Source organism: Rhizobium sp. CC-YZS058 (assembly GCF_034720595.1).
Classification (GTDB): domain Bacteria; phylum Pseudomonadota; class Alphaproteobacteria; order Rhizobiales; family Rhizobiaceae; genus Ferranicluibacter.
In genome coordinates this window covers 1,164,526-1,218,305 of sequence record NZ_JAYESJ010000001.1, presented here as the reverse complement: position 1 = coordinate 1,218,305, position 53,780 = coordinate 1,164,526, and the positions used below count along the sequence as shown (strand labels likewise).

The following is a 53,780-nucleotide window of genomic DNA, read 5'->3' as shown; positions in this document are numbered from 1 at the left end:
CGGCTTGGCATTTCCAAACCCCTTGCCTCTATGCTGCATGGTCATCGCCCTGTCTCCGAGAGGTAAGGTAAGCCGCAACCGCATCTGCGAAACGGCCAAGCGCGTCGGCTGGCGTTTCGCCTTCGGCGATCGGCGGGAAATAGATCCATTCGGGCAGGCGCTGGCGGTCTGGCATGGGCCACCCTCGCCGCGCTTGCTCACTCATCCATGCCTCGAACAGGTCGCTGTCTCGATGCACCTGTCTGAACTCAGCCGCCACATCTTCCAAAGCCAGTGGGCACAGCGAGTGCCGACGATCAGCAGCCGTTTGATGCATCTCGTTGACGCGCGGCCACCCGAACCGTTGGCGCTTTTCCGCCATGACGGCGTCGAGCGTCGTCCGGCCCGCTCGGATCTGCGCCTGCTCGAAACCGGTAGGCGTCGGCAGCATCTTCGAAGGAGGAAGCAGCAGCTCTGCAAGGCGGGTTGCCATCCAGAGCTTGCCATAGGGCGCAGCGACAGCCGTTGTTGGCCGAGCCTCCTGCGCTGGATCAGGCGCGGCATTCCAGAGCTTTTCGCGGAAGTAGGTGGTCGGCGCAGGAACGTGCTTTTTGCCCTGCGCTTTGAGCATCGCCAGCCAGGCCGGGAAACGAGCGACGGCCTGCTCGCGCTCTTCGTCCGTGAGCTTCATCCACACGACAAGCGCCGGCTGTTTCGGCATCCCGTCGAACTGCGGCCAGTTCTTCACCAAACCCCAGAACACGGCTTCCGCCTTCTTCGGGTCAGCCGTTGCGCCCTCATCTCCTTCCGAAGCCTCGCGCATGCCCTCTCTCGAATTTACTGGTTCTCTTACTGGTTCCCTTACAGGGTTACTGTCCAGATTCTGGACTCGGCTTTTGCCGTTTTCTGGACTCGGCTCGGCCTGATTTCTGGACACAGCTTCGGCCTCGCCGTGTCCAGATTCTGGACACGGAACATCCGTCTTTTTCGGCTCGAAACCCTTCTCGAACGGGAAGCGGTAGCGCGTCGAATCCTGCCTCTTGTTGCCCTTGTCGCGGCGCTGCTCGCGCATGATCAGCCCGGCCGCTTCCAGGTCGTTGAGATGCACGTTCAGTGTCGAGCGCGGCAGCTCGCAGTCCTCCGCAAGCGTCTCTTGGCTGGGGAAGCAGCCATGATCAGGGTGATAGCGGTCGCACAGGTGCCACAGGACGATCTTCGCCGCAGGGCGCAGGCCCCGTTGCTTGATCGCCCAATTGGTCGCATCGAAGCTCATTGAGCGGCCTCCGCCATCACGGCAAGATGACCGCAGTTGGCTGCCACGATCGCCGCGTAGGGCGGCGGCGAGACACTGTTGCCGACGCAAGAGACCTGAACGGACTTGGGGAAGCTGAGCCACGTTGGCCCCTGCCCGCCTTGGGAATCCCAAGCACCGTCAATCACGTAATCCGCAGGAAAGCCCTGGCAGTTATAGAGCTCACGCGGCGTCAGCATGCGCATGCCGATATCGACGATGATGAAGGCCTGTCCATTGATCATCAGCGTCACGAACTCGCGCTCATCCCAGAACCCATGAGATCGCAAGAGTGACGCGACCTCCCTTGCTGTGGCTTCTTGCGCTTCGGTGAATGGAGGTGCCGCAAGCCCGGCCTCCACATGGCCGTGTCGATCCTTGGTCGTGATCGTTCGGCACGGCTCGTCCTCGCCACCACCGTCGCCTGTGCCGTAATAGGCCTGCAGGTAGGGCGCAACGAGCTGCGACTTGCCTGCGCCATCGGCCATCACCGTTCCGGATGGAGCCTCGATTGCATGACCGGTCGAGGTTCCGAACTGACGGGCGACGAAGGCTGACACTAGGTTCTGATGGCTGCCCGACTGGGTTACGGTAGACAGCGGGTCGTCGACTGGCCGGCCCGGGTTCACGCCACCATCGCGGCGGCAATCGTTGTTGTGCTGAGCGAGAAAGGCCACAGAGACGCAAGCGTCAGCCTTGGCTGTGATAGTAGCCGCTGGCTCATCTCCTCCGCGTGGCCTGCTTTGCGCCGCTCGGCCGCCACATCCTACCAGTGTCGGCACGATGACGGCGTTCTGGTCTTTGGCGCTAGCAGTGATGGTTCCATGAGGATCTGCAGCAGAACGCACCGACCCCCCGTGCTGCGCAGCGGTCATGACCGGCGCGATCACGCCAAGCGGCGCGGCGCGCCCAGGTCGCTTGATGAAGCTGTTTGCCGTGATAGTGGACAGCGGTTCGCGGGCGTCCTGACCGGTCGCGCCGGTGTTGAAACGGACAATCGAAGGCGAAATGACTGCCTTTTCCCCACGATGAGCCGCTGTGATTGTGTTAAGCGGCTGCTCCGTGTCTTCGAGCCGTCCGCCGTGGGTGAGGTTCACCAGAAACGGTCGCTCGGCGTCCAGCACGTAGCGTTTCATGCCTCTGGCAACCCTCGCCATGGTCGCAGGCGCGAGCGGACGCACGGCGCGCAGTTTATGCTTGGCCATGATCTCGGCCGAGCTATCGAAGATCGACGGACAAGGCAAAGACCAGTCAATGCACTCCGCTGCGGTGCGCCAAGCCTTCTTTCGCCCTGCGACGACGTCCGGATCGGTCGGCCGGCCGTGGGTGGGCTCTGGCCAGACTATCGGCCGGCCGTCTCGCCGTGCGATAAGGAAGAGGCGCTTGCGGATGGTCGGCGCGCCATAGTCGCAGGCACGGATCTCGCGCATCTCGATCTTGTAGCCAAGCTTGCGCAGTGCCTTCGACCACTGCTGAAAGGTCTCGCCGCGACGTTCTGGGTCGGGCACGAGGCCCTTTTCTGTCTCGATCAGCGGCCCCCAGTCTTTCCATTCCTCGACGTTCTCCATCGTGATCACATCGGGGCGCGCGCGGTCGGCCCACAGGACGATTACCCAAGCGAGGTCGCGGATGTTGCGCTCGACCGGCTTGCCGCCCTTGGCTTTCGAGAAGTGTTTGCAGTCAGGCGAAAAGTGCGCGAGGCCGACGTGCCGACCACGCACGTAATCCAGAGGGTCGACGCGGTAGATGTTTTCCGACAGGTGCATCGTTTCGGGATGATTGGCGGCATGGAGAGCAAGAGCCGCCTCATTGTGGTTGATGGCGATATCCGGCGACCGACCAAGGGCCATCTCGATTCCGGTTGAGGCGCCGCCACCACCTGCAAAACTGTCAACGATCAGCGGTCGGCCATGATCTGGTATAAGCGCGCTCGCCGCCATTGCTCCGGGATCAAACAGCAGCATGGGAATCCCCCTCCTGAGGCACCTTGACCTCTTCACTCGACGCAATTTGTTGAAGCCGTCCGCGAGCCGCCTGCAGGCGCATCGGGATCGGTTTTGTGAGGGCACCTGGCGAGCGGAGCCAATCGAGGACAAGGCGCACATACTGAGCCCCTTCGCGGAAGCCCGACACATGGCAGCGATTCAGGATCGTGGACTCGTACTTCAGCAGCATGCTCAGGCGGCAGGCGAGCAAGGCGTCTGCGCGCTCGGCATGAGTGGTGGCATCGGCAAAGCGCTCGATATCGTCGATCAAAGCTGTCATGCGGCCACCTGCTCGGCCGGGAGTGGAGCATGTCGATCGTCAAGATCAGCCGGCGAGATGAGGCCGTTTGCCACCATCTCGTCGATCAAGGCGGCTGCTACGCTGTCGCGAACGCCGATTTCCCGCCGTAGCTCGGCCCGGTCGAAACACTCACGCCCTGCCACCCAGCCGATCGCCGCTGCTCGCGCCGCATTGATGCGCTCATCGAGCGTCATGCGTGGCGTCTCGCGCGTCAGGTCTTCTTCGAAGAACTCCGCATTGACGAAAGAGCCGCCCTTGCCAGGCGTGAGAGCGTCGGCGTCGGCGTAGTCCGCCCAGTCTACCCGGCGCATGACGGTCGTCGAGCCATAGGTGCCGTCCGGCTGCAGCTCCCACACGAACCAGGCGGTGTTCATTCTGCTGGAGGCCTTCGGCCCTTCCCAGCCCTCACGATGCATCATCGGGAGGCGGCGCTTGAACACGTGAACGCGTGCCGGGGGATTTTCATCCATCACGAAGCCGCGATCCTCGCTCTTGAAGCCGCAGAGAAAATTGAGGTTGAGGAGCAGGGCCATCTTGCGCGGCCGGTGGACGCGGAGAGCGTGCGCCACGAACTCGTTCAACACCTCGCCATAAGGCGGGTTGGTGACGATGTCCGGCGCAGCGCCGGCCGCGCCTGGCGCGCTCCGCAGGAAGTCGCCGACAGCCTGCGCCTCGCCATCCGCAGTCGCCGTGCCCCGATCGACAAGGTCAGAGATCCGGACCTCGTAGCCCTGCGCTTCCAGCACGCGTGAAATCGCACCGAGGCCGCAGGCCGGCTCCCAAATCGTCGAGGAGAAGCTTTCGAGGGCCAGCAGTGTCAGGGTTGCGGCTTCAGGGGTCTGGTAGAAGTTCGCGCCGCGATCCGCTTTGGAGGCCGAGGCCGTTCCGACCGCAGCGCGCAAGTTGGCCTTTGGCGGCGCGACGATGCGTTTAAGCTCGGCCTTCGTAGGCTCGGCGCCCGTTGCCAGAATGCCGTCGAGCGCACGCCGGATAATGCCAGGGTCACTTTCGATCGCATCGCGCAGCTGCCGCGCCTCGAACACCTGCGTTTTGGTCAAACCGATCTCGGCGATGGTAGGTATTTCAAGGTTTTCGTCCGAAACCTTGAAATTTCGCCCGCCGCCATGGCTCGCGACTTCCCCTTGCGCCTGCGCCTGGTCGTATTCGTCCGCGAGGCGACGCTTGGCGAGGCTCTCGATCTCCAGCGCGTCGGCCTGCGCGCGATAGACGGCCGCAACAACATCATCATGGGCGCCTTTCGCCCGCAAAAGCCGCGCAGCTGATTTCGCCTGATCATAAGCAAACGCGGCTTGATCCTTCGCATCGAGAACATCTGCCGCTGTGACCGCGCGCGCCAGGGCGTCGGATGCGCGGTCGATCAAGCTTCGGATTTCGCCGGAGGCGGCGGGGGCGAGAGCGAGCGCGGAGCGACCCACATGGGCAATCGAGCTTTTCATGTCCGGCCCGCCTCCCGTGCCCGCTGAAGACGCTCCTGCCGCTGCGCTTGGTACAGTTCCTGATAGGCGATGTTTTTGGCCTGCCGCGTCGCTTCCGGAACGGATTCGCCCCTAGCCTTAAGGCTCTTGTAGCGATTGAGGGCAAGTCGAAGCCCGCAGCGCGAGTTCCTATCGTCGCAGTCCGGCAGCACGCAGGAGAAACAGGGGTGGATTTGCTTGAGATGCCCTTCGGGCACGGAGCGGAGACCCATCATGGTTCACCGCCGATCCGCTTCACCAAGCGGCCCACAGCGCGCTTGAGGCGATAGCACTTCTCGACGATCGAGCGCCGCTCCATGGCGTCGACTTTGCCATCCTCCAGCGCCGCGAAAATCTCTTCCGCCAAAGACATCGCTTTGCGAGCGATCGAGTGCGCATCGCCTTCCGAAACCGGGCCTTCGTCCGACTGCTCATCCGGGGTAGCGACGACCAGCTGAAAGCCGAGCATCTCTGCATAAGCCGTGATGATCACCGGCGATCCCGCGGCCCGGTCGACCTCGATCGCCACGTCAAGCGGGATCAGGGTCTCCCCATTTTCCGGGTTCGTGGAGGCGTATTTCGACAGCTGGCTGATGCTCGCGCGCGTACGCGTAGCGACCACACTGACCCCGCCAGCAAGCCGGTAGGCGGCCTCGGTTGCCTTCTTGATTGTCCGCACCTCTTCGCCGGAGATGCCACGGATCATGTCTGATTTCAGGCGCACAAAAACACCCCGCGAATAGCAAGGAAAAAAACTGAAGAAAGGATTCGGTGAAGCGCGCGGGGCGCTGGCCTATCAAACCCACATCAAATCACGGAGGGCCTTGAGGCCATGACGAACACGAAAAGGATGCCCCGGAACGCGGGAGGAGAGCGCTCCGGGGCGGAACGGCAAGGCTTGGTCCGCTACAGCCTTGCCGATGACCATTCGACGGAGACCTCATTCGCCCGCCTCCGTGCTCGCCAAAGAACACTCGCTGCGATTGGCACGCGAAATGACCGCGAGCATCTTCAAGGCAGGACCACGCGGCTTCGTTTGTCCGCGCTCCCAAAGAGACACGGTGCTTTGATCAACGCCCAGTTCAGCCGCGAGCTGCGCCTGAGTCATGCTGAGGCTGTCCCGCAGGTCTTTGATGTTGAGATCGGCTTCCATGGCCGCAATCTATGAGTTTTCCATAGATCGATGTCAATGAGTATCCCATATTAAAATATGAAATAGTCACACCATGGAATTGCACGAAAGATTGACGGAAGCCCGGAAACAGGCTGGTTTCGAATCTGCCCGCGAGGCGGCAGATGCCTTAGGCGTGCCATACCCGACTTACGCCGGTCATGAAAACGGCAGCTCTGGCTTCAGAGCCGACAAGGGCGAGATCTACGCCAAGAAGTTCAAGGTTCGATTCGAGTGGCTGATGCGCGGCACTGGACACATGAAGGACCTGGCAACGAAGTACCGCGAGATCCTGCTCACTTACGACAGCCTTCCTCCTGATCTTCAGGAGACGTATGCCGATGTTCTGCGCAAGCTTGCAGCGCCTTACCAACAGCCAGAGCTTGATCCAGCACGGCCTCAGGCAAAAGCAAAATCATCTTCAGAGTAGTGTCCCGTTCGACGATCTTGCGCATTTCATAGAACGAGAGATCCTTTGCAAGGCCTCGAAGGCCTTGCAGAGTCTCATCTCGTTTTGATACCTCGCGCCTTTTGTAGATGATCACCCGAGCAATCCTGGCTTGTCCTGCTCAATCAATGTGACTCAAAAACGAGAACATAACAAGAACCCGTTAGGACAATGAGCCTTGGCTGATTCGCCCATGAACAGCTGCCTCCTATCACATGTTATGGCTTTTCCATATTTTATGTTGACGAGATTATGAGTTTCACATAGGTCTTAATGCGCCTCCGAAGATGAGCGGCGCGGAAAAAGATCATGCGTGCCGCGCCGTTCGCTCCGGGGGTTAAGAAAACTAGCCCCTCGGAGAGCACCATGAGCAACCGCATCCACGAACTTTTCCACACCTGCAGCACCCGCGCCGAGCGAGTTGCCTGTGTCGGATCAGCCATGCGCCGCCTCGGCGAAGGCTGCACTGACACCGATCTGATGACCCACCTCGGCATCACGAAGTCCGACCTTCTTTCGGTCGCTGACGATGCGCGCGCCAAGGCAATCATTGACAGCTCACGCGAGACGATCGCACGCCGCGCCGCCTGATCCCTATCCGCTTCGGTGACCGCCCGCTCGCCGGACGGCATCCGAAACGGATGAAGGATCGTTTTCTCATGACACGCAATGCTTCTCCCCACGTGGAGCCCTCAGGGCTCAGCGAACGAAACTCTGCGCCTCTGCGCTGGAACGTCGCCAAGCTGCTGATCATTTTCGGCGTGGGCATCGGCCTCTGTGGTTATGTGGTCACGGCCGTGTGGGCCTATGGTCTCTTCTTCGGAGGCAGGCCATGATCCAGCTCGAGCCGATCGTTGGCGCGAACCTCGAGCGCCGCACTGCCAGCCCTTCCCGCATCATGCTCGCGTCCCTGTTTGGCGTCGCATTTCTAGCGCTGTTCGCGTCCGTCGCGCTCGCCGCGGATGGTCTTGCGCGCATCGAGGCGCACTATGCAGCGGAGGCGCGGGTATGATCTCCATCACCCCACGCATGGCGCGGGCCTTGTTCTCCTGCTGCGCCACCCCGGATCGGATGTTTGCCGAGATTGCCGCTGAGCACGACGTTGATCGTGAAGAGCTGCAGGAAGTCTGGTTCGACCTGATGAACCTGTGCAGGGCGCAGGCGCATCGTCCTCCTCAGCCGCAGAGCCAGGCGAGGGCCGCAAATGGCTGAGCCCCGCCCCATCCTGCCGTTCCGCGTTCACTTCGTCGACGAGACGCTGCCTCCGATCGACGTGGACGCATGCGACGCCGACGAAGCGCGCGCAATTGCCGCCCGGCGCGTTCCAGGCGCCTTGATCAGCAAGACCAAAATCGTGCGGGAGAAGATCTGATGGGGCGGCCGATGACGAGCCAGCGAGTTGCAGCGCAGATGCGGCTGGATCGCATCGATCTCCGCCTTGAAGACGCCTCTCCGGAGCTCTCGGTCATGGTGGATGCCTCCGGCACCCACTTGATCACCGGTCACGCGCTCGAGCCCGTTATCGTCGCTACAATCCGCCCCGAGGCTGCTGAGGTCGACCGCGAGCTGATCCTGCACGCGATCGACGATCTACGATGGTTGCGGTCGACCTACGCCAGGCTAGCCGCTCGCTATCGAAAGCTGGTCGGCGAGCCGGAGCCCGAGCCGCGCAAGGCAGGAAACTACGCAGCGCAGTGCGCGATGATGTGCGACCGGCAGGCATTCCGTAATTACCTCGCGACGGTGCTTGGCAAGGATGTGTCGGACGGCGAGCGCGTCCGCGTTGCAGTGCACGAAGCCCTCTCGATCGCGTCCCGCAAAGAGCTCAACACCGATCCCGCCGCCACCAGGCGCTGGCAAAACCTTCTCGGGGATTTTGAGGCGTGGGAGAGGACAGGTCGATGACAGTTAGCCGACGCGATCAGATCCGCGCGCGCATCTTGGAACGGGTCGTCATCGACCCTGAAACGGATTGCTGGATCTGGACCGGCCCGACTTCCGGCGATGTCGGCCGAGGCGCCAACTACCCGCGCATGAGCCTCTCCGGCCAGACGGTAGCCGTGCACAAGGCCATGTGGACCAACGAGCATGGCCTTATCCCGTCGACCCGGCAACTCGATCACGTCTGCCGCAACCGCCTTTGCGTCAACCCCGACAATCTCAACCACGTCCAGCTCGTCACCCGGAAGCGCAACATGCTGCGCATGTGGGACGCTCGCCGGGCTGCGATGCAATGCGAGGAGACAACCCGCCATGACGAAGCATGAAACGAGCGGCACCCCCGCGCCCCAAGCAGAAGCGCTACCGGTTGAGATACTTTCGCAAGGCATTGAAACGCGGCAGGACTGCCTCCTCCGTCGTCAAATGCGCAAGAACCAGACCGCTTTCGTCCAAAATCGAGATGCCTTCAAGCTGGACATTTCTTCCAACCTTGAGGCTCTCGCCTGCGATCTCACAGATGGACAGTTCAGCAATCTCGACGGCTGCGTCCAAGTCTCTAACGTCTTGGCCGTCCATGTCGTCGATTCGGCAATTCTGGGTCGTCAGACTGAAAAAATAGCGGGGCATCGAAAATTCCTACTTGCTCTGCAGCTGCCAAACACCCAGCGACGAGCAGAGTTTCACAGGAAAATCAACGCAGCCCCGGCATTCCAAACTCAAGAGCTAGGTGTTCGATGCTTGTCGCCAATCTGCAATGGCTTCTGCGGCTTCGAGATGAGCGGCGTCCTCGTTAGGGAACGGACCGAGGACGCGTGTTTCACCCAAGTAAGTCACAGCCACCGTGTTTGCGCCGTGATGGTATACGACCTTACTTCCGAACGGTGTCATTCGCGTATTGTCGTGCCGAGCGAGCATGGAAGCTTGGGAGCTTTCATCGAAAAGCTTCGCCGCTTCTGCCCGACCAATGCTGAAACCTGCCAGCCAAGCAAACCGCTCGTCAGGGGTGTTGTGACTGTATGGGCACTCACTTGCCTGCGCCAAATTCACTGCACCGGCAACTCTTCCAAGTTCGCTAATACGAGCGAGTTCGCTGCTGCTGATCATGGGCCAGCTCCCTTCCGAAACGACGAGAACGGCTGTCATGAGGATCGTCATGGTCACGACATTCCGCCAACGCAGTGCGAGCGGTGGATGGAGGTTACTTCACTTTCAGCGAGATTCCTAAAAGAATCATCGACTGCCCCATCGCCCCAAACCCATCTGACGCGCCTCGTTGAGGCGGCGAGGGATGTCGTCTCTTCGGCATCCGACACCTATCGAAAGCGCAATGGCCACTTGGACAGCTTCGAAGACGACAGCGGCGAGAAGTGCTGGATCGTGCCGTTCGACGCTTTTGAAAGCTTGCGTTCAGCCTGCGCCGCCCTCGCCGCTACGGAGGGCTCGGCCAATGTCTGATCGCCCGATCCTATTCTCCGCGCCGATGGTGCGCGCTTTGCTGGACGGCAGGAAGACGCAGACGCGGCGGACGCTGAAGTTTCAGCCCGCTCCAGAGATCAGCATCGTCCGAACGACAATCCGACCGGACGACGCAGAACCCTTTCATTCGTTCGAGCGTCGCAGCCTTTACGGTAACTATGCTGGCGAGATCGAGGTCAGGATTAAGCGCGGCGATCGCCTATGGGTAAAGGAAACCCATGCCATTGTCCCTCGCACTGCTTATCGCATGAGCGAAGGAGTGCAGCAGACGCTTCGGCCGGGCGACGATCACGATGCGGCAGTCTATGCCGCGAGCTGGGAGCACTCGAAGCCAGGACGGTGGCGTCCGTCCATCCACCAGCCCCGCTGGGCATCCCGCCTCACCCTGACTGTCACCGACGTGCGGGTAGAGCGCCTACAGGACATCAGCGAGATCGACGCGATTGCGGAAGGCTGCGGGCAGTATTCGAGCTCGACTAAACTCTCGCGCCCTTTCAACTCCGATTGGAAGGGCAGCTATCGCGAGGGCTATGCCGAGCTCTGGAATCAGATCAACGGCGCTGGCGCTTGGGAGGCTAATCCTTGGGTTGCCGCTTACACCTTCACCGTCCACCACGGCAACATCGACAAGATCGGCGGTGCAGCATGACTGACCAAACCCCCGCACCCCAACCCCGAGAGGTGGCACCTCGCTACGTACCGATTGGATTCCAGTGGCGCGGCCGGCTAAGCGTCAATGACCTTTGGTCGCCCTGGCGCGACGGGCCTTGCCCGGCGCTCGTACCCAAGGAAGCGAGATCGAGAAGCGGCGCGTGTACGTGCTCGCCGCCACGAAGGGCTCGGCCGATGAAGTTTGATCCGATCGCTTACGCCCTGCACTACGGCGGCAGGTGCCGAGACTGCGCCGACGCTTCCGGCGTTTGCCCAACAAGCGGGATGCCCTGCGATACAAGAGAGGCTGCGAAAGCTGCAAATCACTGTTTGAAAGCGTGGCAGTTCGGGATCGAGCACGATTACATCGACAACCCGTTTTCCACCGCGCCCCAATCTCGCACGCCTCTTGATCAGCTTCACGATCTGCCGTGCCTCATCAACCCGGAGCCAGAGTCGCCCCTAACTCAGGCGGAGGAATAAATGGCAACATCCCTCCGGCTGCACGATCCGGTAGCATACGCACCACGTGGTCTCTCGCGCGAAGAGGCTGCTCGCTACATCGGCGTTGGCACCACGAAATTCGATGAGATGGTCTCCGATCGCCGCATGCCGAAGCCAAAGCGCGTAGATGGGCGAACGATCTGGGACCGCATTGCGCTCGATGCTGCTTTCAGCGATCTGCCATCAGAAGGCGAGAACAGGATCGACGAGATATTGTCACGGAACAGCCGTCGTGCCTAATCTGATCAATGACTGACGACAGCTATCCATATGTTTCCGCATTCCGCGACCGGCACGGCAAGACTCGTTTTCGCTACCGACGCCATGGCAAGACGATTGCTTTGCCAGGAGCACCTGGCGAGCCTGAGTTCGAAGAGGCTTATTCTGCGGCGGTCGAGGGACGAGAACGACGCGTCGCGACGGTCGTAAGCCATCCGGGCAGCGCTCTACCCGGCTCCTTCAAGGCCGCGTGGAGAAAAGTGCAGCGTGGGCCAGAATGGCTGGCATTCGATCCACAGACACAGCTGAAGAACATGCGGCTCGCCGGCGAGTTTCTCACGCTGCAGGTCGCGCCACCGCACCCTGAGGTCTGGGGAGACATGGCCGTTCGCGATCTCAAGCGTCGGCATGTCAAAGAGATCCTGGCGCACTATGCAGCTACGCCACATAAGGCGAAGCACATACTCGTGGCGCTAAGGAAGATGATCGCGGTCGCCCTTGATGAGGAATGGATCGAAACTGATCCGACTTGGAAGCTCTCCTACCGCCCTGAATACGTTGGCTGGAGAGCTTGGACCGATGCCGAGCGCGAAGCGTTCGAGGCTCGGTGGCCGCTCGGCAGCACTCCCCGCACGGTTTACGGGCTCGCGCTATGGCTCGGGAACCGAAGGTCAGATTTGGCCAAGCTCGAGTGGTCCGCGTTTGATTTCCAGAGGGGACAAGTGGTGGTCGAGCAAACAAAGGGCGGGAAGAGGTTGGTCTTGCCTCTCACTCCCATGCTGCGCGAGATCCTGACGCCCCTGGAACGGAAGAGCCGATTCGTCATCGTGACCGCCTACGGTGAGCCTTTCTCGGATAAGTCTCTCACGGGACGAATGGCGGACTGGACCCATTCGGCCGGCTTGCCGAAAGGCTGCACAATCCACGGTCTCAGAAAGACACTTGGCAAGCTGCTTGCAGAGACAGGCGCGACGACTCGTCAGCTAATGGAGACGCTTGGCCACGATAATATCGAGCATGCCGAGCTCTACAGCCGCGCGGCTGAACAGCAGCGCCTCGCGCGCGACGCAATGAGCCGCCTGACAAGGAAATACAAGGCTGGGAAACCTACTGGCTAACTGCGTGGCTAACCACCTTGGCTAACCGCTACCCAAACCCTTGCGCTGCTAAGTTTTTGGTGGGCCCGGAGGGACTCGAACCCCCAACCAAGCGGTTATGAGCCGCCGGCTCTAACCATTGAGCTACAGGCCCTGAAGAGGCCGGGCGCGCCGGGGGCGTGGCCGGGGCGGCAGTCAATGGTGGCTGCGGCCGTTCAGCGGTCTAGACGAATTTGGCGGGCGTCACAAGCCACCGCCCCATTCCCTCCGCAATCCGCCGCGACAAGATGAGCCGGGACGGTCTTGCGGCGGCCCGCGGATCCGCCGGTCGCGCCGGCAGGCAAAGTGGGCGGCGCATGCAGGGCTGGGAGGTGCGGATCGGTGCCTCTGGCGGCGGTGCGGGCGGCCTAAAGCCTCGCCTCCAGGCCGTTCCTTCCGACCCTCGCTTGAAAGGACCCATGATGCCTGCCTTTTCCCCTCGCCGCTCGCCGCTTCGCGCAACGCTTGCCGGCGCGCTGCTTGCCTGCTCCGCCCTTCCCGCTTTCGCGGAGCCGCCGCCGCGCGAGCCGGTGATTGCCGTGACCGGGGAAGGCAATGCCTCGGTCGCGCCGGATATGGCGATCCTGAGCTTCAGCGTCGTCAGCGACGACAAGACGGCGCGGGGCGCGCTGGACAAGAACAATGCGGCGATGAGCGCGGTTTTGAACGGGCTGAAGGGCCAAGGGATCGCCGAACGCGACCTGCAGACGTCCGGCTTCGGGGTCAATCCGCAATATGTCTACCCCGACAACAACGGCGCGGAGCCGCGCCTGCCGCAACTGACCGGCTATCAGGTCGCCAACACGCTCTCGGTGCGCCTGCGCGACATCGCCAAGGTCGGCGCCGTGATCGACCAAATGGTCACGCTCGGCGTCAACCAGGGCGGGTCGATCACCTTTACCAACGACAAGCCCGAGGCAACGCTGACCGAAGCCCGCAAGAAGGCCGTTGCCGATGCCATGGCCAAGGCGCGCACCCTGGCAGAGGCTGCCGGCGTGACGCTCGGCCGCGTCGTCGAGCTGTCCGAGTCGAGCCCGCGGCCCGAGCCCGTGCCAATGGCCATGCGTGCCATGGCCAAGAACGATGCCGCCGAGGCCGTGCCGGTTGCAAACGGCGAAAACAGCTACAGCGTCAGCGTCACCATGACCTTCGCCATTGCACCCTGACGGGGCGGAGGAGAGTCACAAAAAGGGCCGCGTCCGAGGGATGCGGCCTTTTCATATCGGGTGGACAGTAAGGCGAAGCGACCTGTTCCGGAGGCTGGGTATCATGGCGGTAGAGGCGCGCGGATGTCGCCCCTTCGATCGCACCTTGACCTACGGTATCGCGAAGCGCTTCGGCGGCGAGACGGGTCCTGACCGCCGCCGAAGGCTCTTGGGCCGGCCCGCAATTGACCGGCTCCAAGCTGGTTTGGTCAGACCGCATGGTCGCGCCGAGGCCTAAGAGGGATGTCCTCTCAGGTTTGATCCGCAACCTTGCAGGTCTTCACCGGTTTTAGCGCAGGCGGGGGCACCCGCGGACATTGGCGAAATCGACCCGGCGCCAGTCACCATAGCGCCGGCCTTCGACCACCACGCGGCGCGGGGTCACCGCAACCACGCGGGCGGCACGCAGACCGCTGGCACGGGCCTTGTCGGCGGCCAGCCAGGGCGCGCAGCGACCGCGGCTCGGGCGGGCCGCATAATGCGGGCGATGGTGATGGCGCCAGTCGCGCCCTTCCCGATACTGCACGGTAACCGGACCGGAAGAATGGAGGCCGAGCGTGATGCTGTCGGCCGCGGCAGAGCCGGCGGTCGCGCCAAGGCCGGACAGGCCGATGACAGCAGCGGCAATGAGGTGGCGGATGGTCGTCTTCATGGCAGATCTCCCAATCGTCGATCCCGACTTCCGGGACCGGATCTCGCGGCCTGCTTGTGTCGGGGCCGTCGATTGAGTGTCAACCTAGACTAACCAAGCTGAACGCACTCCCAACCGGCCGTTCAGCCTTCGTTCAGGTGGCGACGGCGGTTCGCCGGGCTGGCGATGCGTTGGTCTATCGGTTCAGCTGCTGTTCGAAGATGCGCTGGTTGCGGTAATGGGTGAGACGGGTAACAAGCCCCCCCTCGATCTCGAACACGAAGACGCTCGGGATCGAATAGGACTGGTCGCTTGCTTCCACCATGCCCGGAAAGGTTTCGCGATAGCGGCCCCGCGCGGTGACGTCGACAGCCGCGCGCTGGCCGAGCGCATCATGCATGATGACCATATCGGCGAATTGCTCGTCGAAATGACGGAAATAGCCCATGACCGCCATGCGCAACGGCAGCGCGCCGATCGTGCGCTGGCCGGAGAGCGAATCGAGCGCCACGTCTTCGTCGATCAGCTGGGCGATCGTTTCGAAATCGCGCTCGTTCAGCGCCTGCATGAAGCGGCCGGCAACGGCCTGCGCGTCGGTCATGTCTACTCTCCCTGTCCTCCGCCGGCCCTTCTCTGACGGAAAGGTCCGAAGCATGTTTCAGAATGTCTTCATAGAGCGTGGCATCGCGCGTGTCATGCCTGCTCTGCGCGCCCGGCTCCTCAAGCTCCCAGATGCAGCACGATGTCGCGCTGGTGCGGCCGTGCCCTGTGCTCGAAGAGATAGATCCCCTGCCATTGGCCGAGCAGAAGCCGGCCGCGCGAGACCGGAATGCCGAGCGAGACGGCGGTCAACGCCGCCTTGATATGGGCCGGCATGTCGTCCGGGCCCTCGTCGGTATGGATGATATAGTCCATCGACGGATCGTCGGAGCGCGGGACAAGCCGCGCGAAAAAGGCATCGAGATCGCGCCGCACATCGGGATCGGCATTTTCCTGGATCAGCAGCGAGCAGGAGGTATGGCGCACGAAGACCGTCAACAGCCCCTCCTCCGTTCCCGTCGCCGCAACGAATTCGGCGGCGGCGCGGGTGAATTCGTAGAGGCCGGCGCCGCGGGTGGAAAGCGTCAGGCGTGTCTGGGGCATGATGTCCTCACAGCAGCAGAAAGGCACGGTTTCATCCGCTGACGACGCATTCGAAGCCGCCATATATCATGCGCTTGCCATCGAAAGGCAGAGCCTCCGGATCGACCTGCATGCGCGGATCGGCCATGACCTTCTTGAGAATCTCGTCGCGCGCGGTGCGGGATTCATAGGTGATCCAGGCGAAGACGACCACCTCCTCCGACGTGGCGAGCACGGCACGCGGGAAGGAGGTGAGATCGCCATAGGGTACGTCATCGCCGACACATTCGACATAGCTCAGCGCGCCATATTCCTTCCAGACCATGCTCGCCGTGCGGGCCAGCACCTTGTAATCTTCCAGCCGCTCGCGCGGCACAGCCAGAACGAAACCGTCGACATAGGACATGACACACCCTCCTCCATAAGAACGGCGGCGCGGCTTCGATAAGAAGATACGCGCCCGGCTTATCAGTCAAAGATCGGGCAGATCGGCGATTTGTCCAGCAATCTTCCTCTGGGCCGCCGCAAAAATGCAGCAGGATCAGTCCACGTTCAGGTTCCGCGCCGCCCATTCGGAGCGCGGCACGACGGCGCCGAGCGCGAAGCGGAACTCAGTGACAGCCGTGACCTCGGCATCGACGCTGCATTCGAAGGCGACGTTTCGCCAGACCCCGCGCGAGCGCACCGCGCCGCCGCTGGCGGTCAGCTGCGTCGCGCCTTGTCGCCTGCCCCGGTTCGACGACGGAACGAGAAGATCCGGCGTAAAGCCGCTGTGCCGCACCTGCTCCAGAAGCTCGATCGAACAGATCTGGCTCATGCGGCGGCCTGGCGGCAGCTTGGAAAGCGCGCCGCGCACGCGTGGATCGGCAAGAATCTCCTTGGCGAACAGGGTCTGCGCCTTGCGCAGTTCCGGAGCGGTCGCTTGCTCCTTCGCCGGTGTGGCATGGGGCTTTGCCTGCGGCCGCGGAGGGCGCGCGGGTACGAAAGCCGCAACTTCGGCCGGGCTCATCGTGGGATCGCCTTCGGCCTTCGCGGGGTCACCCGCCGCAGGCGGCGGTGGCGCATCGTTCGACACCGCATGGCCGCCCTTTGTCGACAGAAGCGGTGGCGTGGCGGCGGTCGCGGAGATCTGCTGCTCGTCGACGCTGCCTTCTGTAACGGTCTTGCTCGTCGCTTTCGCTTCCGCAGAGGGCGGTGCGGGCGGCTGAGGATCGGTGGGCGTTGCGGCGGCGGGCGCCGAGCTCTCTTCGGCCGCGGCGGCGGGCTGGCTCGCGGCTCGTGATGGATTGTCCTCGGGCGGTGACGGCGGCGTTCCCTGCGGTGGTTCCTGGGGGGCCTCACGAGCCGAGGATTCGAACGGAGGCGGCGCGCCGCTGGAGGCCGGCGCTTCTGCGCCGGGTTTTGGTGGTGCTGCGGCGGGGCGCTCGGTCCTGGCAGCCTTGGGTGTATCCGCCTGCTTTTCTTCCGGCGGGGGCGGCTGCGGCGGCGGGGGCGGCGGCACCAGCTCGACCGGCACGCTCTCCTGCGAAGCCGCCGCCGGCTTCTCCGGAACTTGGAACAGAAAGGGCGCGGCGACCAGCCCGTGGATCACCAGCGAGGCGGCGACAGCCAAGGCGAAGCAGCGGGATGTGCGGGCCGGCAGGGGTTCGGACATGATCCCTGCCGCTTACCCGCTCGGTGCGGCAAGGCCAAGACCGGATAGGCTGGCCTTACCGATTTTCCGCGGAGCGCCTTCATGCCGCAGGCCGGTTGGGGGACTTGCTCGTGGTCTGCAGCGCGGGAACCAGGAGAGCCATGGACAGAATATCCACATGGAGGCCATTGCGGAAGCCGGCCGCGCGATGCCGCCCCTCGGTCACGAACCCCATCTTCTCATAAAGGGCAATGGCGCCGGCATTGTCGGCAAAGACCTGCAGCTCGATGCGCAGCAGTTGCATCCAGTTGAAGCCGCTGTCGAGCACCGCCTCCAGCAGGGCCTGTCCGATGCCGCGACGCTGATAGGCGTCATGCACGCCCAAACCAAGCAGTGCCACATGCTGGCGGCGCCCGGAAAAGCACCGCAGCCCTGCCGAGCCGACGATCATGCCTGCCGCTTCCGCGATCAGATCCACATTGGCGGAGGCGCTGTCGGACAGCCAACGGCGCGTCGCTTCCTCGCTCTGGAACGGCTGCCGCATCGTACCGGCGCGAAACAGCGGCAGATTGGCAAGCGCGGCAAGGCCCTCGGCATCGCGCGGCTCTGCGGCACGCAGGACGATGCCGCTGTGCTGCAGCCGCGCAACAGCATCGCCCGCGCCGCTCCATGGCCATAGCCCGCCCCTTTCCGGCGCGGCCATCATCTCGTCCTGGTGATTATTGAATTCCTGATCGGCCATCGGCCCTCTCCTGTGTCGGTAAAACAACCGCCAGGGAGAGCCGCGACACAGCGCCCGCCGAGGCGGGGGTCGCGGAACTGTTTCAGGACGTCACGCCAGCCACAGTCCTCCACGCCCCCAGGGAGCGAGAGTCGTGGTCGTGAGAAGGGGTGCGCGCTGGAACATGAGGGAAGCCTAACACGCCGCTGGAAAATGGCAAGTCCTCCGGACCGCTCTTTCGAAGGCGCCGATGCATGCCTAAGCGCGGTGCGCGGCGCTCTGGCTCAGGCCGGCATGTCGGCGATCGTGACGGAAAGCGCGGGGATAAGCAGCGGCACAAGTGGCTCGCCTTCGGGAACGAGACGGATCTCCCCGTAGCCTTCCGGCTGCGGGTCGCGGTGCACATGCGTCTGTCGGCGGTCGGCATCGATGACCCAGTAGTCGCGCACGCCAAGCCTGGCATAGAGGGCGGCCTTGCGGCCGAGATCGTAGCCGATCGAGCTTGAGGACAGCTCGATGATCAGCAGCGATTGCGCGGCCGGCACCTGATCGATGCGCAGGCTTGCCGGATAGAAGAGAAAGTCCGGCTCCAGATAGGTATAGCGATCGACCCTCCAGCCGGCTTCCTGCGTGAACAGGACGGTGTCAGGGCGATTGCGCCCGAAGAAGAGATTGAGCTGAGTCCTCAGCCATTCATGCGGCACGCCCTTTGCGGACATCTGCAGGATCATCCCCTCGACGAGTTCCAGCCTTTCCTCCGGCGCGAAAATTCCAAGCTCCGACATCTTGTCGAATTCCTCGACCGTGATCAGCCGCGGGCCAACCGCGTCAGGCGGCGGGGTATAGGCGAGGTTCATGGGCGCATTCCTCACAGCAGCGAGCGATGGCTTGCAGCCGACCCTGTTTCACTGAGCACAGACAGCTTCGGATAAACCCGGCATTCGCAGAGATTTGACCCAAGGCAAGACCCTTTCGAGGAGCCAACGTGTCAGGCCGGCATGTCGGCGACCCTGACGGGAAGCGCCGGGATCAGCAGCGGCACGACCGTTTCGCTTTCGGGAACGATGCGGATCTCGCCATAGCCCTCCGGCTGCGGGTCGCGGTGCACATGCGTCTGCCGGCGGTCGGCATCGATGACCCAGTAGTCGCGCACGCCGAGCCTGGCATAGAGCGAGGCCTTGCGGCCGAGATCGTAGCGAAGCGAGCTTGAGGACAGCTCGATAATCAGCAGCGATTGCGCGGCCGGCACCTGATCGATGCGCAGGCTTGCGGGATAGAAGAGAAAGTCGGGTTCCAGATAGGTAAAGCGATCGACCCTCCAGCCGGCCTCCTGCGTGAACTGAACGGGGTCTGGCGTATGGCGGCCGAAATACCGGTTCAGCTGGGTCTTCAGCCATTCATGCGGCACACCCTTGGCACTCATCTGCAGGATCATCCCCTCGACGAGTTCCAGCCTTTCTTCCGGCGCGAAAATGCCGAGCTCCGACATTTTGTCGAATTCCTCGACGGTGATGAGCCGCGGGCCGACATCGTCCGGCGGCGGGCTATAGGCGAGGTTCATGGGCACAGTCCTCACGGCGGCAGGGATGTGTTTCAGCATAATCTGTTTCGAGGGTCGTGAAAAGCAAAGAGGGCGACCCGCGGGCCGCCCTCTTCGTTTCTGATCGCGCTGTTTCTTGCTCAGCTGTCGAGGAAGCTGCGCAGCTTGCGCGAGCGGCTCGGATGCTTGAGCTTGCGCAGCGCCTTGGCTTCGATCTGGCGGATACGCTCGCGCGTGACCGAGAACTGCTGGCCGACTTCTTCCAGCGTGTGGTCGGTGTTCATGCCGATACCGAAGCGCATGCGCAGGACACGCTCCTCACGCGGGGTGAGCGAGGCCAGGACACGGGTCGTCGTTTCGCGCAGATTCGCCTGGATCGCCGCATCGATCGGCAGCAGCGCATTCTTGTCCTCGATGAAGTCGCCCAGATGGCTGTCTTCCTCGTCGCCCACGGGGGTTTCGAGCGAGATCGGCTCCTTGGCGATCTTCAGGACCTTGCGGACCTTTTCGAGCGGCATGGCGAGCTTTTCGGCCAGTTCTTCCGGCGTCGGCTCGCGGCCGATCTCGTGCAGCATCTGGCGCGAGGTGCGGACGATCTTGTTGATCGTCTCGATCATATGCACCGGGATGCGGATGGTGCGGGCCTGGTCGGCGATCGAGCGGGTGATCGCCTGCCGGATCCACCAGGTGGCATAGGTCGAGAACTTGTAGCCGCGCCGATATTCGAACTTATCGACCGCCTTCATCAGGCCGATATTGCCCTCCTGGATCAGATCCAGGAACTGCAGGCCGCGATTGGTGTATTTCTTGGCGATCGAAATCACCAGGCGAAGGTTGGCTTCGACCATTTCCTTCTTGGCGATGCGCGCTTCGCGCTCGCCCTTCTGGACCATATGGACGATGCGGCGGAACTCGGCGATGGAAATGCCGGTTTCGGTGGCGAGACTGTGGATCTCGCCGCGGATCTGGCGGATCGTGCGATCCTCGCTCTTGGCGAAATCCTTCCAGCCGCGCGCCGTCAGGCTGGCGATCGCGCTCATCCAGTTCGGATCAAGCTCCGAGCCGGAATAGTTTTCCAGGAAAGAATCGCGCTTGACGCCATAGCTCTCGGCCAGCCGCAGCAGCTTGCCCTCGTTCTGAACGAGCCGCTTGTTGATGTCATAGAGCTGCTCGACCAGGTTATCGACGCGATTCTGGTTGAGCGAGAGCGACTTGACGGCGGTGATCAGCTCGTCCTTCAGCTCCTTGTACTTGCGCTCCTGAGCCGGAGACAGGGTGGCGGACGCGTTCATCCGCGCCTCGACCTCATGATCCTGCAGCTTGCGCAGTTTCTTGTAGGTCTCGGCAATGGTGTCGAGCGTTTCCATGACCTGCGGGCGCAGTTCCGCTTCCATGGCGGCGAGCGAGAGGTTGGACTCGTCGTCGTCCTCTTCCTCTTCCTCCGGCGGCAGGCCCTCGCCGCCGACATTGGTGATGTCGTCGTCGGAGGACCGCGCCTTGCGGGTGCGCTCCTTCTCTTCCGCCGCCTTGCGATCGGCCTCGATCTTTTCCGGGCTCTGGAATTGCGGCGCAGCCTTGGCTTCCGGGCCGGAATAGGTGGTTTCGAGATCGATGATCTCGCGCAGCAGCGTCTGGCCTTCGTTCAGTTCGTCGCGCCAGATGATGATCGCCTGGAAGGTGAGCGGGCTCTCGCAGAGCCCGGCGATCATCGTTTCGCGGCCGGCCTCGATGCGCTTGGCGATGGCGATTTCGCCTTCGCGCGAGAGCAGCTCCACCGAGCCCATCTCACGCAGATACATGCGCACGGGGTCGTCGGTGCGGTCGGTCGGCTCTTTCTTCTTGGCGGTGGCGAGCGCGGTGGAGCCGGAGGTGGCGATCTCGCCGCCCTCGGATTCCTCGTCCGCATCGACGGCATCCGGCTCTTCGCCGGCCGCCTCGTCGACTTCCTCGTCCTCGACGACGTTGATGCCCATGTCGGACAGCATCGCCATGGTGTCTTCGATCTGCTCGGAGGTCACCTCTTCGGAAGGCAGTACCGAGTTCAGCTCGTCCATGGTCACATAGCCGCGCTTCTTGGCGGCCTTGATCATCTTCTTGACCGCGTCGTCCGAGAGGTCGAGAAGCGGGCCGTCGGCGGTGCCGTCGCGTTCAACGTCAGCTTCTTCGTTCTCTTTGACTTTGGTTGCCATTCTTCGTCGCTTTCCCTGGACCTGCATTCCACTCATTCGACCACCGGGCTGCTAGCCCCCCGGCTGTCAACGAATGCGCCCTACGCCTTTTGCGCGCCGACCGGACACACCCCGCCGATCGAAACGCGTCTGTCTTCAATCTGTTTCGCCTGGATCCTTCGATCCGGACCTCGTGTCTCGAACCCGTGCGACCGCACTGTCAAACCGGCTCGAACTTTCTCCAAGATCGAGACGGACTGCAGTAACGGGCGGATGATTAATGCCTGATGAACCACGTCGCACACTCATGGCAGTATCGGCTGGCCGCCTTCGCGGCGCGTCGTGAACACCTCTTGCACGAGGATCGTTTCCGCCGTATCGAAGAAACAGGAAACGAGCCGGAACGGTGATTCCCAGATTCTTGCGTCCAGTCAAGCCTTTCCGCCCCTTTTGGCTGCAATAAGGCATTTTTCGCGCTGACTTGGCCGTTTTCCCGCGGACCGCATTCGTCTTCGCAGCCAGAGATAGGCATTGCGGCGGCAAAGACAAGGGCCTGCCGAACACGGATCGCGCCTTCCGGTTTCACACGTTTCGCTGTCGTCGCTGGATCCGAAAACGATCTGCTCAGCTTTCCCCTACCATGAGCATCGGGATCTGCGGCGCTGCGTTTCGGGACAGATGACCGGTCAGACGTGGATCCTCGATCACCTCGACCAGCGTCGCATAGGGGACGAAGCCGGCACGCCGGTAGAAGGCGATCGCCTTCGGGTGGTCGAAATGGCAGGTATGCACCCAGAGCCGGCCGATCGGCCGGGACCAGGCGCGCTCAAGGGCGTGGGCCATCATCACCCAGCCAACCCCTGAACCGACCGCCTCCGCCGCAAGGCCGAAAAAGGCGATCTCCCCCTCGCCCTCGACCCTGAAATCGAGCTCGACCAGCCCGATGGCGCCCGCATCATCGAAGAGAACGAAGAGCTCGACCTGCGGATCATGGAGAATGGCGCGGAGCGCCTCGTCGTCAAGCTCCAGGCGCGAACTCCAGAGAAACTCCTCGCCCACCCGCCGGAAAAGATCGCGATAGGCGGCAAGATCCGGTGCAGCCTGCCGCTCCAGCCTGAGGCCGCGCGGCATGTCGGGGCGGGTGATCTGCGGCCGCGCCCGCATCTCCAGGCAGGTGACGACGGTGACGAGCTGCCCCTCGGCAACGGGGGAATAGCCAAGCGGCAGCACGGGGTTGGTTGTCAGCATGGATGTCTCCTCTCCCCTCGGCCCGCGCTGCGCGGGGTCTGCTTCGGCCGGCTTCTCTTCGTCCGGCTCGTCCTGGTTGGCGCACAGCGCCTCAGTCCGCCTCGGCGATCGCCTTCAGGAAGAGCGCGCCATAGCGCTCCTTCTTCGACTGGCCGATGCCCGGTACCTGCAGGAGAGCGGTTTCGCTTGCCGGACGCTCCTTGGCAAGCGCGATCAGCGTCGTATCGGGAAAGATCACATAGGGCGGCACGCTCATCTCCTTGGCGAGCCTGGAGCGGAGGGCCCGCAGCGTTTCGAACACGGCGAGATCGCGGCCGGACAGGGTCGTGCGCGCCGCCGGCGATCCGCCCTTGCTGTGCCGCACGGCGCCGGATTTCACCGGCCGGTCCTTGCGCAGCCGGACGGTCGTCTCCTTGCGGAACACGCCCCGCGCCGACGGCTCCAGCTTCAACGCGCCAAAGGCCCCGTGATCGACGGACAGATAGCCTGCCGCCAGCAGCTGGCGCAGGATCGATTGCCAGCTTCGGGCCGGCAGGTCGCGCCCCGCGCCGAAGACCGGCATGTCCTGATGGCCGAAGCGCGTCGTCTTCTCGTTCACCGTCCCCATCAGCACGTCGACCACATGGCCGGCGCCGAACCGCTCGCCGGTGCGGTAGACGGCGGCCAGCGCCTTGATCGCCGCCTCGGTCCCGTCCCAGGTCTCCACCGGGTTCAGGCAGGTGTCGCAGGCGCCGCAGCCGCCCGGATGCGGCTCGCCGAAATGGGCGAGGATCGCCTGGCGCCGGCAGCCCGCCGTCTCGCAGATCGCCAGCAGCGCGGTGAGCTTGCCGCGCTCGATGCGCTTGATCTCGTCCGCCGCCTGGCCCTCGTCGATCATCCGCCGCCGCTGGATGACATCGCTCATGCCATAGGCCATCCAGGCGTCCGACGGCAGGCCATCGCGACCCGCCCGGCCCGTCTCCTGGTAATAGGCCTCGACCGAGCCCGGCAGGTCGAGATGGGCGACATAGCGCACGTCCGGCTTGTCGATCCCCATGCCGAAGGCGACCGTCGCCACGAGGCAGAGCCCCTCCTCCTTGAGAAAGGCATCCTGATTGGCGTCACGCACCGCGCGGTCGAGGCCGGCATGGTAGGGAAGAGCCCGGATTCCCTGATCGGAAAGGAAGCTCGCCGTCTCCTCCACCTTGGCGCGCGACAGGCAATAGACGATGCCGCTCTCGCCCTCGTGGCGCGCCAGAAAGGCCAGCAGCTGGCGGCGCGGCTGGTCGCGCTCGACGATCTCGTAGGAGATGTTCGGCCGGTCGAAACTGGTGGTGAAGACGCGGGCCTCGCCAAGCTGCAGACGCTCGATCATGTCGGCTCGCGTCATCGGGTCGGCCGTGGCCGTCAGCGCCATCCGGGGAACGCCGGGATAGAGCGTCGCGAGAGCCCCGAGCTCGCGGTAATCGGGCCGGAAATCATGGCCCCATTGCGAGACGCAATGCGCCTCGTCGATCGCGATCAGGGCGAGCGGCGCATCGGCGATCATCGCGCGGAACCCCTCGGTCATCACCCGCTCCGGGGTCACATAGAGAAAATCGAGCGCATTCGCCTCGATGGCCCGGCGAATCTCCAGCCAGTCCTCGCGCGACAGCGTCGAGTTCAGCGCCGCGGCACGCACGCCCAGCTGGCGCAGCGCCTCCACCTGATCGCGCATCAGCGCGATCAGCGGCGACACGACGATGCCGAGGCCCGGCCGGCAGAGCGCCGGAACCTGGAAGCAGAGCGACTTGCCGGCTCCGGTGGGAAAGAGAACCACCGCATCGCCGCCCGCCGTCACATGCTCGACCACGGCCGCCTGCTCGCCGCGGAAGGCCGAATAGCCGTAGACAGCCTTGAGGATCGCAAGCGGGTTGGCCCGGCCCTTCTCCGCGAACAGGGGGTCGATACGCGCCTCGGTCGAACGGGCCATCTCTCTCGCTTTCCGGCGCCTTCCGCCTGTCAGTCTCGTTGCCGCAGACCGCCGGTCCGGCTGCGGCCCGTTCGTTCTCATCAGCGCGGCGAGCCGCACATGGCCCCATTTTCGCTGCATCGACCCCTGCCCGCAACCCGTCCTGATCGTTCCCGACGCTTATGCACATGCCACGCAAATTTGTTCTTGATTTGTTCAAGAGTCAATATTAGCCATGACGCGGAGAGCATTTTTTTGAGCGGGGACGATGGCATGCGATCGGTGGTCGATCTCGTTTGCCTCTTCATGTGCCGGATCGTGGCCCTGCTGTGGCAGGCGGGGAAAGGGAACGGCACCCGCGTGCGGCGCCGGTCATCGTCAGCGCGGGCCGCCCTTGGTGCGACCGGACAGGACACCGAAGCCGTCGACGATCGCCTCCTGGTTTTCCAGCCGCGTCGCCTCGTCCTGCACGGCCTGAAGGCTGACGAGGATGCGTGCTTCCTCCGCCTCGTCGCCCTCGGCCATCGCCTGAACCAAATCGCGCTCCAGCTCGCGCAGCTGCGCGATCAGCGCCTTCCAGCGCTTGTGGAAGGCGAGAGACTGGCGAAAGCCTTCCAGCGCATCGGCAGGGTCGGCCGCCGTCGTCGCGGTCCAGATGCGCGCGAAGCGGATCTGCTGGTCGAGCTGGGCGAGAAGCGGTGCCAGGCCGGCCGCCTCCAGGCTTTCGACCAGCGTCTCGCGCGTCAGGCGCGCGCCCTTGGCCGCAGCCGCGTTCATCACCGCGCCCCACAGCTTCTGCAGATCGCGGCTGTCGTAATCGATCGTGGAAATGTCGTCATACTCGGCGAAGAGAAGGCTCGGATGGTTGACGACCGTCAGGGCCAGCACGCTTTCGCGCAAGGCCGGCAGCGTGCGCGCACCGGCCACGATCGCCGAGCGCGCCAGGCGGTCGGATATGCCGGCTGGCGCCTGCGCGGCAGCCGAAGGGAAGCGCTCGCCGCCCCGCCCCCGTCCGCCGTCCTGGCCGCCGGGGCCTTGGCGCCGGCGCTCGCCGGCCGCGCCGCGCGGCCCGCCCGCCCGTGCCGCGAAGCCGCCGCGCGAACCGCCGAACAGAGCGTTCATCCGTTCGCGCATCGCCTGGCCGTAATGACGCCGCACGCTCTCGTCGCCGATCACGGCCACCACCTGTTTCAGCCGTTCCTCCAGTGCTGCGCGCTGCTCCGGCGTGTCGAGGCGCAAGCCCTGCGTCTCGCGGGTGAAGACCATGTCGGAGAGCGAGCGCGCGGCGGCAAGCACCCGGTCGAAGGGAGCCCGCCCGTCCTCCTTGACGAGATCGTCGGGATCCTTGCCGTCCGGCAGCAGGGCGAAGCGCACGGAGTGGCCGGGTTTCAAGGCCGGCAGCGCCACATCGACCGCACGCGCGGCCGCCCGCAGGCCGGCGGCATCGCCATCGAAGCAGAGGATCGGCTCCGGCGTCACCCGCCAAAGAAGAGCAAGCTGGTTTTCCGTCAGCGCCGTGCCGAGCGGCGCGACCGCGGTCTCGAACCCGGCCTGGTTGAGCGCGATCACATCCATATAGCCCTCGACCGCCACCAGAGTCGGCCCGGTCCCCTCGGCCCCGGACGCCGTCGCGGCGCGCTGGGCGAGGCTGAGCGCCGTGCGGGCACGGGCGAAATTATAGAGCACATTGCCCTTGTGGAAGAGCGCCGTCTCGTTGGAATTCAGATATTTGGCCTGCGCGTCCTTGGCCATGGCCCGCCCGCCGAAGGCAATTACCCGCTCGCGGCTGGACAGGATCGGAAACATGATGCGATCGCGGAACCGGTCGTAGGAGACCGGGATATCCGGGCCATGGACGACGAGGCCGCAGGCCTCGATCTCCTCCCGGCCGACCGAACGCGACGCCAGATGTTCTTTCAGCGCATTGCGGCTGTCGGGCGCAAAGCCCAGCCGGAACTTCTGGATGGTCTGGCCGGACAGGCCGCGCTCACGCAGATAAGCGCGGGCGCGCGTCCCGGCGGCGGTCTGCAATTGCTGCTCGAAGAACTGCGCGGCCATTTCCATGACGTCTTCAAGCGTGGCGCGCGCCCGATCCTGCTTTTCCGCCTGCGGGTCCGGCTTCGGCATGGCGATGCCGGCCATGTCCGCCACCCGCTCCACCGCTTCAGGGAAGCTCAGGCCGTCGAGTTCGGTCAGGAAGCGGAAATGGTCGCCCGAAACCCCGCAGCCGAAACAGTGATAGCGGCCCTTGCGGTCCTCGCAATGAAAACTCGGCGACTTTTCGCCGTGGAAGGGGCAGCAGGCCCAGTAATCGCCGCGCGAAACATTCGTCTTGCGCTTGTCCCAGCTCACGCGCTTGCCGATCACGTCGGAAATCGGCACGCGGTCTTTGATCTCATCGAGGAAGCTGGTGGAGAAGCGCATGGCGATCCTATAATCGACCGGCAGGCCTCTGACCATCTCTGCCGCGGCGCGTCCGTCCCTCATGCCCGCTGTTCACAGGCGTTCTGTTCACGGCCCCCTCGTTCGCACGCCCGCCCCGTCCTGCTGCGCAGCGCGCAGGGTGTTCCGGCGGACCCGCGATCGGGCGCTGCCGATCGCCGCCGCCGACCGTCCTTTGCGGGCGCGTCAGCCGTTCGACAGGAGCGACTTCAGGAGGCCGGAGGCCTTGGAGAAGTCCATCTCGCCGGTGTGCCGCTCCTTCAGCAGCGCCATGACCTTGCCCATGTCGCGCGGGCTCGTGGCGCCCGCATCGGCAACCGCCGCCTTCACGGCCGCGTCCAGCGCGCTGTCGGAGAGCTGGGCCGGCTGGAATTCGGCGATGATGGCGATCTCCTCGCGCTCTTGCTTGGCCAGCTCCGGGCGCCCCGCCTCGTCGTAGAGACGCGCCGATTCCTCGCGCTGCTTGACCATCTTGGCGAGGATCTGCAGGATCTCCTCCTCGCTCGCCTCGCCCTTGCCGACCCCGCGATTGGCAATGTCGCGGTCCTTCAGCGCGGCCTGGACGAGGCGCAGCGTCGAGACGCGGCGGGAATCCTTGGCCTTCATCGCGGTCTTCAAGGCGTCGTTGATGGTCGTGCGCATGGCCGGTCTCTCCGTCTCGTGGCAGGCTGTCTCTCGAACCGCCCTTCTAGACCATCGCCCGCCCCCCACGCAAATCGCGTCTCCCGCTTGGAACCCGCTGCAGACCGCCATCAGGCCTGTTGCCCAAAGAGCGCCGGGACCCGGAGCCGGCCTAAGCTTTGGCCCTCGCCCTGCATTTTGCCGAGGATCTCCTTCCGTTTTCGGCGCCTGCGCCTGTCCGGCCTGTTGACCCTGCCGGGCTGGACGACTATGTCGAGGACCTGCACCAAAGAGAGCGACCTCGTTGACCACCCCGGCCCGGCCGGCGGGGGCCCGAGCCCGCGAGAAGCCTGGCGCGCGGCCGTTTTGGAACCGCCGGCGCGCGAAAAACGGGATGACCAGAATGACCGATCTGCAGAGCGAACCGACGAGCCGCGCCCCCACCGCCCCCTGGAGCGAGGAGCGACCGACCGCTGTCCTGGTTCTTGCCGATGGCACGGTCATCGAAGGCAAGGGCATCGGCGCCACCGGCTCGGTCCAGGCGGAAGTCGTCTTCAACACGGCGCTGACGGGCTATCAGGAGATCCTCACCGACCCCTCCTATCTCGGGCAGATCGTCACCTTCACCTTCCCGCATATCGGCAATGTGGGCGCCAATGACGAGGATATCGAGGATCTGACGCCGGCGGCCCGCCACGGCGCGGTCGGCGTCATCTTCAAGGCCGATATGACCGATCCGTCCAACTACCGCGCCGCCCGGCATCTCGACGCCTGGTTGAAGGCGCGCGGCATGATCGGCCTCTGCGGCATCGACACGCGCGCCCTGACGAGCTGGATCCGCGAGAACGGCGCGCCGAACGCCGTCATCGCGCACGAGCCGTCCGGCGCCTTCGATCTCGAGGCGCTGAAGGCCGAGGCCAGGGCCTGGAGCGGTCTCGAGGGTCTCGATCTCGCCAAGGTCGCCTCCTCCGGCCAGACCAGCCACTGGACGGAGACGCCGTGGATCTGGAACGAAGGCAGCGCCGAGCTCGCGGCAGACAAGGCCCGCTATCATGTCGTTTGCGTCGATTACGGCGTGAAGCGCAATATCCTGCGTCTCTTTACCGGGCTCGATTGCAAGGTGACCGTGGTTCCGGCCACCAGCTCGGCGGAGGATGTGCTGGCGCTGAAGCCGGATGGCGTCTTTTTGTCCAACGGCCCGGGCGATCCGGCGGCAACCGGCGCCTATGCCGTGCCGATGGTGCAGGCGTTGATGCGCACCGATCTTCCGGTCTTCGGCATCTGCCTCGGCCATCAGATCCTCGGCCTGGCGCTCGGCGCGACCACGGCGAAGATGCATCAGGGCCATCACGGCGCCAATCATCCGGTCAAGGACCACACGACGGGCAAGGTCGAAATCGTGTCCATGAACCACGGCTTCGCGGTTGATAGCGGCTCGTTGCCCGAGGGTGTCGAGGAAACCCATGTTTCGCTGTTCGATGGCACCAATTGCGGGCTGCGGGTCACCGGCAAGCCGGTCTTCTCGGTCCAGCATCATCCCGAAGCCTCCCCCGGCCCGCAGGACAGCCACTATCTCTTCCGCCGTTTCGTCAATCTCCTGCGCGAGAAGAAGGGCGAAGCGGCTCTGCCGGAACGGGCCTGACGCTGCCGCAACCCCTTCGGCCGTGAGCACAAGAGACACCGCCTGCCGGGCGGCTTCGGCTTGCGGCTTCGCAATCGGGTCCGGCCCCGCATAACGGCACGGGCCAGCACATCGGCCTTGCAGAAGGCGCATGAACCAAGGGGCCGGACGATCATCGTCCGGCCCCTTTCCGCTTCTTGGTTTGAATCATCGCAAGCATGGGCCGCGCGAATCGCGCGCAAACGCGAGGCTGCGGTCAGTGGAAGGCTATGGCCGAAACCGGCGCAGCGGCGCTCGGCCGGGAGAGGTCGAGCCGCTTCAGGAGCCGGAAGAAGCGCCAATTCAGCATGACCGCCGCCGCGCAGAGGCCGATCAGGAAGCCGTACCAGACCCCCTTCCCGCCGATCTGAAGCGGAAAGGCGAGCAGGAAGGCGCAGGCAAAGCCGATCGGCCAATAGGAGACGAGCGCGAGGATCATCGGCACCGTCGTGTCCTTCAACCCGCGCAGCATGCCCGCCGCCACCGCCTGCAGCCCATCGGCCAGCTGGAACAGGCCGGCAATGACGATCAGCGGCCCGGCATAGGCGAGCACCGCCGCCGCATCCGGCCGGCCGGGGTCGAGATAGAGCGTCGCCAGCGCATAGGGCATGATCGAAAAGATCGCCGAGCCGAGAACGGCAAAGGCGCAGCCGAGAGCGAGCACGGTCAGCGCTGCACGGCGGATGCCCTCCCGGTCGCCGCGCCCATGGGCGATGCCGATCCGCACCGTCGCCGCCTGGGCGAGCCCGAGCGGAATCATGAAGGCGATCGAGGCGAACTGCATGGCGATGCCATGCGCGGCCAGCGCCACCGTGCCGAAGGTCCCCATCAGCAGCGAGGCGACGGTGAAGAGGCTGACCTCGGCCAGAATGGTCAGCGCGATCGGCAGGCCGAGCAGAAAGACCTCCTTCAGCGCGCCGAAATCCGGGCGCCAGAAGCGCACGAAGATCTCATAGGCACGCAGCTCCGCCCGCGTCTCGATATAGGCGATAATCAGCAGAAGGCCGCAGACCGAGACGCCGAGCGCCGCCCAGGCCGCGCCGCGAATGCCCATGGCCGGAAAGCCGAAGTGACCATAGATCAGCAGGTAGCAAAGCACAGCATTCACCGCCACGGTCGCCAAAGTGACGTAGAGAATGATGCCCGCGCGCTCGAGACCGGAGAGGAAGGCCCGCAGGACCATGAAGACGAGGCTTGGAAACACACCCCATTGGGCGATGCGCAGATAGGTGCCCGCCAGTCGCGCGACCTCCGGATCCTGGCCCGCCTTGAGCAGGATGGCCTCGGCGAAGAACAGCACCGGCGCGGTGACGATGCCGTAGAGGATGACGGCCCAGATGCCCATGCGCACGGCGCGGCGCACCGACACGGGGTCGCCGCGGCCGATCGCCTGGGCTGCCATGGGCACGACGGCATTGGCAAAGCCTGAGCCGAAGACGAAGACGGTGAAGAACATCTGCGTCGCCAGCACCACGGCCGCAAGCTGCGTCGGCCCGAGCCGGCCGACCATCACCACGTCGGTTGCGTTGATCGCAAGCTGCGCCAGCTGCGCGCCGATGAAGGGCACGCCGAGAAAGAGCGTCGCCCGGAGATGACCGGGCCAGGAATTGTCTCCCTCATGCGCGGGCACCGCCGGTGCGCTGGAAACGGTGGTCATGATGCATGCCTTTCACGCCTGGTGCGTCGCGCGGACAATGCGGAATCCCGGCGGCGGGCGGAAAGCATGCCGCATGGGGAGAAGGGATCGGACCGGGTGCGCAGGACGCCGGCCGGGTGCGACAGGGCCCCGGCGAACGCTGGCTGCTTAGCCGATCGCGCCGAAAAAGGCCAGTCGGCGGCAGGAAGGCGCGAGAGAATTCATCGAAGGATCACAAAAGCTGATCGGTCCGCCGTCCGTCCTGCCGGCTCCCGCCGCGCGATCCGCAAGGTGGGTGGTCGCCGCTCTGCTCAGCCTTTCGCCGCCACGCCGGCCCCCTTCAGCCGCGCGCGATAGACGAGAAGGGCAAGCAGGATCAGGACGGCCGAGAGCAGGAAGGGAGCGCCTGCAAAGGTCACGGGCGCATCCGGCCGGGTGAAGACGCCGAAGACATAGGCAAACAGCAGCGGGCCGAGAATGGTGGTGAAGGAGGAGATGCTGGAGAGCGCGCCCTGCAGCTCGCCCTGCGCCGAGGGCGGCACCTTGGCGGCGGCGATCGAGCGCAGGGGCGGATCGGCCAGTGCTTCCAGGCAGGTGGCGACGATTACTGCATAGATCATCCAGCCCTGGCTGGAAAAAGCATAGCCGAGAAGCCCCAGCGCGCAGAAGCCGAGGCCAATCGCCCCGGCCCGATATTCGCCGAGCCGTGGAATGGCCCGCGGCAGCACAAGTCCCATGACGATGGCGCTGAAAATGCCGAAAACGCCGAGCGAGAGGCCGATCTCGCCCTCGCTCCAGCCGAAGCGCAGCGCCGAGACGAAGGACCAGACGGCGGGATAGACCGCATGCGCCTGCCAGTAGAGAAAGAAGACGAGCAGAACGGGCGCGATGCCCGGATAATGCCGCATCTGCCGCAGCGCGCCCAGCGGATTGGCACGGCGCCAGTCGAAGGGTCGGCGCAGCGCCTTCGGCAGCGTTTCGGGCAGCAGGAAGAAGGCGATGATGAAATTGACGAAGGACAGCAGCGCCGCGCCGAAAAAGGGCACGCGCGGTCCGAACTCACCAAGCAGGCCGCCGATCACCGGACCAAGGGCAAACCCCGTGCCGAAGGCAATTCCGATCAGCCCGAAATTGCGGGCGCGGTTGCTGTCGTCGGAGACATCGGCGATGAAGGCGGAGGCCGTGGAAAAGCTGGCGCCGGAAATGCCCGCCAGAATGCGCCCGACGAACAGCATGGCATAGCTCGTCGCCAGAGCGCAGATCAGATTGTCGAGCGCGAAGGTCAGTACCGAGGCAAGCAGGATGGGCCGCCGCCCGAAGCGATCGGAGAGATTGCCGATCAGCGGCGCGAAGAGAAACTGCATGCCGGAATAGACGAAGAGCAGCCAGCCTCCGTCGATGGCCGCGTCGCTCAGCGAATCGCCGGTCAACTCGGCCAGAAAGCTCGGCAGAACGGGCATGATGATCGCAATGCCCATGATGTCGAGAAAGAGGATCGTGAAGACGAGGATCAGCCCTCGCCGCGCCTCTGCTGCCTCGACCATCATCCCGCCTCCGCTCGCGACTTCGTCGCTGTCCTTAGCGCAGGAGACGGACGGCAGGAAGGGAGAATAAGGGACTGGAAACGAACCACGCCGCCCTTGCGGGGCGGCGCGGTCTTGATCTGTCACCCTGCGGTTACACTGGGTTATTGAACGTGTCGCAGGCGGAAAGCTGGCCGCTGTCGAAGCCGCGCTTGAACCAGGTGGCGCGCTGCTGCGAGGTGCCATGGTTGAAGCTTTCCGGCACGACATAGCCCTGGGTGCGCTTCTGCAGCGTGTCGTCGCCAATCTGGGTGGCGGCATTCAGGGCTTCTTCCAGATCGCCCTGTTCGAGCAGGCCTTTCTGCTGGGTATATTTGCCCCAGATGCCCGCATAGCAGTCGGCCTGAAGCTCCGTGCGCACGGAGAGCGCGTTGGAGTCCGCCTCGCTGACACCCTGGCGGCGTTCGTTGACCGCAGGCAGCGTGCCGAGCAGGTTCTGCACGTGATGGCCGACCTCGTGGGCAACGACATAGGCCTCCGCGAAATCGCCCGAGGCGCCGAAGCGCTGGGACAGCTCATCGAAGAAGCTGGTGTCGAGATAGACCTTCTGGTCACCCGGGCAGTAGAACGGGCCGGATGCTGCCGAGGCCTGGCCGCAGGCGGAATTGACCGCGCCGGTGAAGAAGACCAGCGTCGGCTCGCGATAGGTCTGGCCATTGGCCTGGAAAATGCCGTTCCAGGTGTCTTCCGTCTCGGCGAGCACGGTCTTGATGAAGGCCTTCGTCTCGCCCTGCTCCGGCGTGTCGGCCTGCTGGCTCTGCTCATAGCCGGAGGGCGCGACGCCACCGCCATCCAGCACCTGCATCAGGTCGATGCCCATGGCGCGGAAGACGAAATAGATGACGACGAGAAAGATGATGGTGCCGATGCTCAGGCCGCCGCCGCGGCCGGTGCCCATGGGAATGCGGATCGGCCCGCCGCGGCCGAAGCCGCCCCGGACGGGGCCCTGCCCGCTTCGATCCTCGATATTGCTCGATTGGCGACGGCCTTTCCATTCCATGCTGGTTCACTCCCGGGTTCAGGCGCATGAGGGTTCGTATCAGCGATATAACGCGCCGATCACGGAAATGTATCCATGAGCGAACCTAACCCGCCACTGACCTTATCAGAGCAAGGAAGAAGGGCGCCGGCCAAGCGCAGCGTTCAGATGGAACGGGGCCTGCGAGCTAAGCGCCGAAGGCGCAGCAGGCCGAGGGCGAAGAGGCCAATGGCCAGCCCGAGGGCGAGCATGACCGGCACCGAGACCGGCCCGGTGAAGACCACCGCATGCATGCGCCGCCCAGGCACGAGCGTGAAGAGCCCGGCACCGAGGATGGCGAAGATGTTCAGCGACAGCACATGACGCCGGTGCGCGCGGACATCGCCACGCCGCGCCGCGGACACCACCTGCCAGCAACCGGAGAGCGTCAGCAGGGATAGAAGATGGATCAGGCTGAAACCATAGAAGCCACGGGTCTCGTGGATGAACAGGCTGATCAGCGCGGTTGCGGCCATCAACCCGATCCAGATCCGGCCGCAGCGCTTGTGCCAGGGCGTGCCCTTGCGCCCGGCGAGAAGCGCAGCGCCGAGAACGGCGGCCGGAACCACTGTCAGCACATGCGCGAGCACGAGCGGCGGGGCGGAGAGGAGCGGTTCGAGCGTCATGAAGGCAGGCTCTCGCTGATCAACACGGCATCCGCATATTAGAAATTCCTTCCAAAGCCGCAAGCAAGCCGAACTCAGGTGGTCGCCTGCACCCGCTCCCTACCCCGGCTGCGGAAGTTTCTCCGCAGCCAAGCGCCCCGCACGCACAGGGGTCGAAGAGCGCGCGCGGGTCATTGCCTGCGCGGCGCCCAGGCAAAGCGCGGCAACCAGGCTGCCGGCCAGCACATCGACGAGATAGTGGTTGGCATGCGAGATCGCCGAGACGATCATCGCCAGATTGAGAAGTGCGAAGACGATGTTCAGAACGGGCAGGCGCCAGGCAGCCCAGATGCAGAGGACGGCAACGGCTGCATGGACGGAGGGAAAGGTCAGGATGCCGGCGGCCTCCCGCAGGCGGAAGACGAAATCGGGGTCGCTGCGCACGGCCTCATATTGCGACAGGAAGAAGAAGCCGAACTTGGCATTGATGGCGGAGAGCTGGTCCGGCCCGAGCCCATAGGTCGGATAGGTGCCAAGCGCAGGGGCCATCACCGACACAAGGCTGGAGACAAGGCCGATCAACACATAGGCGATCACCATGCGATAACCCCGGGCCGCCTGGCCGAAGAGCCCGAGCAGCATGGGAAGCCCGAGCAGCTGCAGGCTGAAGGACTGGTAGGCCTGCTGAAGGACGAGCGCGAGGGCCGCGTGCCGGTCGATGACCGCGATAAAGGCCCACCAGTCGAAGCCGAACCGCCGGTCGAGGAGTGACAGGACTGGATCGGCCTCGGGAAAGCCGGCATGCATGGCCACATAGGTCGAGAGCACGATCGCCGGCGTTGCCAGCAACACCGCGCAGGCCGGCTCCGCGAACCGGAGGATCGCCTCTAGCCCACGCCAGCTGCAATAGCCGGATATGATTGCGAGGAGCCCGAGGACCCAGAGAAGGAAGGGCGCATGGCTCGCATAATCGACCCGTAAACCGCTGAGATGCGCGAGCGCAAGGCTGATGGCATAGGCTGCCGCAATGAGCGCAAAGAGACAGCGACGCAGCCGCTTCAGATCCTGCATGACGACCCGCCAAAATGTAAGGATACTCTTGTTCAGATATTCCTTATTTCAGAGGAGTCTTGCAAAAGTGTTTCGCGTCTTGCGCGAGCTCTGAGACGTCCGCTGCCCGGCCGCCTCGGCCTCTCCCCAGATTTTGTCCGGCGCGGCTCCGATTCGGGGTTTTCCTCCCGAATTACTTTCCCTATAAGCCGCTTCTAGCCTGAAACAGCCGAGACTGCGCCACCGGCCGACGGACCACACCGTCGGGGCCGGTTTTCCGTGCAGAATGATTAGCGGAAGTGACACCATGCCCAAGCGCCAAGATATCAAGTCCATCCTCATCATCGGCGCGGGACCGATCGTCATCGGCCAGGCATGCGAGTTCGATTATTCCGGCACCCAGGCCTGCAAGGCGCTGCGCGAGGAAGGCTACCGGGTAATCCTGGTCAATTCCAACCCCGCGACGATCATGACCGACCCGGGCCTGGCGGATGCCACCTATGTCGAGCCGATCACGCCGGAAGTGGTGGCGAAGATCATCGCCAAGGAGCGGCCCGATGCCCTGCTTCCGACCATGGGCGGCCAGACCGCGCTCAACACCGCTCTGTCCTTGAAGCGCATGGGCGTGCTCGACCGCTACAATGTCGAGATGATCGGCGCCAAGCCAGCGGCAATCGACATGGCGGAAGACCGGGCGCTGTTCCGCGAGGCCATGGCCCGCATCGGGCTCGAGACGCCCCGTTCGCACCTCGCCAACGCCACCGACATCAAGGACGCCGACCGCAAGAGCCATGAGGCGGAGCGGCAGAAGCTCAAGGACAGCCTTTCGGGCGAGGCGCTCGACACGGCGCTCGATGCGCTGGAGAACCAGTGGAACCTCGGCGAGACCGACCGCAAGCAGCGCTATATGAGCCATGCCATGGCGGTGGCCGCGCAAGGGCTCGACCATGTCGGCCTGCCCGCCATCATCCGCCCCTCCTTTACCCTCGGCGGCACGGGCGGCGGCATTGCCTATAACCGTTCGGAATTCTTCGAGATCGTCTCCGGCGGTCTCGATGCGTCGCCGACCACCGAAGTGCTGATCGAGGAATCGGTGCTCGGCTGGAAGGAATATGAGATGGAAGTCGTCCGCGACACGGCGGACAATTGCATCATCATCTGCTCGATCGAGAACATCGATCCGATGGGTGTCCACACGGGCGACAGCATCACCGTCGCGCCGGCGCTGACGCTGACGGACAAGGAATACCAGATCATGCGCAACGCCTCGATCGCGGTTCTGCGCGAGATCGGGGTGGAGACCGGCGGCTCGAACGTGCAGTTCGCCGTCAACCCGAAGGATGGCCGCCTGGTCGTCATCGAGATGAACCCGCGCGTCTCGCGCTCGTCTGCGTTGGCGTCAAAGGCCACCGGCTTCCCGATCGCCAAGGTCGCGGCCAAGCTCGCCGTCGGCTATACGCTGGACGAGCTCGACAACGACATCACCGGCGGCGCCACGCCCGCCTCCTTCGAACCGTCGATCGACTATGTCGTCACCAAGATCCCGCGCTTCGCCTTCGAAAAGTTCCCGGGCGCCTCGCCGGTTCTGACGACGGCGATGAAGTCGGTCGGCGAGGTCATGGCGATCGGCCGGACCTTCGCCGAATCGCTGCAGAAGGCGCTGCGTGGCCTGGAGACCGGCCTGACCGGCCTCGACGAGATCGAGATCCCCGGCCTCGACGACGGCGAGAACGCCCGCGGCGCCATCCGCGCCGCAATTAGCACGCCCACGCCGGACCGGCTGCGCATGGTGGCGCAGGCCCTGCGCCTCGGCATGTCGGAGGCCGACGTTCACGATGGCTGCAAGATCGACCTTTGGTTCATCGCCCAGCTGAAGGCGATCGTCGACATGGAGGCACGAATCCGCGAGCACGGCCTGCCGCAGGATGCGAAGAACCTGCGCATGCTGAAGGCCATGGGCTTCTCGGACGCCCGTCTCGCCACGCTCTCCGGCAAGCGGCCGAAGGAAGTGGCGGAGCTGCGCAACAGCCTCGATGTGCGCCCCGTCTTCAAGCGCATCGACACCTGCGCGGCCGAGTTCGCCTCCCCCACCGCCTATATGTATTCGACCTACGAGACGCCCTTCGTCGGCCAGACACGCTCGGAAGCGGGCATCTCCGACCGCAAGAAGGTGGTCATTCTCGGCGGCGGCCCGAACCGGATCGGCCAGGGCATCGAGTTCGACTATTGCTGCTGCCACGCCGCCTTCGCCCTGAAGGATGCCGGCTTCGAAGCGATCATGATCAACTGCAACCCGGAAACCGTCTCGACCGACTACGACACCTCCGACCGGCTCTATTTCGAGCCGCTGACGGCCGAGGATGTGATCGAGATCCTCAAAGCCGAGCAGGAAAAGGGCGAAGTGGTCGGCGTCATCGTCCAGTTCGGCGGCCAGACGCCGCTGAAGCTCGCCGAAGCGCTGGAGAAGAACGGCATTCCGATCCTGGGCACCGCGCCCGACGCGATCGACCTTGCCGAGGACCGCGACCGGTTCCAGAAGCTTCTGATGAAGCTCGATCTCAACCAGCCGAACAACGGCATTGCCTATTCGGTCGAGCAGGCCCGCCTCGTTGCCTCGGAGATCGGCTTCCCGCTGGTCGTGCGCCCGTCCTACGTGCTCGGCGGCCGGGCGATGCAGATCATCCATTCGGAAAGCATGCTGCAGACCTACCTGCTCGACACCGTGCCGGAACTCGTTCCGGAAGACATCAAGCAGCGCTACCCCAACGACAAGACCGGCCAGATCAACACGCTGCTCGGCAAGAACCCGCTGCTCTTCGACAGCTATCTGACCAATGCGATCGAAGTCGATGTCGACTGCCTGGCCGATGGTTCGGATGTCTATGTCGCGGGCATCATGGAGCATATCGAGGAAGCCGGCATCCATTCGGGCGACAGCGCCTGCTCGCTGCCGCCGCGCACCCTGTCGGAGGAGCTCATCAACGAGCTCGAGCGCCAGGCGAAAGCCATGGCGAAGGCACTGAAGGTCGGCGGCCTGATGAACGTGCAGTTCGCGATCAAGGACGGCACGGTCTATGTGCTGGAGGTCAATCCGCGCGCCTCGCGCACCGTGCCCTTCGTCGCCAAGACCATCGGCGCGCCGATCGCCAAGATCGCCGCGCGCGTCATGGCCGGCGAGACGCTGGATGCCTGCTTTGCCGCCTATGGCGAAAAGCCCGATCCGCGTGCGCTGAAGCACATCGCCGTCAAGGAAGCGGTCTTCCCCTTCGCCCGCTTCCCCGGGGTCGATATCCTGCTCGGGCCGGAAATGCGCTCGACGGGCGAAGTCATCGGCCTCGACACGGATTTCGCGCTTGCCTTCGCCAAGGCCCAACTCGGCGCCGGCGTCGACCTGCCGCGAGAGGGCACGGTGTTCGTCTCGGTGCGCGACGAGGACAAGGCCCGCGTTTTGCCGGCGGTCCGCCTGCTGGTCGAGTCGGGCTTCAAGGTTCTGGCGACCGGCGGCACCGCCCGCTATCTGGAGGAAAACGGCCTGACGACCACCAAGATCAACAAGGTGCAGGAAGGCCGGCCGCATATCGAGGACGCGATCCGCAACCGCCAGGTCCAGCTCGTCATCAACACGACCGACAGCAACAAGGCGATCTCGGACTCCAAGTCGCTCCGCCGCGCGACGCTGATGCAGAAAGTGCCCTACTACACCACCATGGCCGGTGCCGAAGCCGCCGCCGCGGCGATCAAGGCGCTGAAAGCCGGCAACCTCGAGGTCCGGCCGCTGCAGAGCTATTTCTGACCGCTCGGCGAAAGAGATCATCGTCACCCGACAGAGGGTGACGGTGAACGCCTGAAGATCATCGATACGCAGCATCCGCCCTGCTCACTCCGCAGGGACGCCTCCCGGTTTGCCGCTTGCCGCGCGCAGACCATGGCTCGCCAAGAGATATGCTGCAACGCACGCATTTTTGCATTGCGGAAACGCCTAATACAGCGCTACCTTGATCCCGCACCGTGGGAGATCTGCGATGGACGAGGCTGCAGCTGCGCATGATCGGGGCGGGTCGCTGCCCAGCTTTACGGCGGAATCCTTCGCGCGTCCCCCCGCGCAGGACTGCGACATGATCATGCAGGGGGGCATTACCTCCGGCCTGGTCTATCCCTATGCCATTCTGGAAATCGCCACGCGCTATCGGTTCCGCTCGATCGGCGGCACATCCGCCGGCGCCATCGCGGCTGCCTTTGCCGCCGCGGCTGAATATGGGCGCCAGGCCGGGCGGCCGGAGGCGTTCCTGACGCTCAAGCACTATGCCGATGCGCTGCCGGAGATCCTGCTGACACTGTTCCAGCCGAGCCCGGCGCTGGCACCGGCTGCCAACTGGCTCAAATCCTTCGCGCTGTCGCACCGGCCCTCGGGCAGCCTCGCAGCCCGGCTCCTCTCGCCACGGCTCCGGCCGCTGCTGCTGGCAGCGGTCGGCCTTGTTCTCGGCGCAGTGCTGGCCGCCATTCTTCTGGCCGCGAGCGGGGCCAATGGCTGGGGAATGGCGCTCGCCGCGGTGCTGGGCGGGCTGGCCGGCCTGCTGCTCCTTCCGCTCGGCTGGCTTGCCTGGACCATGCTCCTGCCGCTCTACCACGCCGCCAAGGCCCTGCCCTCCGCGCAGTTCGGCTTCTGCACCGGCAAGACGCAGCCGGGCAATGCCCATCCTGCCTTGACCGACTGGATCCATCGCGCGCTCCAGCACATCGCCTTCGGCGATCCGGAGCACCCGACACCGCTCACCTTCGGCGACCTGCGGCTTGCCGGAGCAGCGCCGGTTCGGCTGCAGATGGTGACGACCAATCTCTCCATGCGCCGGCCCCACACTTTGCCGGCGCTGGGGCTCAAGGCGCGGTTCAAGGAGAGCGCCTGGCGGGCGCTGTTCCCCGACCCGGTCCTCGACTTCATGGTGGCGAAGACCGGCGCGGATGGTGAAGGCTGCGTCCCCTTCCCGGACGAGGACAGCCTGCCTGTCGTGGTTGCGGTGCGGATGAGCCTCAGCTACCCCCTGCTCTTCACCGCCGTTCCGCTGGAGGTGGAGGATGCGCAGGCCATGGCGCCGGCCCCAGCCGGTGAGGGCGCGGCAGCGCCGCGTCGGCGCACCGCGCTCTTCTCGGATGGCGGGATCAGCAGCAATTTCCCGATCCACCTGTTCGATGCCCCCCTGCCGAGCCGGCCGACCTTCGCGCTCAGCCTCGGTCGTCTGCCGCCCGGCGCCGAGGCGGTGCGTCGCGCCGTTCTCCAGACAGGGCCTGTCGACGGTGCCGGCGTGCCGGTGGAGGAGATATCGTCGCTCGGCCAGTTCGGCTGGCAGATCCTCGGCGCGGCGACCGACTGGCAGGACCAGCTGCTCTCCGAACTGACCGGCCAGCGCGAGCGCATTGCCCGCATCTATCTCAAAGACGGAGAAGGTGGGCTCAACCTGTCGATGAGCCCCTCGCAATCCGAAGCGCTGATGGGCTTCGGCGCCGAGGCCGGGCGGCTGTTCACCGGCGGCGCCTTCGACTTCGACACGCATCGCTGGCTGCGCCTCGTCGGCCTTTACAGAACGCTGGATGCGCAGATGGCGGCACTGGTGGCGAAATGGGAGGATGGGTTCGACCAGTGGCAGACCCGCCACCTCGCCGCCACCGCCCGTTCCTCGCCGCTGACACCCACCGATCGCGCCAAGATGATCAATGACTTGCGGGCGCTGATGGGAAGCGCCAAATCCAACAGCCTCGTCTCCCCGCCGATCGCAACGACGAAATTCCCCGACAAGCTCGGCAAGATGCGCATCACGCCGGAGTTCTGAGTGTGAGACATCTTACACATCCGCGCCGCCCGAGCCTCAATGGTTCGAACGGCGCTTGATGGATCCCAAATTGCAGCCGTCAAATCTCGGTCGGCCGGATCGTGCCGACCGAGACCGTGCCCTCGACCACGCCGCGCTGGCCGGCCTCGGCGGCGCCGGTCTCGACCTCGATCACGGTGTAGAGCTTCTCGTCGCGGAAGGCGCTGGCCATGCGCGTGTCGGTCCCTTCCGCAGGCTTTGCGTCGATCTCGGTAAAGTCGAGCTCCGCTTCGGACGCCACGAGGCGCGCATCGGCCGGAGATTCCGCGCGAACGAGGATGGCACCCTGGCTGCCTGCCCGGTCCCAGCGCGGGTCTTCCGCGCGGGCGACAGGCACGAGGCGGAAAAGCTTCAGCATGGGCGCATCGGGCTCTGCGGCAGCGGCGGCGTTTGGCGTATCGGACATGGGGGTTTCCTTTTCACAAACTTGCGGGCATGCCGGTCATCGGCGTGCTTGGCCGCCGGTCGCAGCACGGGCTTCAGCACGGGTCAGAGCCGCCTTCAGCACGGCCTGGATTTCCGCATTGGCGATTTCCTGGCCGGCAAAGCCCCGATCGGGCAGAACGCCCGGATCCTCTTCATGATCGGCCACCGTTTCGGTATCGGCGAGGATGGCATCGATCAGCGCGCGCCCGTCCTCCCGCTCTGCAAGTTGCGTAAACAGGCCGACCAGCAGTCGGCGATACGCGTTCAGTCGGCCGTCGAGTGTTTCAGGTGCATGTGGGTCCATCGGGGTCTCCTTCTCGCCCGGCCAACGGCTGATGGGCGGCCTTGGTTCCCCGGCCCGTCGCCGACATGACGGCCGAAGCCCCAGACGCGAGGCCTTGGACAACAACGCGAAAAATCTGGCTTCCCGGCGGCGATCTCTGCTATATCTATTGCCCTGCGTCGCAGCCTTCCCATGCCTTCGTGCCGGGATGCCGCAGGTTCGTTGGGCCGGAGGCGTTGCCGGAGCCGGTCCGAGGATCGGGCTGCGCGTGTTCGACGGCAAGACGCTGGATGGTTCCGGAGTTTCGGCTCTGGGGCCTGTTTTCTTTTGCGCCGGGCTCCTTTGGCCCACCGCGGCAGCAGATCTGCCCGGGCCCGGCGCGCACTGTTGAAGGACTTTGAGAATGGTCGAAAAAGTACCGATGACTGCGAATGGGTTCGTGAAGCTGCAGGAAGAGCTGCGCTGGCGCCAGCAGGAAGAACGTCCGCGCATCATCGAGGCGATCGCCGAGGCGCGCGCCCATGGCGACCTTTCGGAAAATGCCGAATATCACGCCGCCAAGGAAGCGCAGAGCCACAATGAAGGCCGCATCGGCGAGCTCGAAGATTTCGTCGCCCGCGCCGAGGTGATCGACCTGTCGAAGATGTCCGGCTCGAAGATCAAGTTCGGCGCCACGGTGAAGCTGGTGGACGAAGACACGGACGAGAACAAGACCTACCAGATCGTCGGCGACCAGGAAGCCGATGTGAAGGCGGGCCGTATTTCGATCTCCTCCCCGATCGCGCGGGCGCTGATCGGCAAGGAAGTCGGCGATTCGATCGAGGTCGTGGCGCCGGGCGGCTCCAAGGCCTACGAAATCCTCGCAATCAACTGGGGCTGATCCGGCGGCTGGCGCTTGCGCCGGCCAGCCTGCGGGCCGCGGCGATGGGATTGTCCGCGGCCACGCCCTGTCCCTCTCCCTGTTCAGGTTCAGTGATCGGCATGACGGAATCGCTCGAGGACACCGAGATCGTCGCGCCGCATTTCAAGCGTCGCCTGTCCGGCGTCACCTCCTCGATCATCCAGCTCGTCCCGGCCCAGCGCCAGCATGGCGACAACGTGGCGACGATCGGCCCCGGCCTGCCGGACTGGCTGCCGCATTTGCCGCTCTCCGCCCTTTTCAAGCTCTGGCGGCCGCCGAGGCACCGCGCGCTGCGCATCTGGCATGCACGCCGCAATATCGAGATGCTGCCCGGCATTGTGATGCGCGATCTCCTGCGCATGAAGCTGGCGCTTCTTTTCACCTCCGCCGCCCAGCGTCGGCATTCCTCCTGGACGCGTTTCCTCATCCGCCGCATGGATGCGGTCGTCGCCACCTCGGCCCGGTCCGGCTCGTTCCTCGAGGTGCCGCACAGAGTCATCCGGCATGGCATCGATCTCACGCGCTTCTCGCCGCCAGCCTCTCCCGACGACGACATGGCTGCGACCGGGCTGCCCGGCCGCCATCTCATCGGCTGCTTCGGGCGCATCCGTCACCAGAAGGGCACCGATCTGTTCGTCGATGCCATGATCGCCCTCTTGCCCCATTATCCGGATTGGACGGCCATCCTCTGCGGCCGGATCACGCCGGAGCATGCGGCTTTCGGCGACGAGCTGAAGGCCCGGATCGCCGCCGCCGGCCTCTCGGAGCGCATCCTGTTCCTCGGCGAGGTGGAGGATGTTCGCCCCTGGTATCGCCGGCTGTCCCTCTATGTCGCCCCCTCCCGCAATGAAGGCTTCGGCCTGACGCCACTGGAGGCCATGGCGTCGCAGACGGCCACCGTCGCCTCGGACGCCGGCGCCTATGCCGAGCTGATCGTTGACGGCGAGACTGGCGCCGTGGTTCCGGCCGGCGACGGGTCCGCGCTGACGCAAGCGATCGAGCCCTATCTGGCCGATCCCGCGCGCGCCGCCGCGCATGGGCTGAACGGGCTTGCCCATGTGCGCACCCATTTCGCCATCGAACGCGAGGCCGCGGCCCTGTCCGACGTCTATGCCGCACTTTTCGACAGGCGGCCGGTCGTCGACTGAGGACGAAGCGCCGACCTTCGACGGATCCCGGCGGCGGGGGCGAAACAATCCTTGATTGTCCCGCCTGACGCACTGAATCGAGAAGCTGCGGCGCCCGTATCGAACGGGGCCCGAGCGACCCTTTCCCGCAAAAATTCTGAAGAATTTCAGCCCCTGTGGACAGCTGCGAAAAACGCAGTCGGCTGAATCATTTATCGACTCCCGCTGAATCATTTTCGGAAGCCTGCAACCGCTGCTCCACCGTTTTTTAACGCTTGAGGGCTGGTCTCACGAGTCGCGCGTTATACACTGATTTTACAAGATGATTCGGAACGGATCGCGAGGGCGGAGAGCGGTGGAGATCGCGCTTTGCCGGGCCTGGTTCACCCTCCGAAGCCGTCGACCCCGTGTCTCTTCCGGTGTGTTGCGTTCGCCCTTAGTCCCGCTGTCTTGCGCGGGGCGATGGCCTGCTGCCCGGAACGATGCCAGCAAGGTGAAGCATGAGCTTGATGGAAGTGGAACTGCAGCGTCAATCCAACCCGGTCGATATGATCGAGTTCGTCGCCGCCAACAATGACTGGAGCTTCGAGCGCTCGGGCGAAGACGAAATCGCGATGACGGTGGAAGGGCGCTTTGCCGATTACCACGTGTCCTTCGCCTGGATGGAAGAGTTCGAAGCCGTCCACCTGTCCTGCGCCTTCGACATGAAGATCCCGGATGCGCGGGCCAACGAGGCAATCCGCCTGCTGTCCCATATCAACGGCCAGGTGCTGATGGGCCACTTCGACCTGTGGCGCCAGGAAGATGTCGTCATCTTCCGCCAGTCGCTGCTGCTGTCCGGTGGAGCGGAGCCGACCAACCGCCAGGTCGAAGTGCTGCTGTCCAGCGCGCTCGATGCCTGCGAGAGCTATTTCCAAGCCTTCCAGTTCGTCGTCTGGTCGGGCATGGCGGCGGAAGCCGCAGTCGAAGCGGCCTTGTTCGAAACCGTCGGCGAGGCTTAAGACGCATGGCAGGGACGACAGGTGCAGGACCGGCAGAGGCGGGAACCATGGGTTCGGGTCCCCTGATCCTGATCGGCGCCGGCAATATGGGCGGCGCCATGCTCTCCGGCTGGCTGAACAGTGGCCATCGCGGCTCGGACATCCTGGTGATCGACCCGGGCCCGCGCGAGGCGCTGGCCGCGCTGATGGCCGAAAAGGGTGCGAAGCACCTGACCGCGGCGCCGCAGGGTGTCACCGCCGGCATTCTCTTCCTGGCCGTCAAACCGCAGTTGATCGACAGCGTGGTGCCGCCCTTGGCATCGCTGGTCGGCCCGCAGACGGTCGTCGTCACCGTTGCGGCCGGCAAGACGCTTGCGACGCTGGAGCGCCATCTTGGCCCCGCCGCCATGATCCGCGCCATGCCCAATACGCCGGCGATGATCGGCCGCGGCGTGACCGGCGCCTTTGCCAATGCGCGGGTCACCGCAGCACAGAAGGCGGCGGTGCAGGCGCTGCTGCAGGTGTCCGGCCCGGTCGAATGGGTGGAGAGCGAGGCCGAGATCGATGCGGTCACGGCGCTCTCGGGCAGCGGCCCGGCCTATGTTTTCTATCTCGTCGAATGCATGGCGGAAGCCGGTCGGAAGGCCGGTCTTCAGGCGGACCTCGCCATGCGTCTCGCGCGGGAAACCGTCGCGGGGGCCGGTGAGTTGCTTCACCGGTCCCCCGATGACGCCGCCACGCTTCGCCGCAACGTCACCTCCCCCGGCGGCACGACGGCGGCAGCGCTCGACGTCCTGATGGCCGAGACAGGCATGCAGCCGCTGTTCGACCGGGCAATCGCTGCCGCCAAGACACGTGCCGGCGAACTGGCAGGATAACCCGATGACCGACGCCAAAAGCGCAGCCGAAATCACCTTTGCCGACTTCGAGAAGGTGGATATCCGCACCGGAACGATCGTCGAGGCCGCGGTTTTCCCCGAGGCGCGCAAACCTGCCTACAAGCTGCTGATCGACTTCGGACCGGAAATCGGGCTCAAGAAGTCCTCCGCCCAGATCACCGTGCACTACACGCCGGAAACACTTGTCGGCCGCCAGATCATGGCCGTCGTCAACTTCCCCCCGCGCCAGATCGGCCCCGTCCGCTCCGAAGTCCTGACCCTCGGCTTCACCGACGACACCGGCGCCATCGTCCTCGCCGCACTGGAACGGCCGGTGGCGAACGGGCAGAAGCTGATGTAGTCGGCGGCCGCGCGTAGTTTAATTTTATCTAAATTATGATAGCGTTATCGCTCGTTTCTGGCGAGGATGACTGGTGGCGCCGCTTCTGGTATGGTCTGAAGAGAAGAACGCTCTTCTGAAGAGTCAAGCAGAGCGCGCCATCTCCTTCGAAGCGATTGCGGCGAGCATTGCCCAAGGCGGACTCCTGGATGTTCTCGCCCATCCAAATCGGGAGCGGTACCCGGACCAGAAGATCCTGGTCGTTCAAATTCGCGACTATGTTTATGCTGTGCCATCGGTGGAACAGGCGAAGGGGACCTGGTTCCTTAAGACCGCCTTCCCCAGCCGGCGGCTGACGAAGCTCTATGCAACGAGGACCGGACGATGATGAGACCTGCGGAGCCGTTCGATCGGGACGAGGCTGAGCTGATGGAACTCCTGGAAGACCACGACACCGATTTGCAGAGCGTCTGGACTGATGCTTTGGAGATCGAGCTGAGCCAAGCGGCGGTGCGGCGGCTTGGTCTCGCGAGCGAACAAATCGCTCTCGATATCCCCAAGGACGACCTGGAGCGGCTGAAGGCAAAGGCGAAGGCGAAGGGCGTTTCCTACGAGACGCTGATCAACGGGCTCATCCGAGCCTATGTCTCGTCCTGAGCGCTCAAGCGCGAGCGTCGTCGCAACTCTTTGCCGCACCGTCACCTCCCCCGGCGGCACGACGGCGGCGGCGCTCGACGTCCTGATGTCCGAGACTGGCATGCCGCCGTTGTTCGACCGGCCAATCGCTGCTGCCAAGACACCTGCCGACGAACTGGCAGGTGCTTCTGTCCTAGGCTCGGCCTCTCGGCCCCATTACGCCGGCACGCGGGCGATGGCGCGCAGGCCGCCCAGGGGACTGTCGGCAAGCGTCAGGTGTCCGCCATGGCTGCGGGCGATATCGAGCGCGATGGAGAGACCGAGGCCGGTGCCGGTGGAATCGAGATTGCGGGCTTCATCCAGCCGGAAGAACGGCTTGAACACGTCCTCGCGCGCGCTTTCGGGAATGCCCGGCCCGTCGTCGTCGACGGTGATCGTCAGCCACTTCTGGCCGTGACGCGCTTCGACCTGAACGGTGTCGGCATAGCGATAGGCGTTCGAGGTCAGGTTGACGACGAGGCGGGTGAAGGCATTGGGGCGCACGCGCACCTCGTCGTCGCCATCCACCACGGTGGTGAGCGTCTTGCCGTGCAGCTCCGCCTCGGCAGACAGGCGGATCATCAGGTCGGACAGGCTGAGCGTGCCCAGATCCTCCTCCGCCTCGCCCCGCGCAAACGCCAGGTAGCCTTCGAGCATGCTCTGCATGTCGTTGACGTCCTGCTGCAGCGGCTCGAGATCCGGATTATCGCCTGCCAGTGCCAGCTGCAGCTTGAAGCGGGTCAGGATGGTGCGCAGATCGTGGCTGACGCCGGAGAGCATGGTGGTGCGCTGTTCGATCTGCCGTTCGATGCGCTCGCGCATCTGGATGAAGGCGAGGCCGGCGCGGCGAACCTCCTCGGCCCCCCGCGGCGAGAAGTCGTCGATCTTCTGACCCTTGCCGAAGCTTTCCGCCGCACGCGCCAATTGCAGGATCGGGCGGATCTGGCCGCGCAGGAAGAGAATGGCGATGGTGAGCAGCACCAGCGAGGCGCCGATCATCCAGAAGATGAAGATGTGCGTGTTCGACGCATAGGCGAGGTTGCGCCGGGCCGAGACGCGCAGAACCCGATCGCCGTCGAGCTTGATGCGGATATCGACATAATCGGGGCTCGAGATCGTATCGAGCCAGTAAGGGCGGTCGATCTGGTCTTCGATCTCGTCGCTGAGAATCTGGTAGAGAATGTCGAAGAAGGGTTTGCGGGTCGGCAGGGGCAGTTCGCCATTGTTCTCGACCGAGATCCGCAAGCCCAGTTGCTCGCGGGCGATCGTCTCGATCGCGGCGCCCTGATCGGCCGGCATGGTATCGATCAGCTTGATGACGGCCGCGATATCGGAGGTGACTGCCGCCGAGAGGCGCTGCGTCACCAGCTGCCAGTGCCGCTCCATGAAGACGAAGGCGACGATCGACTGCAGCAGCACCATGGGAATGATGACGATGAGCAGCGACCGGGCATAAAGCCCGATCGGCAACTGGCGGCGCAGCCAGCGGCCGAGCCCGGTGCGCGGCCTGCGCCCGCCGATCCGACGGCGCCGGGGTGGCTCCGCGCGATCCGGCGCAGATGGCAGACCGGCAGGGGGCAGCATGGATTCAGCCATCGGCCCCTCCTCAGTCGACGCTCAGCCGATAGCCGATGCCGCGCACGGTCTGCAGCCAGACGGGATTGGACGGGTCATCCTCGATCTTTCGGCGCAGCCGATTGATCTGGACGTCGATCGTCCGTTCGCCGACCTCGGCATCGTCGCCGACGAATTCGTGGCGGGGAATGGTTTCGCCGGCGCGCTGGGAGAAGAGCATCATGATCTCCTGCTCGCGGTCGGTGAGGCGAATGGGCTCCGGACCCCGGCGCAGCTCGCGGCGGGTGACGGAAAAGGTGAAGGGTCCGAAGATCACCTGCTCCACCTTCGGCGCCTGCGCCGGGGCGTTGCGCCTGAGAATGTTGTTGATGCGCAGCACCAGTTCCCGCGGGTCGAAGGGTTTCGGCAGGTAGTCGTCCGCCCCGGCCTCCAGCCCCTCGACGCGGGCATTGGTCTCGGCCAGCGCCGTCAGCATGATGATCGGTACTGTCTTGATGCGCCGCAGGCTTTGGGTCAACGAAACTCCGGTTTCGCCCGGCATCATGACATCGACGATCAAGAGATCGAAATCGATCCCCCCCAGCCGCCTGCGCGCCTCGGCCGCATCGGCGGCCGTCGTCACGCGAAAGCCCTGATCCACAAGGAAGCGGCTCAACAGGTCGCGGATGCGCCGGTCGTCATCCACCACCATGAGGTGCGGGGCGTCGTCAGCGATCCGTATCGTCTTCGTCATTCCGATCCTCCCTCGCCTCACTCTGCCCAGCCGCCTCGTTCTCTCCCAGGCGCAAGCTGGCCAGGAACCGGCCGATGACCGGACGCGCCTGCGGACCGGCGGCAGCGAGCGCCTCGGCTATGCGGCGCGATTGCGGCTCGGCCAAGGCGCGGGCAAGCGCGGTGCCCTCCGGCGTCGCGTAGAGCTTGCGCTGGCGCCGATCCTCCGGCCCCGCCACCTGGCGAATATAGCCGGAATCGATCAACTGCTTGAGCACGCGCGCCAGGCTCTGCTTGGTGATCTTCAAGGTTTCGAGAAGATCGGCGACCGTCATGCCGGGCTCCCGGTCGACGAAATGCAGGACGCGGTGGTGCGCCCGACCGAAGCCGCGCTTTTCGAGAATCACATCGGGATCGGAGGTGAAGGCGCGATAGGCGAAGAACAGCAGCTCGATCATTTCGTAATCGATGGCATCCTGCTCTTGCTTCTCCCGCTGCCTTGTCAGACTCGCCTGCCCCGCCACACCGATCCCCATGCTCTGCCGGCCCGCAATGGCGAACCGGCATTCGTTCCTTCGCTCTTTCTACTTGGTCTCATTCGCCACGACCAGAGGCCGAGCCGCACGCAGGCGTCTGCGCGGATGGCAAACCGTCGTCCCGGCGCGCAAGCAAACGGGCAGGCTTGCAGCTGTGTTCCTTTGGACACACCCACGGCCGTGCTTATGGCGCGATGCTTCCCGAGAGGTGCCGATCCGGAACCTTTCGGGGCTGTTTTCATTACCCAGCCGAACAGACCAGGACCCGTCCCATGCATACGACCGACTTCGATTCCACAATGATTTCTGAAGCCAAGCGCGCTTCGGCCAGTCCCGAAGAGCAGCTTCGCCCGGTGGTCATCACCGTGATCTGCGCCAAGATCGCCGTCTTCGCCCTGCTGATGACGACGCTCAACATGCCGCTGAAGCCGGCCATGGCCACGGCGAGCGTGGACGCCTATGCCGTCAGCGACCTTCAGCTTGCCGCCGCCCGCTGAGCGTGATCTTTCGCAGAACCGGCAAACCCCCTATAGCTCCCCTCTCCGATCGACATAGCGAGGTCAGACGATGGGCATGCTGCAGGCAGGGGTGATTCCGGTAACGCATTTCCAGCAGAACTGCACGGTTCTGTTCGATACGGACACCAAGCAGGGTGTGATCGTCGACCCCGGCGGGGATGTGGATGTCATTCTGCAGACGCTCGGCGAAAACGGCATCACCCTCTCGGCCATCTGGCTGACCCACGGGCACATCGACCATGCTGGCGGCGCCAAGGAGCTGAAAGAGGCTCTCGGTCTCCCGATAATCGGTCCGCATCGTGATGACGAGCCGCTGCTCTCGCGGCTTGAGGAGCAGGCGGAACGCTTCGGTCTTGCGATGAAGGTCGAGAACGTCCGTCCTGACCGCTGGCTGGAAGATGGCGATCAGCTAACCTTTGGCGATCATGCGTTCACCGTGCTGCATTGCCCCGGCCACGCGCCAGGGCATGTGGTCTTCGTGAATGAAGCCCAGCACTTCGCCCATGTCGGCGATGTCCTGTTCCATGGCTCGATTGGTCGGACCGACCTGCCCGGCGGCAACCATCAGCAGCTGCTCGAAAGCATCCGCACCAAGATCCTGCCGCTGGGGGACGATTTCGGCTTTATCTGCGGCCATGGTCCGGGCGGCCAGATCGGGGAAGAGCGACGCACCAACCCCTATCTGCGCGGCATGGAACCGCCCGCCACGGGTCAGCTCCGGCCAACCACGCACGAGGGTTGAGCCCAGGCGTCGCGCCGCGGCCACCCTGAGACCGACCGCCCCGTTCCGTTCATGAAAAAGGCCACGCCCTGCCGGACGTGGCCTCTTGCAGTTCAACGGCGCGAGAGCCGATCAGCTGGCGCGGCAGAAATACTCCCGGCCGTCATAGCCGACGAAAGTGCCGGTGCGCGCATCGAAGGACCGGTAGCGGCGTTCGCAATAGTCGTACCAGGCAGGCGTCCAAGGGCGCAGTTCATAGCTTTGAACCACGACAGGACGCGGACGGTAGACCGGCTGCGGCGGGTAATAATCGACCGGAGGATCGATATAGACCGGGCCGGTGTAGCGCGGCGGCGGCGGCGAGGCGAGCGCGCTGCCGACGATGACGCCGGTGGCAAGACCCAGGGCGCCGATCGCCAGCGCATCCCCGCCGCGGTCGTGGCCGCGGTAATAGTGGCGCCGACGCCAGTCGTCGGCATGGGCGGGCGAGAGAGCCGGCGCAACCGTCGCCAGCGTCGCAATGGACAGAATGGCAGCTTTCAGGAATGTCTTCATGGCGGTGATCCCTATCGCAGAAGCGGAACGACATCCGCTTCATCATGAACAGCATGCTAATGCGGCGAAACTGAATGTAGACTGAACAAAAAACCCGGCACTCAGGCCGGGTCTCGGGTTCGTTTCACAAAATCAGGGTTCATTGCCCGCCAGAGCGCCGCCGGGTTCAAGCAGCCTTGCGGGTGGTCTCGGTCTTATCAGCCGGAAACCTGAAGGTTGACGGCCTTCGGGCCCTTGCCACGACGATCCGGCTCGGTGTCGAAGCTGACCTTCTGGTTCTCGGACAGCCCATTCAGGCCGGACGCCTGCACTGCGGAGATATGAACGAAGATGTCTGCGCCGCCATTGTCCGGCTTGATGAAGCCAAAGCCCTTGTCGGTGTTGAAGAATTTTACAATGCCAGTCTCGGCCATGCGTTAGGTCCTTTTTCCTCTGCCCGGAAGCGGCGGGCAGCATCACGAAAGTGTTGCCCTAGGGGCGTGCGGCAGGCAGGTCTCGAGTGCGAGGAAAGGAACCCGTAGTGCTACCGTGCGAGCCAGAGAGCCGACCCGGCAACCCGGAGAATTTTGCGTCTCCAGCACGCATCGATCAAAGGTCTTCCCGTGTTCGTAGATTGCCCGAACGCAGTAAGCTTGATGTGTTTATTTTGAATTGGCAAGCAAAACTTTCTTGAAAGGAGTGCATGCTTTCGTTTTGTGCATTTCCTACCCAAATCCCTGAAATTGCCTAAAAATTAGGATTGTCTACAACATATTGAATTGACTGCTTTTCGCCGTTGAAGGTGCCGCGTTTTTAGGCTTTCGAGGGCCTCGATCCCTTCACCAGGAAGCACCAGCCGGTCTCGTTTCGAAACACTAAACACTGCTTCGCAAGCCAAGATTAACCTAAGGATGTTCTCCAGCGGTCTCCTGCATCCATCATGCGCAGACGCGGTGTCGTGATGAGGCCAGGGCTGCGCAGGCGGGCGGTTCGAACAGCGAAAAGGCCCGCCTCGAACGGCAGGCCTGTGGTCGGGTTCGGACGGGAGCGGGAACGACCGGCCTCAGCGCGCCAGTTCGGCAAGCATCAGCGGGGCTGGCGTTGCGGTGGCTGCATCGACGCGGCTCTTGAGCAGCAGGCCCTTGCCGACAAGCAGGGCGCCGCCCAGAGCGACGAGGATGATCGCCGCGATGACCAGGGTCTCCAGCGGATTGAGACCGGACAGGAAGCCGCCCTGCTCGCCCGGGCGGGGCGCGATCGGGGCACGGGTGGCGGATTTACGCGGCATGGGCGCTCCCTCCCCCCAACCGATCCTCGGCCGCATGATGGAAGCCACGGACCTGCCAGCGCCACAGACCGAAACTGACCGAGGCCATGGCGGCCACCGCGAGCAGCATCAGGCCGACCAGGATATGCCGGTCCGCCGCCAGGGCGAGAGGCGATGTGGCAAACCGGAAGAGCGGCGGCGTCGCCATGATGGCGCTGGTGGAGATCGCACCGGTCGAGATGGCGTCGGGCAGCAAGGCCGGTGCGTCGTCCCGCCAGAGCCGCGCGCCGGGCTGCCCGCCCTCCGTCGCCTCGATCATCGCCGGAGGCGCGCCGATCGGGAAGACCGTCTCGTCGATGGCGGCAGGCTCCAGCTCGACTGCGGCGCTCGGCGATGCGACCAGTGGCGCTGTCGAGAGAGTGAGAACGGCTGCCATGCCCAAGGCGCTGCACCATCCCTTGTCGAAGAGGCGGGTCGGGAGAAAAGACGGCATGGTGGGCACCTTTGGACAGCGAAGCGGCGGGCAATTCGGGAGGATCGAAGAAGACCTGCACAAATCGACCTGATCAGGACGAAATTGGGGCAGGCTGTGCATTTTCCCGTGGCAAAAGCAGGGCTGGCGAAGAATGGGGAAACAATTGATCTTGTTAACAAATTGGAAACACTGCGTGAGCGTGTCGAGCAGGTGCTCGCCGGAGCCCGTCTGTTCCCGATTCGCCCTCTTTTCCATCACCGTCCTTGATCGGTTCGATCAATCCTTGGCATTGCCGGTCCTCGCGCTCCGCTTTGTCCGGCTTTCCGCTTGAATTGCCGACGGAGTTTCTCCATACAGCGGTGCGCATGGGCAATGGCGCCCTGCGCGCGCATGAGCCTTCGCAAGGCTGCGATGCCCATGCCGGTCTCCTTTGCAACGATGACAGCCTGCAACAGATCAGGATCCCGCTCCGATGGCCTTTCTTGCCGACGCCCTTTCCCGTGTGAAGCCCTCCGCCACCATCGCCGTTTCCCAGAAGGCGCGTGAGCTGAAAGCCAAGGGCCGCGACGTCATCGGCCT

The 53,780-nt window shown here is 64.4% G+C and carries 61 protein-coding genes, 1 tRNA gene and 1 pseudogene (2 of these 63 only partly in view); 26 read left to right on the top strand and 37 right to left on the bottom strand.

Annotated features, from left to right (window positions below; all coding sequences use genetic code 11):
- The 7 genes from nusG to U8330_RS05895 form a co-directional block, all read right to left on the bottom strand.
- On the bottom strand, nt 1-45 hold the beginning of the coding sequence (nusG, locus tag U8330_RS05925) for a transcription termination/antitermination protein NusG (protein WP_323104215.1). The gene continues 636 nt to the left of window position 1, outside the view; 45 of the gene's 681 nt are visible here — the first part of the coding sequence; its start codon is at nt 43-45; its stop codon lies off the left edge, out of view.
- Nucleotides 29-1,252 carry a helix-turn-helix domain-containing protein gene (locus U8330_RS05920; RefSeq protein ID WP_323104213.1) on the bottom strand — a complete coding sequence of 408 codons (1,224 nt, stop codon included), beginning with the start codon at nt 1,250-1,252 and terminating at the stop codon, nt 29-31. The genes nusG and U8330_RS05920 overlap by 17 nt, the downstream gene beginning before the upstream one ends.
- Nucleotides 1,249-3,234, bottom strand: a complete 1,986-nt coding sequence (locus tag U8330_RS05915; RefSeq protein WP_323104212.1) for a DNA cytosine methyltransferase — start codon at nt 3,232-3,234, stop codon at nt 1,249-1,251. Before U8330_RS05915 ends, U8330_RS05920 begins: the two co-directional genes overlap by 4 nt.
- Entirely contained in the window at nt 3,221-3,535 is a 315-nt protein-coding gene (locus U8330_RS05910) for a hypothetical protein (RefSeq protein WP_323104211.1), read from the bottom strand. The genes U8330_RS05915 and U8330_RS05910 overlap by 14 nt, the downstream gene beginning before the upstream one ends.
- Nucleotides 3,532-5,013, bottom strand: a complete 1,482-nt coding sequence (locus U8330_RS05905) for a hypothetical protein (protein WP_323104210.1) — start codon at nt 5,011-5,013, stop codon at nt 3,532-3,534. Before U8330_RS05905 ends, U8330_RS05910 begins: the two co-directional genes overlap by 4 nt.
- Before the next feature lie 250 nt (nt 5,014-5,263).
- Nucleotides 5,264-5,737, bottom strand: coding sequence for a hypothetical protein (locus U8330_RS05900; RefSeq protein WP_323104209.1), 474 nt, complete (start codon nt 5,735-5,737; stop codon nt 5,264-5,266).
- 234 nt (nt 5,738-5,971) lie between these two features.
- Nucleotides 5,972-6,184 carry a helix-turn-helix domain-containing protein gene (locus U8330_RS05895; RefSeq protein ID WP_323104208.1) on the bottom strand — a complete coding sequence of 71 codons (213 nt, stop codon included), beginning with the start codon at nt 6,182-6,184 and terminating at the stop codon, nt 5,972-5,974.
- A gap of 73 nt (nt 6,185-6,257) precedes the next feature.
- On the opposite strand from U8330_RS05895, the gene U8330_RS05890 reads away from it, so the two are divergent.
- The 8 genes from U8330_RS05890 to U8330_RS05855 all read left to right on the top strand — a co-directional run bounded on the left by U8330_RS05890 (nt 6,258) and on the right by U8330_RS05855 (nt 8,917).
- A complete protein-coding gene (locus tag U8330_RS05890; RefSeq protein WP_323104207.1) occupies nt 6,258-6,632 on the top strand; it encodes a helix-turn-helix transcriptional regulator in 375 nt (124 codons plus the stop codon).
- A gap of 384 nt (nt 6,633-7,016) precedes the next feature.
- Nucleotides 7,017-7,241 carry a hypothetical protein gene (locus U8330_RS05885; protein ID WP_323104206.1) on the top strand — a complete coding sequence of 75 codons (225 nt, stop codon included), beginning with the start codon at nt 7,017-7,019 and terminating at the stop codon, nt 7,239-7,241.
- 68 nt (nt 7,242-7,309) lie between these two features.
- A complete protein-coding gene (locus tag U8330_RS05880; protein WP_323104205.1) occupies nt 7,310-7,486 on the top strand; it encodes a hypothetical protein in 177 nt (58 codons plus the stop codon).
- Nucleotides 7,483-7,662 carry a hypothetical protein gene (locus U8330_RS05875; RefSeq protein WP_323104203.1) on the top strand — a complete coding sequence of 60 codons (180 nt, stop codon included), beginning with the start codon at nt 7,483-7,485 and terminating at the stop codon, nt 7,660-7,662. The genes U8330_RS05880 and U8330_RS05875 overlap by 4 nt, the downstream gene beginning before the upstream one ends.
- On the top strand, nt 7,659-7,862 hold the full coding sequence (locus tag U8330_RS05870; RefSeq protein WP_323107387.1) for a hypothetical protein: 204 nt from the start codon (nt 7,659-7,661) through the stop codon (nt 7,860-7,862). The genes U8330_RS05875 and U8330_RS05870 overlap by 4 nt, the downstream gene beginning before the upstream one ends.
- Complete coding sequence (locus tag U8330_RS05865; protein WP_323104202.1) at nt 7,855-8,022, top strand: hypothetical protein; 168 nt, start codon at nt 7,855-7,857, stop codon at nt 8,020-8,022. Before U8330_RS05870 ends, U8330_RS05865 begins: the two co-directional genes overlap by 8 nt.
- Nucleotides 8,023-8,033: 11 nt before the next feature.
- A complete protein-coding gene (locus U8330_RS05860) occupies nt 8,034-8,555 on the top strand; it encodes a hypothetical protein (RefSeq protein ID WP_323104201.1) in 522 nt (173 codons plus the stop codon).
- Nucleotides 8,552-8,917 carry an HNH endonuclease signature motif containing protein gene (locus tag U8330_RS05855; protein WP_323104200.1) on the top strand — a complete coding sequence of 122 codons (366 nt, stop codon included), beginning with the start codon at nt 8,552-8,554 and terminating at the stop codon, nt 8,915-8,917. Before U8330_RS05860 ends, U8330_RS05855 begins: the two co-directional genes overlap by 4 nt.
- 34 nt (nt 8,918-8,951) lie before the next feature.
- On the opposite strand, the gene U8330_RS22420 is transcribed toward U8330_RS05855, so the two are convergent.
- Both U8330_RS22420 and U8330_RS22415 read right to left on the bottom strand, forming a co-directional pair.
- On the bottom strand, nt 8,952-9,167 hold the full coding sequence (locus U8330_RS22420; RefSeq protein WP_416236902.1) for a DUF6894 family protein: 216 nt from the start codon (nt 9,165-9,167) through the stop codon (nt 8,952-8,954).
- A gap of 147 nt (nt 9,168-9,314) precedes the next feature.
- Nucleotides 9,315-9,695, bottom strand: a complete 381-nt coding sequence (locus tag U8330_RS22415) for a hypothetical protein (protein WP_416236822.1) — start codon at nt 9,693-9,695, stop codon at nt 9,315-9,317.
- Nucleotides 9,696-10,038: 343 nt separating this feature from the next.
- On the opposite strand from U8330_RS22415, the gene U8330_RS05845 reads away from it, so the two are divergent.
- From U8330_RS05845 to U8330_RS05835, 3 genes are all read left to right on the top strand, one after another.
- Nucleotides 10,039-10,716, top strand: coding sequence for a hypothetical protein (locus tag U8330_RS05845; RefSeq protein WP_323104198.1), 678 nt, complete (start codon nt 10,039-10,041; stop codon nt 10,714-10,716).
- Nucleotides 10,717-11,201: 485 nt separating this feature from the next.
- Entirely contained in the window at nt 11,202-11,462 is a 261-nt protein-coding gene (locus U8330_RS05840; protein WP_323104197.1) for a hypothetical protein, read from the top strand.
- A gap of 8 nt (nt 11,463-11,470) precedes the next feature.
- Entirely contained in the window at nt 11,471-12,559 is a 1,089-nt protein-coding gene (locus U8330_RS05835; RefSeq protein WP_323104196.1) for a tyrosine-type recombinase/integrase, read from the top strand.
- Between the two features lie 57 nt (nt 12,560-12,616).
- On the opposite strand, the gene U8330_RS05830 is transcribed toward U8330_RS05835, so the two are convergent.
- Nucleotides 12,617-12,692 (bottom strand) — tRNA-Ile (locus U8330_RS05830).
- 307 nt (nt 12,693-12,999) lie between these two features.
- On the opposite strand from U8330_RS05830, the gene U8330_RS05825 reads away from it, so the two are divergent.
- Nucleotides 13,000-13,743: an SIMPL domain-containing protein gene (locus U8330_RS05825; protein ID WP_323107191.1), complete on the top strand. Its 744-nt coding sequence runs from the start codon at nt 13,000-13,002 to the stop codon at nt 13,741-13,743.
- 328 nt (nt 13,744-14,071) lie between these two features.
- Here the strand turns inward: U8330_RS05825 and U8330_RS05820 are convergent, their stop codons facing one another.
- The 13 genes from U8330_RS05820 to U8330_RS05760 all read right to left on the bottom strand — a co-directional run bounded on the left by U8330_RS05820 (nt 14,072) and on the right by U8330_RS05760 (nt 27,859).
- A complete protein-coding gene (locus tag U8330_RS05820; protein WP_323104195.1) occupies nt 14,072-14,434 on the bottom strand; it encodes a hypothetical protein in 363 nt (120 codons plus the stop codon).
- 175 nt (nt 14,435-14,609) lie between these two features.
- A complete protein-coding gene (locus U8330_RS05815) occupies nt 14,610-15,014 on the bottom strand; it encodes a nuclear transport factor 2 family protein (RefSeq protein ID WP_323104194.1) in 405 nt (134 codons plus the stop codon).
- 119 nt (nt 15,015-15,133) lie between these two features.
- The gene (locus U8330_RS05810; RefSeq protein WP_323104193.1) at nt 15,134-15,556 is read right to left on the bottom strand and encodes a secondary thiamine-phosphate synthase enzyme YjbQ; all 423 of its coding nucleotides are present in this window, start codon (nt 15,554-15,556) and stop codon (nt 15,134-15,136) included.
- Between the two features lie 31 nt (nt 15,557-15,587).
- Complete coding sequence (locus tag U8330_RS05805) at nt 15,588-15,941, bottom strand: DUF1428 domain-containing protein (protein ID WP_323104192.1); 354 nt, start codon at nt 15,939-15,941, stop codon at nt 15,588-15,590.
- 135 nt (nt 15,942-16,076) lie between these two features.
- The gene (locus U8330_RS05800; RefSeq protein WP_323104191.1) at nt 16,077-17,147 is read right to left on the bottom strand and encodes a DUF930 domain-containing protein; all 1,071 of its coding nucleotides are present in this window, start codon (nt 17,145-17,147) and stop codon (nt 16,077-16,079) included.
- A 121-nt stretch (nt 17,148-17,268) separates the two neighbouring features.
- Nucleotides 17,269-17,910, bottom strand: coding sequence for a GNAT family N-acetyltransferase (locus U8330_RS05795; protein ID WP_323104190.1), 642 nt, complete (start codon nt 17,908-17,910; stop codon nt 17,269-17,271).
- A gap of 263 nt (nt 17,911-18,173) precedes the next feature.
- Nucleotides 18,174-18,746, bottom strand: coding sequence for a Uma2 family endonuclease (locus tag U8330_RS05790; RefSeq protein WP_323104188.1), 573 nt, complete (start codon nt 18,744-18,746; stop codon nt 18,174-18,176).
- A gap of 131 nt (nt 18,747-18,877) precedes the next feature.
- On the bottom strand, nt 18,878-19,450 hold the full coding sequence (locus U8330_RS05785) for a Uma2 family endonuclease (protein WP_323104187.1): 573 nt from the start codon (nt 19,448-19,450) through the stop codon (nt 18,878-18,880).
- Nucleotides 19,451-19,569: 119 nt separating this feature from the next.
- The gene (gene rpoD, locus U8330_RS05780; RefSeq protein WP_323104186.1) at nt 19,570-21,618 is read right to left on the bottom strand and encodes an RNA polymerase sigma factor RpoD; all 2,049 of its coding nucleotides are present in this window, start codon (nt 21,616-21,618) and stop codon (nt 19,570-19,572) included.
- A gap of 603 nt (nt 21,619-22,221) precedes the next feature.
- Nucleotides 22,222-22,845, bottom strand: coding sequence for a GNAT family N-acetyltransferase (locus tag U8330_RS05775; protein ID WP_323104185.1), 624 nt, complete (start codon nt 22,843-22,845; stop codon nt 22,222-22,224).
- 91 nt (nt 22,846-22,936) lie between these two features.
- Nucleotides 22,937-24,796, bottom strand: a complete 1,860-nt coding sequence (gene recQ, locus U8330_RS05770) for a DNA helicase RecQ (RefSeq protein ID WP_323104184.1) — start codon at nt 24,794-24,796, stop codon at nt 22,937-22,939.
- Between the two features lie 357 nt (nt 24,797-25,153).
- Nucleotides 25,154-27,199 carry a DNA primase gene (dnaG, locus tag U8330_RS05765; protein WP_323107190.1) on the bottom strand — a complete coding sequence of 682 codons (2,046 nt, stop codon included), beginning with the start codon at nt 27,197-27,199 and terminating at the stop codon, nt 25,154-25,156.
- A gap of 204 nt (nt 27,200-27,403) precedes the next feature.
- Nucleotides 27,404-27,859, bottom strand: coding sequence for a GatB/YqeY domain-containing protein (locus tag U8330_RS05760; RefSeq protein WP_323104183.1), 456 nt, complete (start codon nt 27,857-27,859; stop codon nt 27,404-27,406).
- Between the two features lie 382 nt (nt 27,860-28,241).
- Here U8330_RS05760 and carA point away from each other — a divergent pair, with 382 nt between their 5' ends.
- A complete protein-coding gene (gene carA / locus U8330_RS05755) occupies nt 28,242-29,480 on the top strand; it encodes a glutamine-hydrolyzing carbamoyl-phosphate synthase small subunit (protein ID WP_323104182.1) in 1,239 nt (412 codons plus the stop codon).
- A gap of 235 nt (nt 29,481-29,715) precedes the next feature.
- Here the strand turns inward: carA and U8330_RS05750 are convergent, their stop codons facing one another.
- The 5 genes from U8330_RS05750 to U8330_RS05730 form a co-directional block, all read right to left on the bottom strand.
- Complete coding sequence (locus tag U8330_RS05750; protein ID WP_323104181.1) at nt 29,716-31,155, bottom strand: MATE family efflux transporter; 1,440 nt, start codon at nt 31,153-31,155, stop codon at nt 29,716-29,718.
- Between the two features lie 290 nt (nt 31,156-31,445).
- Entirely contained in the window at nt 31,446-32,678 is a 1,233-nt protein-coding gene (locus U8330_RS05745; protein WP_323107189.1) for a TCR/Tet family MFS transporter, read from the bottom strand.
- A 133-nt stretch (nt 32,679-32,811) separates the two neighbouring features.
- Complete coding sequence (locus tag U8330_RS05740) at nt 32,812-33,717, bottom strand: neutral zinc metallopeptidase (RefSeq protein WP_323104180.1); 906 nt, start codon at nt 33,715-33,717, stop codon at nt 32,812-32,814.
- Between the two features lie 143 nt (nt 33,718-33,860).
- Nucleotides 33,861-34,361, bottom strand: a complete 501-nt coding sequence (locus U8330_RS05735) for a DUF2306 domain-containing protein (protein WP_323104179.1) — start codon at nt 34,359-34,361, stop codon at nt 33,861-33,863.
- A 99-nt stretch (nt 34,362-34,460) separates the two neighbouring features.
- Nucleotides 34,461-35,411: a phosphatase PAP2 family protein gene (locus tag U8330_RS05730; protein WP_323104177.1), complete on the bottom strand. Its 951-nt coding sequence runs from the start codon at nt 35,409-35,411 to the stop codon at nt 34,461-34,463.
- A gap of 286 nt (nt 35,412-35,697) precedes the next feature.
- Here U8330_RS05730 and carB point away from each other — a divergent pair, with 286 nt between their 5' ends.
- Nucleotides 35,698-39,183 (top strand): carbamoyl-phosphate synthase large subunit, encoded by a 3,486-nt coding sequence (carB, locus tag U8330_RS05725; protein WP_323104176.1) that lies wholly within the window; start codon nt 35,698-35,700, stop codon nt 39,181-39,183.
- Between the two features lie 229 nt (nt 39,184-39,412).
- Entirely contained in the window at nt 39,413-41,215 is a 1,803-nt protein-coding gene (locus tag U8330_RS05720) for a patatin (RefSeq protein WP_323104175.1), read from the top strand.
- A 79-nt stretch (nt 41,216-41,294) separates the two neighbouring features.
- Here the strand turns inward: U8330_RS05720 and U8330_RS05715 are convergent, their stop codons facing one another.
- Together U8330_RS05715 and U8330_RS05710 are read right to left on the bottom strand one after the other, a co-directional pair.
- Nucleotides 41,295-41,660 carry a hypothetical protein gene (locus tag U8330_RS05715; RefSeq protein WP_323104174.1) on the bottom strand — a complete coding sequence of 122 codons (366 nt, stop codon included), beginning with the start codon at nt 41,658-41,660 and terminating at the stop codon, nt 41,295-41,297.
- A 36-nt stretch (nt 41,661-41,696) separates the two neighbouring features.
- Entirely contained in the window at nt 41,697-41,984 is a 288-nt protein-coding gene (locus tag U8330_RS05710; RefSeq protein ID WP_323104173.1) for a hypothetical protein, read from the bottom strand.
- Nucleotides 41,985-42,366: 382 nt separating this feature from the next.
- On the opposite strand from U8330_RS05710, the gene greA reads away from it, so the two are divergent.
- The 8 genes and pseudogenes from greA to U8330_RS05670 form a co-directional block, all read left to right on the top strand.
- Nucleotides 42,367-42,843 carry a transcription elongation factor GreA gene (gene greA / locus U8330_RS05705; protein ID WP_323104172.1) on the top strand — a complete coding sequence of 159 codons (477 nt, stop codon included), beginning with the start codon at nt 42,367-42,369 and terminating at the stop codon, nt 42,841-42,843.
- Between the two features lie 101 nt (nt 42,844-42,944).
- Nucleotides 42,945-44,012: a glycosyltransferase family 4 protein gene (locus U8330_RS05700; protein ID WP_323104171.1), complete on the top strand. Its 1,068-nt coding sequence runs from the start codon at nt 42,945-42,947 to the stop codon at nt 44,010-44,012.
- 479 nt (nt 44,013-44,491) lie between these two features.
- The gene (locus U8330_RS05695) at nt 44,492-44,992 is read left to right on the top strand and encodes a YbjN domain-containing protein (protein WP_323104170.1); all 501 of its coding nucleotides are present in this window, start codon (nt 44,492-44,494) and stop codon (nt 44,990-44,992) included.
- 47 nt (nt 44,993-45,039) lie between these two features.
- Nucleotides 45,040-45,849, top strand: coding sequence for a pyrroline-5-carboxylate reductase (proC, locus tag U8330_RS05690; RefSeq protein ID WP_323104169.1), 810 nt, complete (start codon nt 45,040-45,042; stop codon nt 45,847-45,849).
- Between the two features lie 4 nt (nt 45,850-45,853).
- Nucleotides 45,854-46,210, top strand: coding sequence for a tRNA-binding protein (locus U8330_RS05685; protein WP_323104168.1), 357 nt, complete (start codon nt 45,854-45,856; stop codon nt 46,208-46,210).
- 73 nt (nt 46,211-46,283) lie between these two features.
- Nucleotides 46,284-46,577 (top strand): toxin, encoded by a 294-nt coding sequence (locus tag U8330_RS05680; RefSeq protein WP_323104167.1) that lies wholly within the window; start codon nt 46,284-46,286, stop codon nt 46,575-46,577.
- Nucleotides 46,574-46,846, top strand: a complete 273-nt coding sequence (locus tag U8330_RS05675) for a CopG family antitoxin (RefSeq protein WP_323104166.1) — start codon at nt 46,574-46,576, stop codon at nt 46,844-46,846. Before U8330_RS05680 ends, U8330_RS05675 begins: the two co-directional genes overlap by 4 nt.
- 25 nt (nt 46,847-46,871) lie before the next feature.
- Nucleotides 46,872-47,009: pseudogene (locus U8330_RS05670) on the top strand (pyrroline-5-carboxylate reductase dimerization domain-containing protein); the annotation flags it as partial.
- A gap of 32 nt (nt 47,010-47,041) precedes the next feature.
- Here the strand turns inward: U8330_RS05670 and U8330_RS05665 are convergent.
- Genes U8330_RS05665 through U8330_RS05655 form a run of 3 tightly spaced genes read right to left on the bottom strand, consistent with a single transcriptional unit; the run spans nt 47,042 to nt 49,686 of the window.
- A complete protein-coding gene (locus U8330_RS05665) occupies nt 47,042-48,460 on the bottom strand; it encodes an ATP-binding protein (protein ID WP_323104165.1) in 1,419 nt (472 codons plus the stop codon).
- 10 nt (nt 48,461-48,470) lie between these two features.
- Nucleotides 48,471-49,172, bottom strand: coding sequence for a response regulator transcription factor (locus U8330_RS05660; RefSeq protein ID WP_323104164.1), 702 nt, complete (start codon nt 49,170-49,172; stop codon nt 48,471-48,473).
- Nucleotides 49,147-49,686, bottom strand: a complete 540-nt coding sequence (locus U8330_RS05655; protein WP_323104162.1) for a MarR family transcriptional regulator — start codon at nt 49,684-49,686, stop codon at nt 49,147-49,149. Before U8330_RS05655 ends, U8330_RS05660 begins: the two co-directional genes overlap by 26 nt.
- Before the next feature lie 272 nt (nt 49,687-49,958).
- Here U8330_RS05655 and U8330_RS05650 point away from each other — a divergent pair, with 272 nt between their 5' ends.
- Nucleotides 49,959-50,183 carry a hypothetical protein gene (locus tag U8330_RS05650; protein ID WP_323104161.1) on the top strand — a complete coding sequence of 75 codons (225 nt, stop codon included), beginning with the start codon at nt 49,959-49,961 and terminating at the stop codon, nt 50,181-50,183.
- Nucleotides 50,184-50,259: 76 nt separating this feature from the next.
- Nucleotides 50,260-50,946 (top strand): MBL fold metallo-hydrolase, encoded by a 687-nt coding sequence (locus tag U8330_RS05645; RefSeq protein WP_323107188.1) that lies wholly within the window; start codon nt 50,260-50,262, stop codon nt 50,944-50,946.
- 111 nt (nt 50,947-51,057) lie between these two features.
- On the opposite strand, the gene U8330_RS05640 is transcribed toward U8330_RS05645, so the two are convergent.
- From U8330_RS05640 to U8330_RS05625, 4 genes are all read right to left on the bottom strand, one after another.
- Nucleotides 51,058-51,480, bottom strand: a complete 423-nt coding sequence (locus tag U8330_RS05640; protein WP_323104160.1) for a BA14K family protein — start codon at nt 51,478-51,480, stop codon at nt 51,058-51,060.
- A gap of 197 nt (nt 51,481-51,677) precedes the next feature.
- On the bottom strand, nt 51,678-51,893 hold the full coding sequence (locus U8330_RS05635) for a cold-shock protein (RefSeq protein ID WP_037098666.1): 216 nt from the start codon (nt 51,891-51,893) through the stop codon (nt 51,678-51,680).
- Nucleotides 51,894-52,522: 629 nt separating this feature from the next.
- Nucleotides 52,523-52,747: a hypothetical protein gene (locus U8330_RS05630; RefSeq protein WP_323104157.1), complete on the bottom strand. Its 225-nt coding sequence runs from the start codon at nt 52,745-52,747 to the stop codon at nt 52,523-52,525.
- Nucleotides 52,737-53,219, bottom strand: a complete 483-nt coding sequence (locus U8330_RS05625) for a hypothetical protein (RefSeq protein WP_323104156.1) — start codon at nt 53,217-53,219, stop codon at nt 52,737-52,739. Before U8330_RS05625 ends, U8330_RS05630 begins: the two co-directional genes overlap by 11 nt.
- Before the next feature lie 454 nt (nt 53,220-53,673).
- On the opposite strand from U8330_RS05625, the gene U8330_RS05620 reads away from it, so the two are divergent.
- Nucleotides 53,674-53,780: the 5' portion of a pyridoxal phosphate-dependent aminotransferase gene (locus tag U8330_RS05620; protein WP_323104155.1), read on the top strand. Its footprint extends 1,096 nt past the window's final position; only the first 107 of its 1,203 coding nucleotides appear in the window; it begins with the start codon at nt 53,674-53,676; its stop codon lies off the right edge, out of view.

Bases quoted from the DNA above. Each gene is read 5' to 3' on its own strand.
- U8330_RS05920 (WP_323104213.1), bottom strand. From the start codon at position 1,252: ATGAGCTTCGATGCGACCAATTGGGCGATCAAGCAACGGGGCCTGCGC.
- U8330_RS05915 (WP_323104212.1), bottom strand. From the start codon at position 3,234: ATGCTGCTGTTTGATCCCGGAGCAATGGCGGCGAGCGCGCTTATACCA.
- U8330_RS05910 (WP_323104211.1), bottom strand. From the start codon at position 3,535: ATGACAGCTTTGATCGACGATATCGAGCGCTTTGCCGATGCCACCACT.
- U8330_RS05905 (WP_323104210.1), bottom strand. From the start codon at position 5,013: ATGAAAAGCTCGATTGCCCATGTGGGTCGCTCCGCGCTCGCTCTCGCC.
- U8330_RS05900 (WP_323104209.1), bottom strand. From the start codon at position 5,737: ATGATCCGTGGCATCTCCGGCGAAGAGGTGCGGACAATCAAGAAGGCA.
- U8330_RS05895 (WP_323104208.1), bottom strand. From the start codon at position 6,184: ATGGAAGCCGATCTCAACATCAAAGACCTGCGGGACAGCCTCAGCATG.
- U8330_RS05890 (WP_323104207.1), top strand. From the start codon at position 6,258: ATGGAATTGCACGAAAGATTGACGGAAGCCCGGAAACAGGCTGGTTTC.
- U8330_RS05885 (WP_323104206.1), top strand. From the start codon at position 7,017: ATGAGCAACCGCATCCACGAACTTTTCCACACCTGCAGCACCCGCGCC.
- U8330_RS05880 (WP_323104205.1), top strand. From the start codon at position 7,310: ATGACACGCAATGCTTCTCCCCACGTGGAGCCCTCAGGGCTCAGCGAA.
- U8330_RS05875 (WP_323104203.1), top strand. From the start codon at position 7,483: ATGATCCAGCTCGAGCCGATCGTTGGCGCGAACCTCGAGCGCCGCACT.
- U8330_RS05870 (WP_323107387.1), top strand. From the start codon at position 7,659: ATGATCTCCATCACCCCACGCATGGCGCGGGCCTTGTTCTCCTGCTGC.
- U8330_RS05865 (WP_323104202.1), top strand. From the start codon at position 7,855: ATGGCTGAGCCCCGCCCCATCCTGCCGTTCCGCGTTCACTTCGTCGAC.
- U8330_RS05860 (WP_323104201.1), top strand. From the start codon at position 8,034: ATGACGAGCCAGCGAGTTGCAGCGCAGATGCGGCTGGATCGCATCGAT.
- U8330_RS05855 (WP_323104200.1), top strand. From the start codon at position 8,552: ATGACAGTTAGCCGACGCGATCAGATCCGCGCGCGCATCTTGGAACGG.
- U8330_RS22420 (WP_416236902.1), bottom strand. From the start codon at position 9,167: ATGGACGGCCAAGACGTTAGAGACTTGGACGCAGCCGTCGAGATTGCT.
- U8330_RS22415 (WP_416236822.1), bottom strand. From the start codon at position 9,695: ATGATCAGCAGCAGCGAACTCGCTCGTATTAGCGAACTTGGAAGAGTT.
- U8330_RS05845 (WP_323104198.1), top strand. From the start codon at position 10,039: ATGTCTGATCGCCCGATCCTATTCTCCGCGCCGATGGTGCGCGCTTTG.
- U8330_RS05840 (WP_323104197.1), top strand. From the start codon at position 11,202: ATGGCAACATCCCTCCGGCTGCACGATCCGGTAGCATACGCACCACGT.
- U8330_RS05835 (WP_323104196.1), top strand. From the start codon at position 11,471: ATGACTGACGACAGCTATCCATATGTTTCCGCATTCCGCGACCGGCAC.
- U8330_RS05825 (WP_323107191.1), top strand. From the start codon at position 13,000: ATGCCTGCCTTTTCCCCTCGCCGCTCGCCGCTTCGCGCAACGCTTGCC.
- U8330_RS05820 (WP_323104195.1), bottom strand. From the start codon at position 14,434: ATGAAGACGACCATCCGCCACCTCATTGCCGCTGCTGTCATCGGCCTG.
- U8330_RS05815 (WP_323104194.1), bottom strand. From the start codon at position 15,014: ATGACCGACGCGCAGGCCGTTGCCGGCCGCTTCATGCAGGCGCTGAAC.
- U8330_RS05810 (WP_323104193.1), bottom strand. From the start codon at position 15,556: ATGCCCCAGACACGCCTGACGCTTTCCACCCGCGGCGCCGGCCTCTAC.
- U8330_RS05805 (WP_323104192.1), bottom strand. From the start codon at position 15,941: ATGTCCTATGTCGACGGTTTCGTTCTGGCTGTGCCGCGCGAGCGGCTG.
- U8330_RS05795 (WP_323104190.1), bottom strand. From the start codon at position 17,910: ATGGCCGATCAGGAATTCAATAATCACCAGGACGAGATGATGGCCGCG.
- U8330_RS05790 (WP_323104188.1), bottom strand. From the start codon at position 18,746: ATGAACCTCGCCTATACCCCGCCGCCTGACGCGGTTGGCCCGCGGCTG.
- U8330_RS05785 (WP_323104187.1), bottom strand. From the start codon at position 19,450: ATGAACCTCGCCTATAGCCCGCCGCCGGACGATGTCGGCCCGCGGCTC.
- rpoD (WP_323104186.1), bottom strand. From the start codon at position 21,618: ATGGCAACCAAAGTCAAAGAGAACGAAGAAGCTGACGTTGAACGCGAC.
- U8330_RS05775 (WP_323104185.1), bottom strand. From the start codon at position 22,845: ATGCTGACAACCAACCCCGTGCTGCCGCTTGGCTATTCCCCCGTTGCC.
- recQ (WP_323104184.1), bottom strand. From the start codon at position 24,796: ATGGCCCGTTCGACCGAGGCGCGTATCGACCCCCTGTTCGCGGAGAAG.
- dnaG (WP_323107190.1), bottom strand. From the start codon at position 27,199: ATGCGCTTCTCCACCAGCTTCCTCGATGAGATCAAAGACCGCGTGCCG.
- U8330_RS05760 (WP_323104183.1), bottom strand. From the start codon at position 27,859: ATGCGCACGACCATCAACGACGCCTTGAAGACCGCGATGAAGGCCAAG.
- carA (WP_323104182.1), top strand. From the start codon at position 28,242: ATGACCGATCTGCAGAGCGAACCGACGAGCCGCGCCCCCACCGCCCCC.
- U8330_RS05750 (WP_323104181.1), bottom strand. From the start codon at position 31,155: ATGACCACCGTTTCCAGCGCACCGGCGGTGCCCGCGCATGAGGGAGAC.
- U8330_RS05745 (WP_323107189.1), bottom strand. From the start codon at position 32,678: ATGGTCGAGGCAGCAGAGGCGCGGCGAGGGCTGATCCTCGTCTTCACG.
- U8330_RS05740 (WP_323104180.1), bottom strand. From the start codon at position 33,717: ATGGAATGGAAAGGCCGTCGCCAATCGAGCAATATCGAGGATCGAAGC.
- U8330_RS05735 (WP_323104179.1), bottom strand. From the start codon at position 34,361: ATGACGCTCGAACCGCTCCTCTCCGCCCCGCCGCTCGTGCTCGCGCAT.
- U8330_RS05730 (WP_323104177.1), bottom strand. From the start codon at position 35,411: ATGCAGGATCTGAAGCGGCTGCGTCGCTGTCTCTTTGCGCTCATTGCG.
- carB (WP_323104176.1), top strand. From the start codon at position 35,698: ATGCCCAAGCGCCAAGATATCAAGTCCATCCTCATCATCGGCGCGGGA.
- U8330_RS05720 (WP_323104175.1), top strand. From the start codon at position 39,413: ATGGACGAGGCTGCAGCTGCGCATGATCGGGGCGGGTCGCTGCCCAGC.
- U8330_RS05715 (WP_323104174.1), bottom strand. From the start codon at position 41,660: ATGTCCGATACGCCAAACGCCGCCGCTGCCGCAGAGCCCGATGCGCCC.
- U8330_RS05710 (WP_323104173.1), bottom strand. From the start codon at position 41,984: ATGGACCCACATGCACCTGAAACACTCGACGGCCGACTGAACGCGTAT.
- greA (WP_323104172.1), top strand. From the start codon at position 42,367: ATGGTCGAAAAAGTACCGATGACTGCGAATGGGTTCGTGAAGCTGCAG.
- U8330_RS05700 (WP_323104171.1), top strand. From the start codon at position 42,945: ATGACGGAATCGCTCGAGGACACCGAGATCGTCGCGCCGCATTTCAAG.
- U8330_RS05695 (WP_323104170.1), top strand. From the start codon at position 44,492: ATGAGCTTGATGGAAGTGGAACTGCAGCGTCAATCCAACCCGGTCGAT.
- proC (WP_323104169.1), top strand. From the start codon at position 45,040: ATGGGTTCGGGTCCCCTGATCCTGATCGGCGCCGGCAATATGGGCGGC.
- U8330_RS05685 (WP_323104168.1), top strand. From the start codon at position 45,854: ATGACCGACGCCAAAAGCGCAGCCGAAATCACCTTTGCCGACTTCGAG.
- U8330_RS05675 (WP_323104166.1), top strand. From the start codon at position 46,574: ATGATGAGACCTGCGGAGCCGTTCGATCGGGACGAGGCTGAGCTGATG.
- U8330_RS05665 (WP_323104165.1), bottom strand. From the start codon at position 48,460: ATGGCTGAATCCATGCTGCCCCCTGCCGGTCTGCCATCTGCGCCGGAT.
- U8330_RS05660 (WP_323104164.1), bottom strand. From the start codon at position 49,172: ATGACGAAGACGATACGGATCGCTGACGACGCCCCGCACCTCATGGTG.
- U8330_RS05655 (WP_323104162.1), bottom strand. From the start codon at position 49,686: ATGGGGATCGGTGTGGCGGGGCAGGCGAGTCTGACAAGGCAGCGGGAG.
- U8330_RS05650 (WP_323104161.1), top strand. From the start codon at position 49,959: ATGCATACGACCGACTTCGATTCCACAATGATTTCTGAAGCCAAGCGC.
- U8330_RS05645 (WP_323107188.1), top strand. From the start codon at position 50,260: ATGCTGCAGGCAGGGGTGATTCCGGTAACGCATTTCCAGCAGAACTGC.
- U8330_RS05640 (WP_323104160.1), bottom strand. From the start codon at position 51,480: ATGAAGACATTCCTGAAAGCTGCCATTCTGTCCATTGCGACGCTGGCG.
- U8330_RS05635 (WP_037098666.1), bottom strand. From the start codon at position 51,893: ATGGCCGAGACTGGCATTGTAAAATTCTTCAACACCGACAAGGGCTTT.
- U8330_RS05630 (WP_323104157.1), bottom strand. From the start codon at position 52,747: ATGCCGCGTAAATCCGCCACCCGTGCCCCGATCGCGCCCCGCCCGGGC.
- U8330_RS05625 (WP_323104156.1), bottom strand. From the start codon at position 53,219: ATGCCGTCTTTTCTCCCGACCCGCCTCTTCGACAAGGGATGGTGCAGC.